The organism is Pelagicoccus sp. SDUM812003 (assembly GCF_031127815.1).
Classification (GTDB): Bacteria; Verrucomicrobiota; Verrucomicrobiia; order Opitutales; family Opitutaceae; genus Pelagicoccus.
Genome location: NZ_JARXHY010000001.1, coordinates 115,344 through 173,014, shown reverse-complemented (window position 1 = coordinate 173,014; position 57,671 = coordinate 115,344). Strand labels below are relative to the sequence as shown.

At 53.9% G+C, this 57,671-nt stretch carries 44 protein-coding genes (2 of these 44 cut by a window edge); 13 read left to right on the top strand and 31 right to left on the bottom strand.

Features of this window, described 5'->3' with window-relative positions; all coding sequences use genetic code 11:
• Positions 1-82: the beginning of a CHC2 zinc finger domain-containing protein gene (locus QEH54_RS00590; protein ID WP_309016664.1), read on the bottom strand. 278 nt of this gene lie to the left of the window's left edge; the window shows 82 of its 360 coding nt (coding positions 1-82); the start codon lies at positions 80-82; the stop codon falls past the left edge of the window.
• Between the two features lie 170 nt (positions 83-252).
• Between QEH54_RS00590 and QEH54_RS00585 the strand changes: the two genes are divergently transcribed.
• Positions 253-834 (top strand): hypothetical protein, encoded by a 582-nt coding sequence (locus QEH54_RS00585; protein WP_309016663.1) that lies wholly within the window; start codon positions 253-255, stop codon positions 832-834.
• Between the two features lie 30 nt (positions 835-864).
• Here the strand turns inward: QEH54_RS00585 and QEH54_RS00580 are convergent, their stop codons facing one another.
• From QEH54_RS00580 to QEH54_RS00570, 3 genes are all read right to left on the bottom strand, one after another.
• Positions 865-1,407, bottom strand: a complete 543-nt coding sequence (locus QEH54_RS00580; protein WP_309016662.1) for a hypothetical protein — start codon at positions 1,405-1,407, stop codon at positions 865-867.
• The gene (locus QEH54_RS00575) at positions 1,404-1,802 is read right to left on the bottom strand and encodes a hypothetical protein (RefSeq protein WP_309016661.1); all 399 of its coding nucleotides are present in this window, start codon (positions 1,800-1,802) and stop codon (positions 1,404-1,406) included. Before QEH54_RS00575 ends, QEH54_RS00580 begins: the two co-directional genes overlap by 4 nt.
• 378 nt (positions 1,803-2,180) lie before the next feature.
• On the bottom strand, positions 2,181-4,295 hold the full coding sequence (locus QEH54_RS00570) for a multiheme c-type cytochrome (protein WP_309016660.1): 2,115 nt from the start codon (positions 4,293-4,295) through the stop codon (positions 2,181-2,183).
• Between the two features lie 914 nt (positions 4,296-5,209).
• Here QEH54_RS00570 and QEH54_RS00565 point away from each other — a divergent pair.
• Both QEH54_RS00565 and QEH54_RS00560 read left to right on the top strand, forming a co-directional pair.
• On the top strand, positions 5,210-5,392 hold the full coding sequence (locus QEH54_RS00565; RefSeq protein ID WP_309016659.1) for a hypothetical protein: 183 nt from the start codon (positions 5,210-5,212) through the stop codon (positions 5,390-5,392).
• Positions 5,393-5,474: 82 nt separating this feature from the next.
• The gene (locus tag QEH54_RS00560; protein WP_309016658.1) at positions 5,475-5,951 is read left to right on the top strand and encodes a hypothetical protein; all 477 of its coding nucleotides are present in this window, start codon (positions 5,475-5,477) and stop codon (positions 5,949-5,951) included.
• A gap of 193 nt (positions 5,952-6,144) precedes the next feature.
• On the opposite strand, the gene galE is transcribed toward QEH54_RS00560, so the two are convergent.
• From galE to galK, 3 genes are read right to left on the bottom strand one after another with little or no spacing between them, the layout of a single operon-like run.
• Positions 6,145-7,140 carry a UDP-glucose 4-epimerase GalE gene (galE, locus tag QEH54_RS00555; RefSeq protein WP_309016657.1) on the bottom strand — a complete coding sequence of 332 codons (996 nt, stop codon included), beginning with the start codon at positions 7,138-7,140 and terminating at the stop codon, positions 6,145-6,147.
• Positions 7,137-8,180 (bottom strand): UDP-glucose--hexose-1-phosphate uridylyltransferase, encoded by a 1,044-nt coding sequence (locus tag QEH54_RS00550; protein WP_309016656.1) that lies wholly within the window; start codon positions 8,178-8,180, stop codon positions 7,137-7,139. Before QEH54_RS00550 ends, galE begins: the two co-directional genes overlap by 4 nt.
• A gap of 13 nt (positions 8,181-8,193) precedes the next feature.
• The gene (gene galK / locus QEH54_RS00545; RefSeq protein ID WP_309016655.1) at positions 8,194-9,378 is read right to left on the bottom strand and encodes a galactokinase; all 1,185 of its coding nucleotides are present in this window, start codon (positions 9,376-9,378) and stop codon (positions 8,194-8,196) included.
• 122 nt (positions 9,379-9,500) lie between these two features.
• Between galK and QEH54_RS00540 the strand changes: the two genes are divergently transcribed.
• A complete protein-coding gene (locus QEH54_RS00540; protein WP_309016654.1) occupies positions 9,501-10,673 on the top strand; it encodes a DNA-binding transcriptional regulator in 1,173 nt (390 codons plus the stop codon).
• A gap of 386 nt (positions 10,674-11,059) precedes the next feature.
• Here QEH54_RS00540 and QEH54_RS00535 read toward each other — a convergent pair whose 3' ends face one another.
• The 7 genes from QEH54_RS00535 to QEH54_RS00505 all read right to left on the bottom strand — a co-directional run bounded on the left by QEH54_RS00535 (position 11,060) and on the right by QEH54_RS00505 (position 18,823).
• Positions 11,060-12,145, bottom strand: a complete 1,086-nt coding sequence (locus QEH54_RS00535) for a sugar kinase (protein ID WP_309016653.1) — start codon at positions 12,143-12,145, stop codon at positions 11,060-11,062.
• Between the two features lie 887 nt (positions 12,146-13,032).
• Positions 13,033-14,175 carry a mandelate racemase/muconate lactonizing enzyme family protein gene (locus QEH54_RS00530; RefSeq protein ID WP_309016652.1) on the bottom strand — a complete coding sequence of 381 codons (1,143 nt, stop codon included), beginning with the start codon at positions 14,173-14,175 and terminating at the stop codon, positions 13,033-13,035.
• Positions 14,176-14,182: 7 nt separating this feature from the next.
• Positions 14,183-15,655 (bottom strand): aldehyde dehydrogenase, encoded by a 1,473-nt coding sequence (aldA, locus tag QEH54_RS00525; RefSeq protein WP_309016651.1) that lies wholly within the window; start codon positions 15,653-15,655, stop codon positions 14,183-14,185.
• Positions 15,656-15,697: 42 nt separating this feature from the next.
• A complete protein-coding gene (locus QEH54_RS00520; RefSeq protein WP_309016650.1) occupies positions 15,698-16,468 on the bottom strand; it encodes an SDR family NAD(P)-dependent oxidoreductase in 771 nt (256 codons plus the stop codon).
• A 29-nt stretch (positions 16,469-16,497) separates the two neighbouring features.
• Entirely contained in the window at positions 16,498-17,514 is a 1,017-nt protein-coding gene (locus QEH54_RS00515) for an alcohol dehydrogenase catalytic domain-containing protein (RefSeq protein ID WP_309016649.1), read from the bottom strand.
• Between the two features lie 271 nt (positions 17,515-17,785).
• Complete coding sequence (locus QEH54_RS00510) at positions 17,786-18,394, bottom strand: GntR family transcriptional regulator (protein WP_309016648.1); 609 nt, start codon at positions 18,392-18,394, stop codon at positions 17,786-17,788.
• Positions 18,395-18,523: 129 nt separating this feature from the next.
• On the bottom strand, positions 18,524-18,823 hold the full coding sequence (locus QEH54_RS00505) for an IclR family transcriptional regulator C-terminal domain-containing protein (RefSeq protein ID WP_309016647.1): 300 nt from the start codon (positions 18,821-18,823) through the stop codon (positions 18,524-18,526).
• A 443-nt stretch (positions 18,824-19,266) separates the two neighbouring features.
• Between QEH54_RS00505 and eda the strand changes: the two genes are divergently transcribed.
• The 4 genes from eda to QEH54_RS00485 are packed head-to-tail and all read left to right on the top strand — an operon-like array spanning position 19,267 to position 24,875.
• Positions 19,267-19,947 (top strand): bifunctional 4-hydroxy-2-oxoglutarate aldolase/2-dehydro-3-deoxy-phosphogluconate aldolase, encoded by a 681-nt coding sequence (gene eda / locus QEH54_RS00500; RefSeq protein WP_309016646.1) that lies wholly within the window; start codon positions 19,267-19,269, stop codon positions 19,945-19,947.
• A 7-nt stretch (positions 19,948-19,954) separates the two neighbouring features.
• Positions 19,955-21,046: a sugar kinase gene (locus QEH54_RS00495; RefSeq protein WP_309016645.1), complete on the top strand. Its 1,092-nt coding sequence runs from the start codon at positions 19,955-19,957 to the stop codon at positions 21,044-21,046.
• A 14-nt stretch (positions 21,047-21,060) separates the two neighbouring features.
• On the top strand, positions 21,061-24,189 hold the full coding sequence (locus QEH54_RS00490; RefSeq protein ID WP_309016644.1) for a glycoside hydrolase family 2 TIM barrel-domain containing protein: 3,129 nt from the start codon (positions 21,061-21,063) through the stop codon (positions 24,187-24,189).
• Entirely contained in the window at positions 24,186-24,875 is a 690-nt protein-coding gene (locus QEH54_RS00485) for an SDR family oxidoreductase (RefSeq protein ID WP_309016643.1), read from the top strand. Before QEH54_RS00490 ends, QEH54_RS00485 begins: the two co-directional genes overlap by 4 nt.
• Before the next feature lie 43 nt (positions 24,876-24,918).
• Here the strand turns inward: QEH54_RS00485 and QEH54_RS00480 are convergent, their stop codons facing one another.
• The 6 genes from QEH54_RS00480 to QEH54_RS00455 form a co-directional block, all read right to left on the bottom strand.
• A complete protein-coding gene (locus tag QEH54_RS00480; RefSeq protein WP_309016642.1) occupies positions 24,919-26,346 on the bottom strand; it encodes a sulfatase-like hydrolase/transferase in 1,428 nt (475 codons plus the stop codon).
• Positions 26,339-27,190 carry an alpha/beta hydrolase-fold protein gene (locus tag QEH54_RS00475; RefSeq protein ID WP_309016641.1) on the bottom strand — a complete coding sequence of 284 codons (852 nt, stop codon included), beginning with the start codon at positions 27,188-27,190 and terminating at the stop codon, positions 26,339-26,341. The genes QEH54_RS00480 and QEH54_RS00475 overlap by 8 nt, the downstream gene beginning before the upstream one ends.
• Before the next feature lie 5 nt (positions 27,191-27,195).
• Positions 27,196-28,683: a sulfatase-like hydrolase/transferase gene (locus QEH54_RS00470; protein ID WP_309016640.1), complete on the bottom strand. Its 1,488-nt coding sequence runs from the start codon at positions 28,681-28,683 to the stop codon at positions 27,196-27,198.
• Between the two features lie 106 nt (positions 28,684-28,789).
• Entirely contained in the window at positions 28,790-29,896 is a 1,107-nt protein-coding gene (locus tag QEH54_RS00465; protein WP_309016639.1) for a Zn-dependent alcohol dehydrogenase, read from the bottom strand.
• A 23-nt stretch (positions 29,897-29,919) separates the two neighbouring features.
• Positions 29,920-31,059, bottom strand: a complete 1,140-nt coding sequence (locus QEH54_RS00460; protein ID WP_309016638.1) for a cytochrome P450 — start codon at positions 31,057-31,059, stop codon at positions 29,920-29,922.
• Positions 31,060-31,091: 32 nt separating this feature from the next.
• Positions 31,092-31,406 (bottom strand): 2Fe-2S iron-sulfur cluster-binding protein, encoded by a 315-nt coding sequence (locus QEH54_RS00455; protein ID WP_309016637.1) that lies wholly within the window; start codon positions 31,404-31,406, stop codon positions 31,092-31,094.
• Between the two features lie 192 nt (positions 31,407-31,598).
• Between QEH54_RS00455 and QEH54_RS00450 the strand changes: the two genes are divergently transcribed.
• Positions 31,599-32,477 carry an AraC family transcriptional regulator gene (locus QEH54_RS00450; protein WP_309016636.1) on the top strand — a complete coding sequence of 293 codons (879 nt, stop codon included), beginning with the start codon at positions 31,599-31,601 and terminating at the stop codon, positions 32,475-32,477.
• On the opposite strand, the gene QEH54_RS00445 is transcribed toward QEH54_RS00450, so the two are convergent.
• Positions 32,474-35,374, bottom strand: a complete 2,901-nt coding sequence (locus QEH54_RS00445) for an Ig-like domain-containing protein (protein WP_309016635.1) — start codon at positions 35,372-35,374, stop codon at positions 32,474-32,476. The two genes, QEH54_RS00450 and QEH54_RS00445, sit on opposite strands and share 4 nt — an antisense overlap.
• A gap of 11 nt (positions 35,375-35,385) precedes the next feature.
• A complete protein-coding gene (locus tag QEH54_RS00440; protein WP_309016634.1) occupies positions 35,386-37,884 on the bottom strand; it encodes a sugar-binding domain-containing protein in 2,499 nt (832 codons plus the stop codon).
• A 365-nt stretch (positions 37,885-38,249) separates the two neighbouring features.
• Between QEH54_RS00440 and QEH54_RS00435 the strand changes: the two genes are divergently transcribed.
• The 4 genes from QEH54_RS00435 (at position 38,250) to QEH54_RS00420 (ending at position 46,440) form a co-directional block, all read left to right on the top strand.
• On the top strand, positions 38,250-40,523 hold the full coding sequence (locus QEH54_RS00435) for a beta-galactosidase (protein ID WP_309016633.1): 2,274 nt from the start codon (positions 38,250-38,252) through the stop codon (positions 40,521-40,523).
• A 24-nt stretch (positions 40,524-40,547) separates the two neighbouring features.
• Positions 40,548-42,440: a CRTAC1 family protein gene (locus QEH54_RS00430; protein WP_309016632.1), complete on the top strand. Its 1,893-nt coding sequence runs from the start codon at positions 40,548-40,550 to the stop codon at positions 42,438-42,440.
• Between the two features lie 203 nt (positions 42,441-42,643).
• Positions 42,644-44,881: a beta-glucosidase BglX gene (gene bglX, locus QEH54_RS00425; RefSeq protein WP_309016631.1), complete on the top strand. Its 2,238-nt coding sequence runs from the start codon at positions 42,644-42,646 to the stop codon at positions 44,879-44,881.
• 122 nt (positions 44,882-45,003) lie between these two features.
• A complete protein-coding gene (locus QEH54_RS00420) occupies positions 45,004-46,440 on the top strand; it encodes an MFS transporter (RefSeq protein WP_309016630.1) in 1,437 nt (478 codons plus the stop codon).
• A 260-nt stretch (positions 46,441-46,700) separates the two neighbouring features.
• On the opposite strand, the gene eno is transcribed toward QEH54_RS00420, so the two are convergent.
• The 9 genes from eno to QEH54_RS00375 all read right to left on the bottom strand — a co-directional run.
• A complete protein-coding gene (gene eno, locus QEH54_RS00415) occupies positions 46,701-48,005 on the bottom strand; it encodes a phosphopyruvate hydratase (RefSeq protein ID WP_309016629.1) in 1,305 nt (434 codons plus the stop codon).
• Positions 48,002-49,009, bottom strand: coding sequence for an aminoglycoside phosphotransferase family protein (locus QEH54_RS00410; RefSeq protein WP_309016628.1), 1,008 nt, complete (start codon positions 49,007-49,009; stop codon positions 48,002-48,004). The genes eno and QEH54_RS00410 overlap by 4 nt, the downstream gene beginning before the upstream one ends.
• Positions 49,006-50,091: a hypothetical protein gene (locus QEH54_RS00405; RefSeq protein WP_309016627.1), complete on the bottom strand. Its 1,086-nt coding sequence runs from the start codon at positions 50,089-50,091 to the stop codon at positions 49,006-49,008. The genes QEH54_RS00410 and QEH54_RS00405 overlap by 4 nt, the downstream gene beginning before the upstream one ends.
• Positions 50,091-51,581 (bottom strand): aldehyde dehydrogenase family protein, encoded by a 1,491-nt coding sequence (locus QEH54_RS00400; RefSeq protein ID WP_309016626.1) that lies wholly within the window; start codon positions 51,579-51,581, stop codon positions 50,091-50,093. Before QEH54_RS00400 ends, QEH54_RS00405 begins: the two co-directional genes overlap by 1 nt.
• Before the next feature lie 34 nt (positions 51,582-51,615).
• Complete coding sequence (locus tag QEH54_RS00395; RefSeq protein ID WP_309016625.1) at positions 51,616-52,638, bottom strand: hypothetical protein; 1,023 nt, start codon at positions 52,636-52,638, stop codon at positions 51,616-51,618.
• Positions 52,622-53,791 (bottom strand): PfkB family carbohydrate kinase, encoded by a 1,170-nt coding sequence (locus QEH54_RS00390; RefSeq protein WP_309016624.1) that lies wholly within the window; start codon positions 53,789-53,791, stop codon positions 52,622-52,624. The genes QEH54_RS00395 and QEH54_RS00390 overlap by 17 nt, the downstream gene beginning before the upstream one ends.
• A gap of 4 nt (positions 53,792-53,795) precedes the next feature.
• Positions 53,796-55,310: a fucose isomerase gene (locus QEH54_RS00385; RefSeq protein ID WP_309016623.1), complete on the bottom strand. Its 1,515-nt coding sequence runs from the start codon at positions 55,308-55,310 to the stop codon at positions 53,796-53,798.
• 167 nt (positions 55,311-55,477) lie between these two features.
• On the bottom strand, positions 55,478-56,710 hold the full coding sequence (locus tag QEH54_RS00380; RefSeq protein ID WP_309016622.1) for a BNR-4 repeat-containing protein: 1,233 nt from the start codon (positions 56,708-56,710) through the stop codon (positions 55,478-55,480).
• Between the two features lie 188 nt (positions 56,711-56,898).
• Positions 56,899-57,671, bottom strand: the final stretch of a protein-coding gene (locus tag QEH54_RS00375) for a glycoside hydrolase family 88 protein (protein ID WP_309016621.1). The gene runs 1,618 nt beyond the window's last position; the window shows 773 of its 2,391 coding nt (coding positions 1,619-2,391); the start codon falls outside the window, past its right edge; it ends in the stop codon at positions 56,899-56,901.

Genomic DNA, 57,671 nt, shown 5'->3' with positions numbered 1-57,671 from the left:
GCACGTCGTCGGAGATCAGGTCCGTCAGGCTCGCGACCTGCTTCAAGGCTTCGATACTGCTCTTTTTGATGATTTTCTTCATTTTGTTTTTTGGGTTAGTGTAGATTTGGCCTCCAATAAAAAGACCCTGCAGCAATGCAGGGTCCAAGGCGGCGGAAGGCAGTCGCCGTCTTTTGTGATTCGGGGACCGGGCTGCTGCAGCTAGCAGCAGTCCGGAATAAAGACTTCAAGTATCCGTTTTTTAATTACTTTATGATTGAAAAGAGACCGAAATCTGGCCACTATCGAGGCATGACGAATCACTTTTCAGAAGACCTTTCCCGCTCGCTCTCCGACACGAAGAATTTTCCGCTAGACGACTGCCTCGCCCAGCTATTCCCAGACTACCTTTGTTCTCGAGAGACCTCGGAGACGATCGATCGCACAGGCGCCGACCTAGAGATCTTTAGCAAAAGCGGACGCGTCTTCGCCGACTTGAAGATTCGGGACGAGGACCCTCGGCTATGGGGAGCGGACGACCTTGCCATCGAACTCTATAGTGTGCTCGAAAAGCGGATACGAGGGTACCAAAACCGGAATGCCGACTACCTCATCTGGCTATACAAGCCAACAGGTCGAGCGGTGATGATCGAATTCGACTCCTTCAAGCGCTGTTACGAAGCTAATTGGGACTACTGGCATTTCTGGCGGGCCGAAGCGCCGCAAAAGACTCGAATGCAGGACGGAACGACCTACCACAGCGTCCACTGCTACGTGCCGCTCGAACTGTTCAAGGCGGGCGTTACGGTGGCTTATGCCGGACGGCGGACCTTTCCAGGCTCCAAGGCGGCATGACGCGAGCGACTAGAGCGTCGTAAGTTCCGCCTATATGAAAAACCCTCGGAAGCATGGTGCGAAGTCTACCACGACATCGACTCGACCCGCTCGAAGGGCCTCCAAAACATTTGCTCCACCGAACAACGGCCACATGTAAAACAGGGCCCTGGTCTCCATGCTCAGTTCCTCGCTAGCCAGAATCGAGTTCACGTCCGTTACTCCCGGCAAAAGGCTCCCTCGCCAAACCTGAAACCTGGGATACATCCTCCCTTGATTCGTTTCCAGCGAGAGCAGTCGACCAAGCTCATCGAGCTTATCGATTCTATACAGGCTGAGATCGGCCTCTACCGACAGCTCGGACTTGTCTAGCATCCCGCCAAGGTCCGGTCGGCCAACCGAGCTGCATTGTACCAGTCGGCTGAATACGTGGGTCCAGAGGTTGATAACGCCGTGGATATCCACATTGAGAGCTGAGGCCCGAGCCACGCCCAGCGAGACGTGAACGGCTTCGGCGGGATTCAAACCGCTTGCGCAAAACAATTCGTGCACCGCCCTCTCGATGCTCTTTAGCTTAGATTCCCCCTGCTTCATTTCGCGCCCTTCTCGCCTTCCTCGAGTATCAGCAGTCTCTCAAACTCAACGAACAAGGGATCACTGGGCCAATGGGCTCGCGCCTCCTTTACCCTCGCGAACGCTTCGTTGGTTTTGCCTCGAGCCTTCAGCCCCGACACCAATGCGGAGTAAAACGTCCGGCAATAGCCGCCATGACGCTCGACAAGAGGTTCCGCATAGGCTACCGTCTGGGCCCATTGCGATTGCTGGACGAGCGTCGCAAGCCAAGTCGCGTGGTAGTCCTCGCAATCCTTGGCCTCAGGCTCCATCGACTCTAGCGTTCGCTGGCAGGCGTCGTACCGCTCCGAACAAAGCAGACTCGAAGCTCGTTCCAGCGCCTCGCGCTTGTCATGTAGAAATTCACTGTAAATCATATCAAACTATTCGATCGGGGTTAGTGGCAGCGCGTTCGATTGGCAGATTCCCAGTATCCTACTGGTGAATACGTCTGCCCTGAAATACGTCTCCGAACTGCATTCGCTCTCGGCGAATACAAGGCAGCGCCGCCTGAACAGAAAACTCTCCTGTCCATTCATAAGAAACGCTTCATCGGGATTCGATCAGCCTGCCGAAGGCAGGCGAGGAGAATCCGTTCAACACTATTAATTCCCCCGTCTCCGCCAACTACGAGCCGAAGCTCGAGGCATTGCAATCGATGCCTGCCGTCGCTTGCCGTCCCACGAAAGAAGGCCTACCTTGCCCAGCCGACCTACTTCGCTTGAGCGAGCTCTGGAACTCTCCCTCTGTAAACCCTAGCGGAGCAGGTTCTGCATAAATGACCTGTAGTCCGCGTTTTCCGGAGCCAGCTCGATGGCGGATGACAAGGAATCCTTCGCCCCTTCCCGATCGCCCAGGCGCGCTCGCACTATAGCGAGATTGTAGTGCCAGCGATCGTTTTCAGGGGCGAGCTCGACAGCCGCCTCCATGCTTTGCGTCGCTTTTTCCAGCCGTCCCAGCTCGGCCTCGAGCAGACCGATTGAAAAACGGTATAGAGCGGTTCGAGGGGCGTAGCCAATCGCCACGCGAAGGTGGCGAATCGCAGCCTCCGGCAGGCCCGCCCGGTCGAGGAGAATCGAAGCATCGTAGCGCAGCGCGGGGTTGCGCCGATCGAAGCTGACCGCCACCTCAACCATTCTACGCGTCAGATCCGCGTCGCCCTCCCTGGCGGCGACCCGGGCGAGACGAAGGGCTCCCGACGGTCGATCTGCGTTGGCCTTTAGATAGTCCATATGCTCGGCGGCAACGCTTCCCTCAAGGTCCACTCCTCTTTCGGACAGGTTTTCAGCCGCCTGAAGCCTCACAAGCCTCGATTCGTCCTCGAGCCCATCTAGCAGTTCGCCAACGGCGTCCTCTCGAATGCCAAGCAGGAAAAGCGCGGCATCCCTCTCCAAAGGATGCTCAGCGTCGAGCGATCGCACGGCGGCGTTCCGCACCGACTGCTCCTGAGCGAACGGCCGAAGCATTCGCAGCCAGCTCGCGCGCCAGAACGGGTTCTCCGCCGCCTCCAGTCGATCGAGAATCTCATCGGGGGATTCGATTTCGCCCTCCCAGGCGTTTTCTAGCAGGTGGCCGCGCGCCCGCAGGTCATTGATTCGTTCGCTCGGCCCATACCAATTGTCGAACCTCTCCAGGAGCCATTCGGTCGACTCCTCGGCGTGGCAGTCCGTGCACGCGGTGGGAACGCCAAATTCCTTCTTCATATACGGGTCCGGGATGGTGAAGCCGTGGTCTCTTCTCGGATCCCGAGCCATGTAGGTCCGTTCCGGCATGTGGCAGTCAACGCACGAGTCGCCTCCGGACCCCGGTCTATGCCTGCTGTGCGTCGCGAGATCGATCAGCGTCGCTCCCATATTCCCCGTACTGTGACACTGAATACACGTGGCGTTGTTTTCGGCGGGCAGGGTCAACTCGGCGGAGTGCGGGTTGTGGCAGTCCATGCAGGATACGCCCGCGTGCCCCATTCCGCTATGCATGAACGAGCCGTACACGAAGTTCTCCTCGTCCGCCTTACCGTCCTCGAAATAGGCGGTGGGGTGATCGTAGAGCATCAATCGAAAGTGGTCCTCGTAGTCGTCGCCCGCGATGAACCGACTGTCAGTAAGCTCCTCCCGGCGCGAATGGCAGCTTGCACAGTTCTCCAGCACGGCTGTCTCGGAGACCGGCTCGACCGTGACCAGACCGCTGCCAGCGACCGCCGATCTCACATGCTCCTCCATGCCGCTGTGGCAGGATATGCAGCTTATACCCATGCGACTCCATTCGCTAGCGTAGCTGTCGGTGTCCGGATCGTAGTTCTTTTCGTATTCAGTCACGTGACACCAGGCGCAGTTCGAGTTCCACGTCATCCCCTGGCCCGTCCAGTGCCCCCACTCCCCGCGCAGCCTCTCCTCGTCGCCGAACACGTTAAACCATTCCTTCCTCTCGGTGTCCCAAGCCATTGCATGCGCCTGGTACCTGCCGTCGGGAAGAGAGAGCAGTGGCTGCTCCAATGGCGTCTTCCCAATGATCGCGTCCACCTTGCCCTCGACGAACTCTCCCCCCTCGTAACGCTCGCTCAGGACGAATTCGCCATCTCGCTCGCCTGCGACGTATCGCCGTCCTGCAGCATCCGTCAGCTCGCCGACTCCAAACTTGTCCGCATCGCGTACCGGATCGACGAGACGGTTAGCCCCAGCATGGTGGCTGGCAGACCATTCATCAAAGACCTCAGAATGGCAGCTTCTGCACGTCTCCGCATCCTTCCAGTCAGGAATTCCGGAATCGTCCCGCTTTCCTGCGGAAATCGATTCCTCCTCGTTTAGGCCGCAGCCAAAGAAAGCCAGCATCATTAGCGCATACAACAACAGAAGCGATTTTACGATCTTCATCTCGAGGGGTTCGTTCGAGTCACTCGCTATCCGCGACCATGAGAAATAACGCAGGTTAGCCTTGGCTTCGATCAATGAAGCTTGGCGAAGATACAGGGTCGTCTTTCGCACTCACTACCTCACACGGACTCGTATTCAAAAATTTGGGAGATCACCCCACGGATCAACAAAAAAGCTAAAACCAAGAGCGATACTGATCGCTCGGAGCTCAGAAACAGATTCTTCAAATAACCCACCTAATACACACCTAATTTTCGGATGTCAGACCCCTTAAAGACAGATATAAAAAGTTGCGAAGGAGATGCAGCACGAAAATCAAAAAATGCATAGTTAAATGCGCCCATCCTCGCTATCTTCGTGGGAAACGAAATTTAGCTTCGCTCGCCCAATTCTTCAATGGCGAGTAGTATCACAAGTCTCGATTGGTAAAGCTCAGCGCCCCCATAACCATAGGACCCACATTGGCTACCCATGTCGCAAACACACTCTCGACGCAGGCAAGTTATCTTCACCATCCTGATTGCCATAGCTCTACCGTGCTTGAATGCCTCGGCGCTCAGCGAAAGAGCCTACTCAAAAATCGACGAACTTGTCGTACCTATGGATGAGGCGAGAAACGCCAATATCGACGTTACGCGAGAAGAAACGCTTCTCTGGTTTTCCCGCGAATTTCTTAAATTGCCGACTGGGACGAGACCAACATAGAAGCCAATGAGTATCTGTTCGGCGTCTACCACGAACCGTTTCGCAACAACAAAAAGCGCCTGGCGAAAGAGCTTCCGAACTTCGAACGTCGCAAATCAATAGAGATTCTCGACAAAGGCATAGCCACGCTCGAACAAGTCCTAAGCGGCGATATAGTCAGACGACCGGTCAACAAAGTCGACTGGCAGAACATCGAGGTGGCGGAGGATATGCTGCTGATCAACGGAAAGCCGATCTTCCTCTACGACTACTTCTCGAAATCCGTAGGTCGTCCACTTACCGATGATCGCGTCTACAACGACCATTTGGGCGCTATCTTCCACGGAGGAGAAAACCTGTATCCCGTCGATCACGACCGAGCGATCAATTCCTTCCTCTTGAACGAGTCCTGACTTTTATTCTATAGAGTACCCGTTTCCGCTACCCCGAGCTCTCCGCGGAACTCCACTCTGGTACGATTTTTGTCGATTCAATATGGATCGCGGTACCGAATGGTTCACCTACATACAAGGCGAGCTTCGAAAAGGCAATCCAGAGGCAGACACCAGCATCAAGCTGCAACCCAACCTCTTCTCCGAAAACTATCGGTCGCACGGGATAGATATGGAAGTTCTCACCGAGTTGACCTCGATGATCGGTGATGACGCGAAAACGAAATGGGCCAGAAACCTCAACGCGAAAGGCCCGGAACCTTGGGAGGAGCACTACGCCTATTTCTGGGAAGAAATGAGCATGACCTATGACTTTCTAAGCTCTGTATCGCCAAACAAAATACATTTTAACTCGGAGAACCACTTTCTATCCGCTTCTTGGGTACGGGAGCTCGACCAACTCGAAGAGTACGTTCGCAACGTCTCAAAGCGGAACCATTTTCTTGGACCATGGCGAAGGAATGTTTTCGTCAAAGCGCGAAGATCTTCTCCAGTGAAACCATCTCAAGGACGTGCTTGAGAAGCTGACTATCATGATGGTCAGCGACGAGGAACGGCTTAAATCTTCTAAGCTGGACAGATTACGACGTAAACGAACACTAGATGGGATACTTACCAAAAGTTTCCCCACTTTTTTCATCATGCGTCAGGAAAAATGGGTGCCGCTAGCTAAACCGCAAGTTCTTCCCCCAGAGCTAAGGCCACGAAACTGCCTAGCGAACCTGTCGCTTTTCACCTTCGTACCCGTTCGGATTGTCCTTATGCCACTTCCATGCCGACTCTACGATGGAATCGATATCCGCGTAGCGAGGCGACCAACCCAGCTCGTTTCTAATCTTGTCACTCCCGGCAACGAGCACTGCCGGATCTCCAGGCCTTCTCTTCGCAATCTCGCATGGTATTCGATGACCGGTTACTCGCCTAGCCGACTCGACAACTTCTTTGACCGAAAAGCCCTTTCCGTTGCCGAGATTGTAGACTCGGTTTCCGCTCTCAAGTGCGCCTAGAGCAAGTATGTGCGCGTCTATCAGATCTTCAACGTGTATGTAATCCCTGATACACGTGCCGTCGGGCGTATCGTAATCGTTTCCGAATATCTTCACTTCCTTTCGTTGCCCCAAAGCGACCTGCAATATAATCGGAATCAGGTGAAGCTCCGGATTGTGATCCTCTCCCAGCCTTTCCGTGGCGCCAGCCGCGTTGAAGTATCGCAAACAAGCGTACCTGAATCCGCTTGTGACAGACAACCAGTGAAGGAAGCGCTCGATTATCGCCTTAGATTCTCCATATGGGCTTCCCGGCACAATGCGTTCGGTTTCGTCAATTGGCATTTCGGACGGATCAGAAAAAAGATTGGCGGTGGATGAGAAAATTATCCTCTTCACTCCGTGATTCTCCATGCTCTTCAGGAGATTAAGGGCGTTCACCACATTGTCGTTCAGATACAAGAAGGGCTTTTCCATCGACTCTCCCACAAGTGAGTTCGCCGAGAAATGCATTACCGCGTCGGGGGTTTCGCAGCGAACAACCTGATCGATTGCCTTGAAGCAATTCAAGTCGCCTTGCACAAACCTCGCCTCCAGGGGAACCGCTTCCCTGTGCCCTTGCTGCAGATTGTCGAAAACGACTACGTCGTGTCCTCTCTGCAAAAGAGCGTCCGTGGCCACGCTTCCAATATACCCCGCGCCACCAGTCACTAGCACCTTCATATGCAATCCTTTCCTGAAGCAGCTTCGAGTTCGACTCCGCGTAGTCTTTCAGCAGCTAGTTCCGGCGTGATGTCACGTTGAGACTCACCCAGCATTTCGAAGCCGACCATGAATTTGCGGACGCTAGCGGAGCGAAGAAGAGGAGGATAGAAGTGAGCGTGGACCTGCCAATGCTCGCCCGCCGTCCCGTCGAAAGGTGCTCCGTGCCACCCCATCGAGTAGGGAAAGTCCACGTTGAACAATCCATCGTATCTTCGTAGGAGATTCCTCAAAATGTTCGAAAGAGAATCCACCCTCGCAAAGCTCAAGTCGGTCAGTCGAGAGGCTTTGAACCGAGGCAGCAAAATCGTCTCGAAGGGCCAAACCGCCCAGTATGGCACAAGCACCGCCCAATCATCATTGAGACAGACCAGTCTCTCCTCCACCTTCAGCTCTGTCTCCAAATAGTCGCTCAGCAGCACCGACCCGTTGCGGCGATAGTAATCGAACTGGTTTTCATCCTCTAGATTCGGCACGGTGGGAACGTCGTCCATCGCCCATATTTGTCCATGTGGATGGGGGTTTGAGCACCCCATCGCCGCCCCTTTGTTTTCGAAGACCTGAACCCAGCAATACTTCTGGCCCAGCTCACTCGTTTGGTCGATCCAAGTTTGTACAACCTTGGAAATCTCAGCTTCAGACATCTGCGCTAGCGTGAGATCGTGCCTGGGAGAAAAGCAGACGACCCGACACGTCCCTCGAATCAGCTTCGAGCAAAGCAATGGGTGCTTCTCGTCGCCTTCGTCATGGCCCTCATCGTCTAGCAACGCTCGAAAGTCGTTTTCGAACACAAACGTATCCTGGTAATCAGGGTTCCGTTTCCCTCCAGAACGAGCATTTCCGGCACAGAGGTAACACGCCGGATCATGTTGAGGACGCTTCGATCGAGCAGTATCCTCAAGCTGCCCCTGCCACGGTCTAGCGGCTCGGTGCGGCGAGCAAATAACCCATTCTCCAGTCAGCAAATTCCTTCGCCTGTGCGGTTGCTGTTCGTAATTCATCTTCTTCAAATCCCTAGTTGAAAACCACTTTTGAGCCCCCTACGGGCCGGGAGCTGAAAACATCCAACTCTCCACCATACTCTTTTCGATAAGCCCGGATCGCATACTCAGAGACGGACCTGATCTCTTCGCTCCTAACGATCGCGACGCACGATCCCCCGAAACCGCCTCCTGTCATTCGACAACCTGTGACAGCATCCATGTCCTGTAGCGTTTTCGCTACGAAATCGAGCTCCCTGCAGCTTACCCGATAGTCGCTTCTTAGCGACTCATGACTCTCGTTCAGCAGGCGACCCACAGTCGCCATGTCTCCAGAGCGTAGAGACTTCACGCAACGCAGCACCCTTTCGTTCTCTGTAACCACATGGCGAATACATCGTCGCAATTCGCCATTCAAGTCCTCTCTAGAAAGCGTTTCCTGCAGTTGGGACGGCTCCAGCGAACGAAGACTTGGCAGGCCCAGCAAGTTCGCCGCTTCCTCGCAACAACGTCGCCGAACCGCATATTCCCCATCCGCCAGATTGTGCTTAACTCCCGTATTCAGAATCATGATAGCCCAATCTTCGCAGTCAAATGGTACATGTCGGACCGTCTCCTCTCCGCAGTCCATCAGAAGAAGGCTTCCTTCCCGACTAGCGAAAACGGCAGCTTGATCCATGAGTCCACACGGAACACCTCCGAATCTATGCTCTGCTTCCTGGCATAATTTCGCCATTTCCATTTCTCCCATCGATTCTCCAGCCACAGTCAAAGCAGCTTGGCAAACAGCAGCTTCGAGAGCAGCGCTACTGCTAAGTCCGCCCCCCGAAGGAATCGTGGACTCGAGATACCCATCAAATCCTTTCAGGTCCACACCTCTTTCAGCCAGGACTGTGAGCACTCCGACTACGTAACGCCCCCACCCGGACTCTCGGCGAGAATGAAGCTCCCCCAAGTCGACCGAAACCAGCTCGCTAAATCCGGAACTGCGAACTCTGATCCGTGAACCTCCATTAGGATTCGCCGCCAGCACCACATGCTTCTCGATTGCAGCAGGGAGAACCCAACCCATGTTGTAATCCACATGCTCGCCGATCAGGTTTACCCTGCCCGGCGCAATAGCGAAAAACGAAGGCAAAGCTCCCCATTCCACACAAAATCGTCTCTCCACCTCCGCTAATGTTTCCACCCGTTGCATGTTGCTTTTCATCACTGTCATTTTATGAATCAAGTCGCTTGAATTCGAACGCCTCAATGGCGAATATGAAAGGAGTCTAGCACTTTTTCGCTCTCCCAATCCAGATAGATACCGCTCATTTTTTTAAGCATTTCGGTCATCGTATGAAAAATATCGCTATCCTTATCGAGACCTCGCTCGCTTCAGGGAGAGCTATTCTTGGCGGCATATCTCGCTACCTGCACGAAACCAACGACTGGTCTATTTTTCATTACACAGGCCCACTTGGTTCCTTGGAGCCAAGCAGCATCGACCAATGGAAGGGCGACGGCATTATCGCGAGAATCTCACGGTCGGAATCACTAGAGCTAGTTGCTCGCAAAGGTGTACCGATAGTCGATGTTCTCGGAAATGTCATTGGATCACCTTACCCGGTTGTGAGCAGCCATGACGCACAGATCGGCGAACTGGGGGCTTCTCATCTCATGGAAATGGGACATCGGAATTTCGCTTTCCTCGGAGTAGAAAATGAAACCTGGTCCAACCAAAGACTGATCGGGTTCAGGGAACACGCCTCAGCACAGTCGGCGTCTTCGATTCAAAAGCTTCAACTCAGCACTCGCGACCGCGAGCCGGCTAACTGGCCCAGCACACTAACCAAAATCGAAAACTGGTTGGCCAGCTGTCCTGTTCCTCTTGGATTAATGATCGCGAGCGACCAGTTCGCACCTATTGCTTTCGAAGCTTGCAGGCGACGATCGATCGCTATCCCAGAGCAAGTAAGCATCATATCTGTAGACAACGATTCGTCTTTCTGCGATCTCTGCCAACCACGATTGACCAGCATAGAGCCAAACCACAACGAGGTGGGGTATCAGGCAGCCAAGCTCCTCGATCAGATATTACACGGTTCAAAACCAAACAGCGATCCTACACGAATTCCGCCTCTGACTATCCATCGAAGACTCTCGAGCGATTTCGAAGCCGTCGACGACCCTTCGCTAGCGAAAGCGCTCCAACTGATCAGGGAGAAGGCATGCGAAGGGATCTCCGTTGAGGAAATCGCTAGCGCCGCTGGGCTTTCACGCAGCGTCCTTCAGCGTCGATTCAAAGAAACTCTCGGAAGAACCGTTGGACGGTCGATTCAGGACGTCAAACTCCGACGAGCCTGCGACATGCTTAGCTTTACTACCCTGCCCATAATAGATGTCGCGATCCGGAGCGGATTCAACTATCAGGAGTATCTCAATCAGGTGTTCAAGCGGTGCCTCAACACAACACCAGCGAAGTATCGAAGGAAAACAAATCCTTCGAAACTTGACCTGCCTGGAATGTAGCATCAGTGGTTCGGTCCGCACTCGAAGCTAAATGTAGCACGTCACCCGAGTCGCACACGCACAACAAGGCACTTCAGGTGCGTGACCAATTCCTTGGCACTAAACTTCGCATGCGTTTAGCACTCCAGGAACGGGTAAACCGCATATGCAAAGATAAAAATCACGATATCTTCAACGCGACGGGCAATAACCCGAGCACAAGCAGATCCGCCGCCCAATCTAGAGTTTACACCGCCATAGACCAAGAGGTCCCTTCGAGTGACTTAAACCTTCAGAAGTTTCTAACCTAGCACTAGACCGAAAGCCATAATTGACTCACCGATAAAGAAAAAAATATTGAATGATCAGAAACTCAGAATCCTAGAAAGCAATTTTCATAGCGCGACCTAACGAAGCACTAGTCTCGATACAGTATCGCCCATCAATGCTTCCACCTCTTCACGTGTAGAGAAGTTGAATTCGCCTTTTATAGAATGCTTCAAGCAAGCCGCAGCCACAGCATACTGGATAGCTAGCTCGGGGTCGCACAGCTTTGGCGTGTTCAATGCAAATATCAGACCACCAGCAAAAGATTCTCCACACCCGACACTGTCTACAACACTCTTTATCTGATATGGCTCGTATGTTCTTTTCTGGCTCAACGGAGCAAAGAAAGCTTGGCCCTTCTTAGCATCGTAGAGCATTGCTCCCCAATTGTTATTCGATAACGATAAGCTTTCAGAAAGCGTAATTGCGACATTGCTTAGATTTGGAAAGCAATCAATCACTGTTCTAGCAACTTCAGAATAACAATCAATTTTGCGAGATCCACTGCTAAAGCCTGTTTTATCCGCCTGAATACCCAAGACATCGTGGTAATCGTCTTCGTTTCCGATGACAACATCTACAAAAGGCAGCAAAGTACCGATTGTTTGACGAGCAAGATCCCTCGAAGAGTTCGACTCATTCCACTTCCAAAGAGCGCTGTGAAAATTCAAATCGAGAGAGACTTTACAACCGGAATCCTTTGCTACCATGGCGGCGACCAACGTTGTCTCAGCAGCGACTGCGGAAAGAGCTGGGGTGATCCCACTCAAATGGAGCCAATCAGCATCGCAAAAAATATTCTCCCAATCATATTCTACCGAATCTGTAATGGCGATCGCCGAATAAGCTCGATCATAAATCACATTGCTCGGGCGTTGGTTCAATCCCATCTCCATATAGCACATGCCCAAACGCCCCCAGTCTGTTCTCAGAACAAAACTGGTATCCACGCCAACGGCACGCACGGCGTCCACGGCCGCCTCGGCTAAAGCATGCTTAGGCAGCGCTGTCACGTAGCGAGCGTCCCCGCCGAAATTGCATATCGAAGCCGCTACGCTAGCTTCTGCACCAGTATAGGTCACCTCAAGGTCACGCGCCTGGCGCAATCTTAGATGTCCAGGAGTCTCCAGACGACCTATGATTTCTCCAAAGGTAACAACCAACATAATTTATTATCGTTTAAAATTTCACCTCTCGCAGGAGTAGCTCTATTTTGCTACAGAACCCTGCCTTTTGTCTTTTCCGAATCTCACATAACAATCCAAGATCTACCAACTGGCAGTTCATTCAACTCTAACAAGTAGCTATTCATTTGTTTCGAGCTTCAAGTTATCGATCAGAAAGAATATCGCCATTGGATTTAATTAAAGAAAACTCAATTTATTGAAACCAAGTCTCCACGGGAATGAAATTGCCCATTCTCGCTCATTGAAGAATATGAATTCCGACCAATCAATGATAACATAGCTTAATAAATCACGGTAACCTAACTCGAATTATTCAAATCAATGAAGTGAGTTTCACTGCCGAAGTAAGTAAAAACTTTTCATTATCCAATAAAATTTGCATATCCCTTCAGTATTAAATACATAAAGCTTCAGGATTTAGTCTTGGACCTCTTATTTCAAGCTAGCGTTATCCACTTGCTGTCACCTGCTCGTTGCTACCAAATTTAATTCATTCGAATCTAGATGCTGACCTGTTCAAATGGCTCTTGTCTACCTTTAGGAACCCTCAGCTGACAAAAAAGTGCTTAAAGACAGCCGAATGTGTGGATCTCCGATGTAACGAGATTCGCTTTCATTACATTGGCATTTCAAAGCTCAAGCAACGAGTAGCTTCCTCTTCGCCGTTCGCTAAGCCAACCAACTGCTCCTGAAACAGAAACCCTCCCACATCAACTGAAGTAAAGTCGAGAGCCCACACAGTAAAAAATGCATCGCCCGTCGCGGGTGGCTCCCTTGGGAAACGTGTCTTCGGCGCGTCTGTCGGCTCAAGTTTCCGGAGAAACCTACTGATCCATTTCTAGGGGCTGGCATCACACGAGGAGAAATCAAAGCTGAGCGAACATGGATTTCCGTTGATTATTGATGTCAACAAGAGCCCTTGAGACTTCGAATCGCTTTAGTTTTTCCCAATCAAATTCAACGCCAATGCCGGGGATTTCAGGCGCTACTGCCTGGCCATTTTCGAGCCTCAGCGGATGCATCGTGTATTCGTCGATTGGAAAACTATGCACCTCTAGCCAACCAGCATTCGGCTGAGCAGACACTAAACTCACGTGCAACTCGTGCATACCATGCGAGCATACTGGGACTCCATGTCTTCGAGACATTTCGGCCACCTTTAACCAATTAGTTATACCTCCACAATTCGAAGCGTCCGGCTGAATGAACGAAAGATTCGACTGCTCGAACGCGTATCCAAATTCATACAATGTATGCAAATTCTCGCCCATAGCGAGGGGTACCCCTGACTCCTTGCCAATACGAGCATAGCCCTTGTAGTCATCAGGGACTATCGGTTCTTCAAACCAAACCAAATCAAATTCACGAGCTCGCCTAGCTACCTCGATCGCCTTATCAACGCTAAGTGAATAATTTGCGTCGATCATAAAAGCTACATCCTGACCCACAAGCTGACGGACCGCTGCAATGCGCTCTAGGTCCTCAGCAATACTCGGTCGTCCAATCTTGATTTTTACCCCGTTGAAACCAGCTTCAAGATAGCTTCCGATGCTTTTCAATAGCTTGGATAAAGGAAACATAAGGTCAATGCCACCTCTATATGCTTTGCATTTGTTCGAAACACCTCCTGCGACTTTCCAAAGAGGCAATCCCTTGGTTTTGCATCGAATATCCCATAGGGCAATGTCTATCGCTGAGATTGCGAAAGAAGCCACCCCACCTCTTCCAACATAGTGAATATGCCACTCGCAAAAGTCGTTCACTCTCTCGACCTCGTCTCCTTCCTGCCCAACCAACGCTGGAGCAAGATCATTATCGATCATGGCTTTAATCGAATGCCCTCCCTTACCCCCCGTGTAGGTGTAACCTACTCCTGATCGGCCATCTTCCAATGTAACGATCACAGTGAGTAGCTCGAAATGGGTATGATTTCCGTGCTTCGCATCCACAAGAACCTCAGCAAGAGGCACGTTGAAAATCCGCGTTTCTATGCTTTTTATACTACTCACAGTCGTCTCAGCTAAAATTAACGTAAAAGGTTTTCTTCTCTAAATAGTTTTCAAGGCCATACTTGCCGTCTTCCCCTCCAGTTCCGCTTAGCTTATATCCGTTGTGGAAACCTTGTCGTTGCTCACCCATCTGTCGGTTCACGTAGATTTCTCCGAAGTCCAACTCTAAAACTGCACGCTGGATCTTACGAACATCATTTGTAAACAAGAAAGCTGACAGGCCGTAGTCACTATCGTTAGCAAGCCTTAGGGCATGTTCAAAGCTCTGTATGCGCATAATCGGACTGACTACCCCGAAGACCTCGTCTCTCATAATCGACATTTCGTTTGTGGCTTCAGTGAGAATTGTCGGTTCATACCAATGGCCTCTTTTGAAGTCTTCGCCATCTGGTCGCTTCCCCCCCAAGACAAGCTTGCATCCCTGATTCAAAGCCCTCTCCACCATTTTCTCCATTTGCTCGAGCTCGTAACCACTTACCTTAGGCCCCAAGTCGGTTTCTGGGTGTAGCGGGTCTCCCATCTTTAACTTCTTTGTCGCTGCGACGTACTTCTCCACAAATTCATCGTACACAGCATCGTGAATATAGAAACGTTCAGGGCAGGTGCAAACTTGGCCAGAATTCAAGTGTCGCGAAACTACAGCCGCCTCGACAGCCTTATCCACATCACCGTCTTCCAGTAGGATAAAAGGAGCTTTGCCTCCCAGCTCCAAGCGGACCGCCGTAAGATTGTCAGCGCACATGCTAAAAATCTGCTGACCAGTGCTAGTGCTTCCTGTCATACTAACTAACCTTGTCAGCTTATTTCGAACTAACTCGCTCCCCATAGTCCTACCGCCACCTGTCACAATGTTTAGAACTCCCTTAGGTACACCCGCCTCGACAGCAAGTTTACCAAGTTCCAATACTGTTATCGGCGTGACAGATGGCGGCTTAACAACCATGACATTACCCGCAGTCAAAGATGGTCCGATCTTCCTGCAAGAAAGGGCAAAAGGAAAATTCCACGCGGCAATTCCTACAGTCACACCATAAGGAACCTTATGAATCATTATGTGCTCGTTAGGAAAATCGGAAGGGAAGATGTCACCCTCCAGGCGGCGGGCAGCTTGAGCGGGAAAATTAATGAAATCGGCTGCCACATCCACTTCCCCGAGAGCCAGCTTGTATGTCTTACCCATCTCGATGCTGAGCATTCGGGCCAACCGCTCGCGATTCTCTTTTATCTTTTCCGCTAACGCGATAAGTATGTTACCGCGCTCTACGGCAGGCATAGCGGCCCATTTCGCTTGGGCGGCACTTGAGGACTTGAGCGCAATACGCGCGTCTTCCTCATTCCCATCCGGCACGGTACCTACGATCTCCTCGTTGGCAGGATTCTCGACTTCGACAGTATTACCTGAGACTGAATCTACAAATTCGCCGTCTATAAACATCTTTTGATGTCCCAATCCCAACTTTGTTTGAACTTTCGTATCCATAATCATGTAATAGTTAGACGTTCTGATATATCAATCTGTCCATTATCGCCCCATCCAACCTCCATCAACGAGCATCACCGTGCCGTGCACGTATTCAGACGCTCGAGATGCCAAAAACACGGCTGGCCCCTTGAAGTCATCCCCCTTACCCCATCTTCCCGCAGGAATTCTAGACAATATCGATTGACTACGTTCAGGGTCATTTCGCAACGCTTCGGTGTTGTCAGTCGAGATGTAACCAGGAGCTATTGCGTTTACATTGATGCCTTTCGAGGCCCACTCATTTGCCAAAGCCATTGTCAATTGCCCAATCCCACCCTTGCTTGCCGCGTAGCCAGGCACAGTAATTCCACCTTGAAATGTCAGGAGCGATGCCGTGAAGATGATTTTACCTGATCCACGCTCCACCATTTCTTTACCGATCTCCCTGCTTAGTATAAATTGAGCATTGAGGTTAACCTCAATCACCTTATCCCAATACTCGTCAGGGTGTTCGACTGCAGGCTTACGCAGAATAGTACCGGCATTGTTAATCAATATATCGATAGTCGAGTGACGCTTTTTAACAATTTCGATAAAAGAATACAGACTACTCCGATCACTAAAGTCACATTGATAACCAGTAAAGGACCTGCCTAAGGTACAGACTTCTTTCTCAACTTCGCTGCCAGAAGATTCCAAGGAAGCCGAGACTCCTATTATATCAGCACCGGCTTCAGCCAATCCGATCGCTATCGACTTACCGATACCCCGCTTACAGCCAGTAACCAAGGCAGTTTTACCTGACAAACTAAACATTTCCAACGTATCCATTGTATTCAATTTTTGGATTTTCGCTTTGCTTACCTTTTGCAATCGACAAGGTACTTTATTCCGTCGGGATTCGAATCGATTTTTAAAAAAGTCTGTTGTACCGAATCGATAGAAGATACCTCTGTAATAAGTCGATCGATAGCCAACTTACCATCAGCGATGAGCTTGATCGCCTCCTCAAAATCCTGCTCTTCATATAGGCGAGCCCCAATCATTTCGATTTCAGCCCAGAAAAACTTGAACAGGTTAATCTGCTTAGACTGAGGATGGATAGCCACCATAACAATCCGGCCTCGAACATTCGGTAAATCAGTCATGACTTCAGCACCTGGTGCCGATCCCGAAACCTCGAACACACAATCTGCCATAGCCCCTTCACTTGCGCGCCGAACAAATTCAACAACATCGGATTTAACCGGATTGACAACTTCTATTCCCAGAGTCGATGCCAACTCTAATCTTCTTTCATTAACCTCTGAAAGCACCACCTTCGCACCCTTTTCTTTTGCAACCAACGCAATGAGCAGTCCGATAGGCCCACCTCCAATCACCACACACCACTCACCCGCCTTCACTCGCCCGAGGCGAACATCGTGAACAGCAACAGCTGCTGGCTCGACCATAGCACCATGCTCGAGAGAAAGCTCTTTGGGTAGCTTATGTAAGGTATAGGCCGGCACGGTCCAGGAAGATTGCATGCCTCCAGGGAGATCGATGCCTATGAACTTCAAGTTTTTCCCAACATGCTGAAACCCCTTGTCGAAAGCGGTCGGTTCACCAAACAATAGCGGCCTAACCGCGACCCGATCTCCGACACTGAATCCATCTACCCCTTCTCCCAAATCAGCGACTACAGCCGACACTTCATGCCCAATAGGTTGAGGAATTTTGACACGACTATCCATGTTACCGTGGAAAATATGAAGATCCGTCCCGCAGATTCCACAGTATGCAACGTCTAACCGAACTTCACCAGCTTTCGGCGAGACTACCTCGCTCTTGCCGACCCTTATTCTCTTATTTCCTTCGTAAATTGCTGCTTTCATCAGTACATCAATATGGACCCAATCGGCAGACAACTGAAGCCAGCTTCGGGAACTGACCAAAGCCTCCATCGTCATTTCCGGCGTTAGATTGCCGTCGGGGTTAAATCATGGATTGCATACAATATCCCACATGTAAAGCATCTTCTTCATTCTTGCTTCCGCTTTCCTGCAACGAACAACAGAGCGAGCGACACAAAAAAACCGCGTCGAAACGCGGTCGGTTCCAAATTAAGCCCGAGCTAGCGGACTTATCGGAAACTGCGAACACCCTCTACTTAATGTTCGCGTTGAGAGCCCTTTTAGCCGCTCTCCTGTCTTTAGCCAGAAGCGCCTTGGCAATTTCTTCGTGCTCGCGATAGCTCTCCATCCAAGCGCGATGCCTCTCATAATGCAGCATCATACTAGCTATAACCGGTTGCCACAAAGACATGAGCTCAGGAACCCCCGAAAGCTCTACAATGATCTGATGGAAAGCCATGTCACTCTTTACGATCGTTGGAAGATCCTCGCTCGAGCAAGCTATTCTATTTTTCTCGAGGGCGTCTTTGATCAAACGCGCACCCTCCTCGTCTAATCTCTTGATTGCACGATCAATCGCATATCCTTCAATCCTTCTTCGGACATCCACCACCAAGGGCTGTAGATCTTCATCAAGACGATGCGAAACCCTGACCCCACAGTTCGGAGTAGCTACAAGCAGTCCTTCCTGCGCCAACTGCAGCAATGCGTCGCGAATAGGAGATCGACTAACCCCATAAGCCTTCGAAAGCGAATGCTCGCGGAGACTCTCTCCAGGGGCATACACCTGGCCAAGAATATCGTCGCGTAGCCGGTGTACAACCTGCTCGCGAATCGTTCTGAAAATAGGTTGGGCTGACATGAGAATTCGATTCGGGTATTTTACTAGGAGAAAACGATATTGCCGATTGCGTGCAATCATCAACGAAAGATCAGCGTAGCTTGCACACAAAACTATATATGTAAAGTCCACAATGCGGACAATTTTTTCCTACTTTGCATCGCAGTCCACCGAAAACGGCCCAAACCGCCTTGACTCTTTTCGAAGTCGCTCAAGAGCCGTTTCCTTGGCAACCTCACTGTAGCGAAATTCGGGCCATGTGACCGCCAGCATCGGCGTCAACGGACTTGGAGTTCCAAGCCAAATACCGATTGCTACTATGCCTTTTTCGGACTCGCCGAAATTCATCGCGTAGCCCTCTCGACGAATCGTCTCGATTTCATCGAGGAACTCTTGAGAGACTCCATCCGGCATCAAATCCGGTCTCTCGCACAGTAGCAACTTCCCCATAGCCATGGACTCAATAGGAAACCTTTTTCCGACAGGAGGCGCTACCCGAACCCTGCAATTCGGCTCTACGCAATGCAAATGCTTGACACCTCGTCCACTTGCTCTCCCGAGAGTAGTCATCTCGCCAAGACAATTAGTCAGTCGCGACATCATCGGTGCGTATCGACTGATAAGCCTTTGCTCGGCATCATCTCGTCGCCACTGCCTAAAAGCTTCGGTCACATGGTACCTCCTTGCCTCGTCTCGCGAAATCAATCCGTAATGAGATAGACTGTCGAGCAGCCTCAGAATGCTCGTACGAGGCAGTGACATTGCCTCGACCAATTCTTGCAGAGCGACCCCATCCGTCCGAGACGAAACAAGAGTGAGCACATCCAATGCCTTAAAAAGTGAAGTAGCTAACTGACGCGAATCCTTTGACACACGATAAGGAATGCGCATGTATGTCAGTTATTCAAACTTTTTTGTCAAATATGCTGACACTAGAAATTAGCGAAAAAATACGAGACTGCGGAGTTATTGCCGTAATTGCTATCGATGATGCGAAAGACGCACTACCGATGGCCTCAGCCCTTCAAAAAGGGGGGATATCGGTGATTGAACTAACCTTAAGAACTCCCGCGGCCATAGACTCCATTCAGATAATCAGCGAGGAACTACCGGCTATTACCATTGGAGCCGGAACGGTCTTAACGTGTGATCAAGCAAATCAAGCTCTTTCGGCAGGGGCACAGTTTGCCGTTGCCCCAGGCTTGAATCCAAAAGTTGTGAGACACTGCCAGAGCATCGGATTGCCATTTGCCCCAGGCGTCATGACACCAAGTGACATCGAACTATCGATCGAACTTGGATGCAAAACAATGAAGCTTTTCCCTGCAGAGTCCATTGGTGGTATTAATACTTTGAATACAATGTCCGCACCTTACCGACACCTTGGTATAAAATTCATTCCTTTGGGCGGTCTAAACCAGAACAATATGGGAACCTACCTGCAGTCACCTCTCGTTGAGGCTATCGGTGGATCCTGGATCGCAAAGCAAGAGACCATCTCCGCAAAAGATTGGAACGCGATCGAGGCGTCAGCCTTAGCTGCCTCATCCGTAGTTAAGAAACTTAGAAAATAACAAAGATATGAATACAATTGTGACATTCGGAGAAGTTATGGGTCGTTTTTGCACCCCGGGATTCAAGCGCTTTCGCCAAGCAACGCCTGGTGAACTTGATCTGACTTTCGCAGGAGCTGAGGCGAATGTGGCCGCATCCATCTCGATGCTTGGTGGTTCCTCTAGGTTCGTAACGGCTCTGCCTAAGCACGATATCGCGAAAGCTTGCAAAGCCGCCCTTGCCGCTGCCGGGATAGATACGAGTGCCATCGTAGATACCGATGAAGGTCGACTTGGATTGTACTTCCTAGAAAGCGGAGCCAATCAACGCCCGAGTCGCGTGATCTACGACCGAGATCACAGCTCTATAAGCAAGACAGCAGCCAGTGCCTACGACTGGGAAAGCGCATTCGAGGGAGCGGTGTGGCTACACACAACGGGTATCACTCCCTCGCTCTCGAAACAATCAGCAGAAACGACCATAGCTGCTGTCAAGAAAGCAAAGGGGAAGGGACTTAAAGTTTCATGCGATTTAAACTTTAGAAAGAAGCTTTGGAACTGGCAGCCTGGCACATCCCCGAATGCACTCGCGGGTGAGACGATTAGGCGAATTCTACCATATGTCGACGTCATCATTGGAAACGAAGAGGACGCCTCCGACGTACTCGGCATAGAAGCTGAAAATACAGATGTGCACAGTGGCAAAATCGACGCTAGCAAGTACACCGAGGTCGCAGAGAAAATTGTCGATGAATTCCCTAACGTATCCATGGTCGCGATTACTCTGCGCGAAAGCATTTCCGCCTCCCACAACAACTGGGGTGCGATGCTTTACGCCGCAGAATCTAAGTCTTCACATTTCGCTCCGCTGGATGGAGGAGACTACCGACCTTATGAAATACGAAGCATAGTAGATCGCGTTGGAGGAGGCGACTCGTTCGGTGCTGGACTTATTTTCGCTTTGACAACCCCTGATTTGAGTTCGCCTAGCATCGCGATCTCATTCGCCGTGGCCAGTTCTTGTTTGGCTCATTCGATCTACGGTGACTTCAACTACTCCACTCGTGAAGAGGTTGAAGCCCTTATAAAATCCGGTGGTTCCGGACGCGTAGTCAGGTAGCCAACGCTCCTAAGATGACTTCCTTGAGTTTCGCCGAGAGGTATTGGTCGCAACCTGAACTGACCAGCTGGAATCGACTACCCTGCCGTTCGCCTCTGATTCCGTATGCAAACGACAAGGACGCCCTCGCCCAGCAGCATGCCCGCAAGCGCTCTCTGGACGGGAATTGGGAGTTCCTGTACTACGAGACCCCCGAGGCCGCCTTGGAAGGCAAGCAGGCCGACTGGAGGCCAATCCAGGTACCGGGCAATTGGACCATGCAGGGCTATGGCCGTCCGCACTACACCAACGTAATCATGCCTTTCCAGCACTTGCCGCCACAGGTCCCCGAGCAAAACCCTACCGGAGTATACCGCAAGTCCTTCACCGTCCCCAAGTCCTGGCTCAAAAAACGCGTCATCGTCCAATTCGGCGGCGCGGAAAGCGTGCTATCGGTCAGCCTCAACGGACAATTCGTGGGCATGAGCAAGGATACGCGCCTGCCCTCCGAGTTCGACATATCAGCCCTGCTGGAAGAGGGAGAGAACACCTTGATCGCCACTGTAATCAAATGGTCCGATGCCTCCTTCATCGAAGATCAGGACCAGTGGTGGATGGGCGGGCTTCATCGATCGGTCTTCCTTTACGCCCATGAGAAGAGTTTTCTGCAGGACATATTCGCAAAAGGACAATTAGACGAGAACTACCAAGACGGTCTTTTGGACGTGTTCGTCAACGTCGGCTTGGAGACTCCCGGAGCCGCAGGATACCGATGCTCTCTAACCCTTTTCGACGGCTCTGGCAAAGCGGTCCTCAAGAAGCCCTACCTCGCGGTCGTTAACAGCAAAAGGGGAGAACTCAACCGCTCTCGACCGTTCGCCCAAGCTAAGATCCCAGTGTCCCGGCCGAAACAATGGTCCGCCGAATCCCCCGAGCTCTACACCTTGTTGGTCGGCCTGCAGGACGCTAAAGGTCGTACCATCGAGGCCACTACGCAACGTATCGGATTCCGCAGCGTGGAGGTACGTGATCGACAACTGCTCATCAACGGCAAAGCCGTTCTCATTAAAGGCGTCAACCGTCACGACTGGCACGACACACAGGGCAAAGCCGTTCCACGCGAAACAATGTTGCAGGACATCATCGCAATGAAGCAGCACAACTTCAACGCGGTCCGCTGTTCTCACTACCCGAACGACAGCGCCTGGCTGGAGTTGTGCGACGAATACGGCCTCTACGTCATCGACGAAGCCGACATCGAGTCCCATCACTACTACGACTGCCTCTGCCGCGATCCACGCTACGCGACGGCCTTCCTCGATCGCGGCATGAACATGGTTCTACGGGACAAGAACCACCCATCCATCATCGCTTGGTCCTTGGGCAACGAATCCGGCTACGGCGAAAACCACGACGCCATGGCTGGCTGGATAAGACGGTTCGACCCCACCCGTCCGCTCCATTACGAAGGCGCCGTTCGCGAGGAGTGGGGACAGGGACCCAACGACTGGTCACGAGGCCACCACGCCACCGACCTCGTTTGCCCGATGTACACCACACACGACGAGATCAAACGCTGGGCCAAGGAAACCACGGACTACCGCCCTTTCATTCCTTGCGAATACTCGCACGCCATGGGCAACAGCAACGGCGGTCTGGCCGACTATTGGAAGCTGTTCGAGAAACACCACGGCCTGCAGGGCGGCTTCATCTGGGAATGGATCGACCACGGCATCAAGCAAACCGCCCCCAACGGCGAAAGCTACTGGGCCTACGGAGGCGACTTCGGCGACACGCCGCACGACGCCAACTTCTGCGCCGACGGTATGGTCTGGCCAGATCGCACTCCCCATCCTGCCTTGCAGGAATTCAAGAAGCTAGCCCAACCGATTTCGCTAAAGGTTGTAGACGCCAAAAAAGGACGCTTCCGCATCCGCAACAAACACGACTTCATCGATCTTTCGTATTTGAAGGGCTCATACGTCATCGAGGTCGATGGCGTACCCACAGCCAACGGCGAGCTCCCCGTCCTCGATTGTGAGCCGGACGGCAACCTAGAGTTCACCATCGATCCCCAGACCTTTAGAAAACTGCGAGGCAGAGAAGCCTTCGTGCGTTTCGGTTTCACCCTGCGAGACTCGACCCGATGGGCCGAGCAGGGATTCGAGTTAGCATGGGAACAACTGCCTCTTCCTATCAAAAGTCCGAAGACACAGGCCTCCAAAACGGACACAAACACCGACACGCAGGATCCCCTCCGAATCGAAACAGGAAACGGAACCCTCAAGGTTCGCAACGACCTGCTTTGCCTCGTCTTCGAAAGCGGCGCACCCACCTTTTCCTCGCTGGAGGCATTCGGTGACGTCATCTTGCAACAGGGACCGTCGCTGAACCTCTTTCGCGGCCTGACCGACAACGACGGGATCAAGCTCTGGGCGGGAGACCAACCAAATCGCATGATCAGCGAATGGCTGCGCCGTGGCCTCGACCAATACGAGATCAAGGCCTCGCGACTCGATTGTCGACCGTCTGCCGATGGCAGCGTACTGCTGAAGTGGCAACAAGGAGCTTACGTAGATGGCAAGCCGATCGGCGTAACCATGAATCAGGAAATCGCCCTAAGCCCGATAGGAACCCTGGGATTCGCATGTCGCTTCAAGCTCGCCAAGTCCGCGCCTGACCTCCCCCGTCTAGGCATCCAGATGTTCACGGCGCCCGGCTTCGAGCAACTGAGCTGGTTCGGCAGAGGGCCACACGAGAGCTACTGGGACCGGAAGGCCGGCACGTGGGTTTCTCGCTTCGAGGGCACCGTCAGCGACCAGTATGTCCCCTACATTTTGCCTCAAGAGCACGGCAACAAAACAGACCTCCGCTGGCTCGCCCTCGCCAATGAGACAGGCCGTCGTATTCGTTTCGACTTTGCCCAAGCAGTCGAAGGAGGTGTCAGCCATTTCACCGCTCATGACCTGTTCAAGGCCAAGCACACCATCGATTTGAACCCCAGGACGGAGAGCATCATCACCATCGATTGGCATCAACGCGGCCTAGGCACCGCCAGCTGCGGACCAGATACGCTACAAAAATACCGAATTCAACCAGGCCAACACAGCATTGCCTTCGATCTGACGGTCCTCGAATCGCACCCCCAAAACCCCGCAGAGTGAATACAATCGTAATCACCGGAGCGAGCCGAGGCGTCGGGCTCGAATTCGTCCGCCAGTATTCTCACGTGAATTCCCGTATCGTCGCCGCCTGCCGACAACCCGCCCATTCCGCACCAATTCTTGCGTTGTCGAACGAGCGATCGAATATCGTTTTGGAGGAACTCGACCTCACCGATCAGGAATCGATCACACGTTTTGCAAAACGCCTGGAATCGATGGACACCCAGCTGGATTTGCTCATCAACAACGCCGGCACCGCCGAGCACGAGCCATTTGGCCAATGGACAAAACCCGCCCTCGACAAAACCTTCGCGACCAATGTTTCGGGCCCCTCTCTGCTCATGCAGGAACTCGCCCCGCTGTTGAGCAAAGGCAGCAAGGTGGTCAACCTTTCTTCGGGCTTGGCTTCGTTGACCCGAAAGGGAGGCATCGGCACTGAGGTGGCCTCCTACGCTGCCAGCAAGGCCGCCCTCAACATGATGACCGTGCATGCCGCCGCTGCGCTACGGGCCAATGACATCACGGTCGTCGCCATCAGTCCTGGTTGGGTCAAGACCGACATGGGCGGCCCGGACGCAAGCTCGGACCCAGCCGATGCTGTCGCCCTCCTAAGGAAAACGATCAGTGCCCTGTCATTCCAGGACAGCGGCGCATTTCTCCAAGAGGACGGCTCTGCCCTGCCCTAGTAGCCCGGGCGACTGATCGGACTTGGCCTCTCTCTTTCAGTGATCAGAGAGGCTTCTTGCGATAAGCGTCCATCCGCTCCATGGCATCGCCTTCGTATTTGCGCAACAACTGCCACAGCGGACGCTCAAGGCCAAGCTCCCACTGGAAGAGCTTCTTGTAGAGGTCCTTCACCTTGTCGGGATAGCGAGCGGCCAGGTCCCGTACTTCGGACGGATCCTCCTCTATGTTGTACAGCTCCGCTGGCCGATCTGGATAGCGCAGCAACTTCCAATCGCCCTCGCGTATCGCCCCGCGGTTCTCTTTTTTCCAATACAAGACTTCGTGTGGCCGGCCCTGCTTCTGGCCCGTGACGTACGGCCCGAGATCAACCCCATCCAACCCAGGCAATGTATCCACTTTCCCGCCACCGGCGGCGTAGAAGGTGGGCAGCAAGTCCAGCGTGCTGATCGGATATGGATACCGGCTGCCCGCCTCCACCACGCCCGGCCAGCGCATCAGGAACGGCACCCGAATGCCACCTTCCAGATGGTTCGCCTTCGTACCGCTCAATGGATCATTCACCGAGTCATTGGCGTCCGAAGGCCCTCCATTGTCGTTGGTGTAAACGACGATCGTGCTGTCGCTCAGCTCCAGCCGTTCGAGAGTATCCAACACCACACCACACGCCCGGTCCATCGCCAGATTCATGGCGGCTAGAACCTTACGCTTACCGCTGAGCTCGGGGAACCGAGCCAGGTCTTCCGGCAAGGCTTCCATGGGTGTGTGCACCGCCGTGAACGAAAGCACGAGCAGGAACGGGCCCTCGCGGTGTCGTTCGATAAAAGCCGATGCCTCTGCCGCAAACACATCGGTCACGTAGCCCTCCGGCTCTCGATAGTCCTCGAACCCTCGCTCCATCCTGTCCTGAGGACGTACCTGCAGTTCCTCTTCGCTGTGAGCGAAAAAGCTGCGAGCGCCTCCCCGAAAGCCATAAAACTCGTCGAATCCACGCTTCAGGGGATGATATCGATCCGCGTCCCCTTGATGCCATTTGCCGATCAAGCCCGAGACGTATCCGAGTTCCTTCAAGTACTGCGGCATAATCTTCAGATCCAGAGGCAAGCCCATGTCCTCGCCGGTCAGCCCCGAAGCGCTCATGTAGCCCGGTACATTGTTTTCCTCGAACCCAAATCGCTGCTGGTACTTGCCCGTATAGATTCCAGCCCGTGATGGTCCGCACACAGCCGCGCTAACATAGGCTTGAGAAAACAACATGCCCTCCGAGGCCAGCCGGTCCAGACGTGGCGTACGCATCGCAGAACTTCCATGAAAGCCGAAATCCGCATAGCCGGCATCATCCGACAAAATGAAGACGATATTCGGTTTCTGCTTCGCTTCCGCTCCCGAAGAGGATCTGGGAGCGCAGATAAAAACCAAGAGGCCGACCACGAGGCTCAACCCAAACCGGCAATTCTGAAACGTTCTACACATGATTTTTCCTTTCCGCAGACTGCAAAACCTCGGCGAAGAAGCGAAAACTCTTCGCAACATGCTTTTCCCAATACGACCACTCGTGACCACCGGAGAACTCCTCGTAGACATGAGGAATGCCTTCCTGCCGCAACTGGTCGCTCAAGAGTCGATTACCCTCGATCAACTCGTCTTCCACTCCGCAATCGAAACGGAAGGGGCTCAGCTTCAGCTCGTTGCACCGCATCACGTCGATCACATCCTTGGAAGGATTGTTCACCGGCTCGTAACGCTGCAACGACTCCTCCACAAACAAGCTTAACTCCTCGAAGCGAGTGATCGACGAATGTCCCGAAAAAGCCTGAAATCTGTCACCGCGCTCCGCTCCGATACGCAAGGCGCCGTAGCCACCCATCGATAGACCGGCCAGGAAATAAGGCGAGGCCTCCGTCTCAGAGTTGGCCTGCGCTACCGCCTTCGGCACGTCGTCGACGATCCACTTGTCGAAACAGCAACCCGAGTGTCGCAGATACCCGCTGCCGTCACCCCAAAGTCCGTCCGAAGGCATGGCCAAAAGCATGGGCGGCACATCGCCTTTTCGTATCAGCTCGCTCAATACGCGATGCGCCCTGCCGGACAAAGCACAAGCCCAATGACTGCAGTAGACTCCATGCAAGAGGACAACGACAGGTACATTCGTCACGCCCTCTGCGTCCTTGGGACAAAAGACCAACACGTCGCCTCTCCCCATCAGGTTCGGACTCTTGACCGTGACAAAGGTGAAAGTACCTCCTTCGACCGGCAGCGCGCCACACTCCACGGTTCTGAACGGGAGCTCCGTTTCGTTTTGTTTTTCGACTGACATAGGAGCTATTCGATCGTGTAGGCTTTTCTCGTCCGAGCCTGCTCGAGCTGCTGTTGGTAAAGACGCTCGTAGAAATCGTATCTCGATTTCTGATACTGGGCTGCTTGTTGCAGGATGTTCTGCATGTTGTCCTGGTTCCATTCGTTCCAGAGGCGAGCAAGTTCCCTTTGAGATTCCGGCAACTGGCCCACCAAGTTGTGGCCTTCGTACGGATCCTCCTGCAGGTCGAAAAAGCTCAACCCGACTCCGGGCAAGTCTTGTCGCAAGTACTTGTATCGCTCCGTCCTGACGGCCCAAACGTGGTCGGCTTCCTCGAGACGCCAAAACAACGCGGGGTGCGGCGAACCACTCGCCTCCCCATTCAGATAGGGAATCAGATCGACCCCTTCCAAAGCGGCGTCACTCGTTTCCGCTCCAGCCAGTGCCACCGCGGTGGCCGCGATATCAAGCGTCGAAACGAGTCCTTCAAACACGCCATGTTTCCTCAAGCCAGCCGGCCAATGAACTAAAAACGGCACGTGGATGCCACCTTCGGTCAAGGCAACCTTGCCCCGCCGAAACGGAGCGTTGCTAGCCCAGTCGGCGTTAGGCATCCAAGACTCCGGATACACGCCGCCATTATCGGAAAGGAAGAAGATAAGCGTGTTGTCCAACTTCCCCGCGCTCGCCAAAGCATCGACCACCATCCCGATACCGCGGTCCATTTCGTCGATCATCGCCGCGTAGATTTGTCGGCGGGGATTCTCGATGTGGCTGTATTTGGCGATCGTTTCCGCCGGCGCTTCAAGCGGGGCGTGCGGCGCGTTGTAGGAAAGAAACAGGAAAAACGGTTCGTCTCCTTCGTTTACGAAACGGGCCGCATCGCGACTCATCGCCGTGGTCAGATACTCGTCGAACGTCGCCGCCTGCTCGTTGCGCGACAACGGTAGGTAGCCGCCTTCGTTTACCATGTAGTCGGGCTGACCGCTGGCGGTAAACAGTGACTTGCTGGTGGATACGTCTTCTGGAAAATAACAATGTCCCCCCGCCAGGAAGCCATAAAAGTAGTCGAACCCGCGGTTGTTAGGATGAAATGGTGGGGCCGCGCCCAAATGCCATTTTCCAATTATCCCAGTGCGATAGCCCACCGCCTTCAAACGGTCCGCAATGGTCTGCTCGTTTACCGGTAAGCCCATATGGTGATCGTAGGGCGAGTAGGAGCAATTGTTCTCCATGCCGAAACGGGCCTGATAGCGTCCGGTAAGCAATCCGGCCCTCGAGGGTCCACAATAGGGATGGGTCACGTAACCGTTCCGCAGCACCATCCCCTCCTCCGCCAATCGGTCAATCCGCGGCGTCTGGATCTCGGTAGATCCGGTAAAACCAAGATCTCCGTAGCCGAGATCGTCTGCGAGGACAACCAGGATGTTCGGACGCTCGTCCTCGGCAACTGATTGCGTGGTGACCAAGGAGGAAAACAACGCTCCCAAGAACAAAAGGGGTATTCGCTTCATCTCAGGTCTTTTTTGCATGCAATATACATTTTGCAACTCTTTAGAGTAGCACATTTTCGATGTTCCCGAGTTGGGAGCTTTCAGCGGTGACCTAAAACAATGGCTGTCACTCGAAGACCACCACACCCTTGGCGTTCCGCCCGGCAAGCATGTCATCGATCGCGTCCTGCAAGCGTTCTAGCGGATATTTGCGAGTGATCAGTTCGTCGAGCAGCAGCTTGCCGCAGGCGTAGAGATCGAGCAGCCTAGGAAAGTCGTACTCCGGCATGGCTCCACCATAAAGCGGGTTGAGGTAGGTCTTGTCCCACTCGAACAGGTTCATATCGATCTCGATCACCTGCTCGATTCCGGAAACCTGTACCGCCGTGCCGGCGTTTCGCACCATGGCAAGAGGCGCCGCTCCGAGAGCGGGCACCCCCGTGCACTCGAAGGCGTAATCTGCCCCACGACCGCCACAGAGCTCCTTCACCTGGGCCGCCACCGACGCCAGCCCCTTGTCGTCTCGACTCGCCTTGATCAGATGGGTCGCCCCAAAAGTCTTCGAGATTTCCAGTCGGTGTTCGTTTACGTCCACTGCGATGATCTTGGCCGCCCCAGAGATACGGGCGCCTTGTATCACGCTGAGTCCTACGCCGCCCAAGCCCAGGACCACTGCGCTGCTGCCAGCTTTCAGCTGGGCCGCGTTGACGACTGAGCCGTAGCCAGTCATGACGCCACAACCGATGATACAGGCGGACTCGAAGGGAATATCGACCGTGGCACGTACGACCGCCTCTTGCTTGACGATCGTGTGAGAGCTCAGCGTGCCGATATTGAAGGATCGCTTCAAAGGAGCGCCCTTCCAACAGGTCGCCTCCGGGTGGGCCATGCCGTTGTCCGGATTCGCTCCCGTCACCGGAGAATTTTGTTCGCAAATGTTCTGGTGCCCAGTCTGGCACTGGTAGCAGCTTCGACACGGGATAGCCCAGTTGAGTAGCACCGCGTCGCCCACCTTCACGGTTTGCACGCCGTCTCCAACCGCTTCGACAATGCCCGCGCCCTCGTGTCCGAGCACGTGGTGGTACCCCCAACGCAGAGAATCCCAGTCCGTGTGACACACTCCAGAAGCCTTTAGCTTCACCAAAACCTCGCCCGCCTGCGGCTCTCCCACCTCGATCTCCTCGATGGTGAAAGAACCCTTTGCGTCCGCGACCGCCGCCTTCGCATTGATCATAATAACTATATTCCGTCCTGAGTTTAGCGGGCAGTGAACTTGGCCTCGAGCAGCTCGTATCCGACCTTCCGCGAATACTCCTTCTCGTGCTCGACCAATTCTATTGTCCTAAGAACCTCGATACGCTCCACGCGTTCCGCTAGCTTGAGGATGAGGCTGCGCATGATCGCCCGGGCGTGATGCGCTCCGAGGCAGTTGTGCGGACCAAAACCAAAGGCCACGTGCGGGTTGGGCTTGCGGTCGAGCTTGACCTCGTTGGGCTCCTTGAAAACCTCGGGATCGCGGTTCGCAGACGACCAGCAAAGCGATACGCGTCCGCCAGCCTTCACCTCATGCCCATGCACATTCGTGTCGTGCGGACAGACGCGGCCGATGTGGGTCAGCGGAATGAATACACGAAAAAACTCTTCCGCGGCAGTCTTCACCATCTGCGGGTGCTCGCGCACGCACTCCAGCCCCTTGGGACTTCCAGCAAAGTAGTCCACGATGTTCACCGCAGTGTGAATGATCGTGTCGCGCCCACCTGCAAACGCGATGTTCGCGTAGCCAAGCTTTTCCTCCATGGTCAGCTTTCGCCCATCGAACTTGGCTTGATTCAGGGCGCTGAAAAAGTCCTCCCCAGGATTCTTCTCCGCCGCGAGAAACATCTGCTCGCTGTACTTTTCCATGAACGGCCCCTTCGACTTTCCATCGCCGTCCTTGAAGACGTGGATACCCCAGCCAATCCAAAGCTCGGCCTCCTTTTCGTCCACGTTGAGCAGATAAGTCAGGGCGTGCGACTGCAGCGGAATGGCAAAGTCATGCACCACATCCAAAGTTTCGCGCTCGAGGGCTTCATCGATCAAGCGATCGATCAGCGCATTCAGTTTCTTCTCGTACTCGGGCAACTTCGGCCGGAGAAAAAACGGCTCCACGATCTTGCGGTGCTCCGCATGAACCGGGGGATCGACTTCCAGAGGATACTGGCGCACCGTACGCACGTCCTCTTCTGACGGAATGGGCACGCGACGCGGGGCGTCTGAGCTGTAGGTTTCAGTGTCCTTGGTAGCCTCTCGAATATCCTTCAACTTGAGGATCATGGGGATCTTTTCCCCCTGAAACTCGGCCACGAGGATCGGTCCCTTTTCTTTGGCTTCCTTGAATGGGTCGTGCAGTTCTGACATAGTTCGCCCAGGACTGGGGTTCTTCTTGAGCGTTAGAGGGTCGAGGGCACTTCCACGACCAAGCCATCCAGGTTTTTCGTAAGCTCGATCTGGCAACAGAGACGGCTGCGCGGAGTCACGTCTGGATTGAACTCCAAGGTATCTTTCTCGATGTCCTCCGGCTGGCCCACTTTGTCCATCCACTCGCGAGCCACTAGCACATGGCAGGTCGAGCAGGAACACACGCCGCCGCAATCCCCTTCGATGCCCTCGATACCATGGTCGACCGCGATTTCCATCAGCGATCCTTCCACGTTGTCGACGACGACTGCTTCCTTGTCTTGGGTGATAAACGTTACTTTGGGCATAAGAACTTCCTTGGTTTGGCGATGGTTAGCTCGAGGCGGCAGGACTTGGCCGACCTCGTTTCACAGCGCCTAATATAGCCTATCAGATTCCCTTGGCGCTGTGCATTTGCCGTCCAATTCCGATACTTTATTGTCCCTTCTGCGACTTGCATCTGGAATTTCTGTCAACATCCGATAGATTTTTCTTCTTTCATGAAGGCGCAAATCGAGCAAATCATCCCCTCCGCCCGGCATTCGTTCATCTGCCGATGCTTCAGCGAACCGCGCTTCGACCACCCGTTTCACTACCATCCCGAGATCGAACTGACCTACATCACCCGCAGCAGCGGCACCCGCATCGTTGGCGATCACGTCGGCACCTTCGATCCCGGCGATCTCTGCCTGATCGGCGAGAACCTTCCCCACATCTACCGCAACACCTTTCCCACGAGTAACGGCGCCGAATCCGAGGTGCTGCACCTCTCTCGCGACTGCGTGCACGGCTTCATCGACACCGCGCCCGAGCTCGCCGCCTTCTCTGACATGCTCGATCAAGCTAAGCTCGGGCTCTCCTTTGATGACAATACTGCTCATACTGCCCGCTTTCTACTCGCCAAAATTCGCGAATCTGACGGCGTGCAACGCTGGATTGCTTTCCTCCAATTGGTGGAGCACCTCTTGGCTGCTCCTAAGCCCCGAATTCTCGCAAGCCCCGGCTTCATCGGTTCCATCAATCAAAACGTGTCCCAACGTATGCATCGGATTTGCCAGTACATTCTGGAACACTTCGACGAAGAGCTCACCCATAAAGACTTGGCAAAACAAGCTCACATGTCACCAGCTTATTTCAGCCGTCAATTCAAGAAGAGCACTAGAAAAACGTATCAGGATTTTCTCACAAATGTTCGACTGGGTCATGTCTGCCACTTGCTTATCGAAACAGACATGCCGATAGTCGAAATAGCCTTCAGCAGCGGGTTTAGAAACCTGTCGAACTTCAATCGAAGCTTTCACAGAACCTACCATTGCAGTCCTCGGGACTACCGCGAAAGGCACTCCAATGCCCAGGAAGTTAGGGTACAAGCTCGCTAGCGCTCCACAAGGATCGGAGAGACACCTGCATCGAAGGACTCGCCTCCACTCGTTTCGAAATTAACAAACAGGAAGTAGAAATTTCCTTCCGGCAATTCGGAACTCGGCGCGAGACCTTCTAGCGACAGACTTGCGCTCGCTACTCCCCGCTCTACGCCAACAGCGGATGTATCCACCGCTACCACGTCGGAAACAACCGCCCATTCTGATGTCACTTCCCGCAACAGGAAACGGACACCACCTAGCGACGCATCAACCGAATCTCCTTTTCCTGCAAAGAACTGGCACGAGACGTCTAAATCATACCCTACCTTGTAAACCCCTTCTTGATACGCAACCACGTCATCGAAGGCTAACCCCGGTTGCGCAACCGGCTCGGCAACCACGACCGAAGTCGTGTCGAACGCTCCGCCCAGAACAGCCGTTGCCGTAATCTGCGCAGTGCCCGAGCTTACGCCACTGACGACTCCCGCAGCGGAGACCCTCGCGATCTCTGGAGATTTCGAATGCCATTCGATCTCTCGATCTAGGGCGTTAGTCGGTTCTACCGTGGCCGACAGCGGCTCTTCCATGCCGACAAGCGTCATAGGGCGATTCTTCGTGATCTGCACGCTTTCCGGCGGGCCAGCCGGCGGCAAACATTCGGGGCATTCGAAGAACGAAAGGAAGAGGCGCTCTTGCTCTATCGAACGCTCCAAAAAGCCCGATCCGCTCTCGTCCATCAAAACCCGCTGCGGATCGACTGACCATTCCCTGCGCGGCAACACGATATCCGGAGCGCTCACCACGCCATACACGCCGCCAGGCGTCGCGGCGCTCACATCAATCCTAAGATCCCGCCCAATTAGCTGCACCGAAGAAACTTCCGGCGCTTCCGCCTGATTCCCTACGAGCCCGTCCGCCTTCCCCACAAGCAACGTCGCCGAACTCACGTGGCCACCTTGATCCGGAAAGGCGATTTCGACTTCGTTCGATTGCCGGATCAGGGGATACGGGACGGACACCTCGATGAGACCAAAGAAACCGAAGCGGGACGATTGGTCGTCGCCCTGCAAGTTTAGAGGCGCGCGCAGATCCACGCCATTGAACCGAACGGAGGGTCTCAATGACTTTCCGTGTTCCCGACCGATCCCAATTCGAATCGTCGCATAGCCGTGGTCCGAAAGCTCGACTCCGTGATATTGAAAACGGATCGGCGCATTTGCCTCAATCTCACGCAAGTAGTCATTAGCATAATACAGCCTCTCCTGCACTGTCACCCGTGGCTCGACCGGTTCAGAAAGCGTGTACTCAATGATCGCAGAGGCCTCGCTACCAAGTTCGAACGCGCTGAATGCGACGTCATGCTCCTCGTCAACGAGCGTCGCGATTCCTTCAACCGCGTGCAAATGCTTCAGTCGAACCTTCACCAGGTTCGAGGAGCCCAAACCCTTCAACTGAAGATCTACCGTCTTGGGCTCTGGAGCGAGATTGGAAAGAATCAAGAACGCCTTGTAGCCGTCAATGTACAGATCGGACTTCACATCCGGATCGCTGTCTTTGACCAGTGCCCGCTGCCCTTTGACCTCCGACCATAGCTCAAAGAACTTCACGAGATCCGTAAAGACATAGTGCTCTCCAGATTGCCCCTCCAACTCATTGGCTTTTCGCATCAGCCTCCAATCGTAAACCGTTTCCGACCACTCCGCCTTCATCAGCATGAATGGGATCGCCTTCAGCACCCGATCGCTGCGGTCCATGAAGGCCATCATCAGCGGCGTGAACGATTTCAGGAATATCCAGTCTCGCTCTCGCGACCATTCCTGCTGCTCAAGCTCGTGATCACGGCTGCCATACTCGGAAATGACCATGGGCTTTACCTCGCCAAGCGCTAGCCAAGAATATTGCTCGAGCATGTCCAAGGTGGCTTCAACCCGTCCGCCTTTGAAGTTCCATGGCCCTACATACCCCTGCCCTTGGACCCAATGTTGGTCGAAATCGTAGAAATGTAGCGAAAAAAAATCCATATTCGCTCCCGCTACGTCTACGAAGAGCTTGTCACGGTCGCGCCAACGCTGAAAGCCTTCGATATCGTAGTACGGAAACGCCACGGTGTATCCGCCGATCAGCGCCTCAGGAGCGAATTTACGAATCTCTGCCGCGACCGTGTTATGAAACTCGAAGACTTCAAGCGGCGTTTCTTCACCTTCGTCGACGAAGTGGTAGAGTGGCTCGTTCATCACTTCGACCAGCCGGGGAGGAGGCTGGCCCTCGCTAGTCGGTTCCCCCGGCTCTCGATAGAATTCCGAAATGAACCGCCCCATGTATTCACCCGTGCTCTCCGCGGTTGTCGGACCCCAGCCCTCGCCCGTGGCGGGTTGCGTAAAGCTGCCGGGCCAGAATGGCGTGTACTGGGCACCGATCATGACATCGGCGCGGCTTTCAAACTGATGCCAGTATTCCAGTTCCTTCCCGTAGACTTCTCGCCGAACGCGCTCGCCCTCCTCCATCATGAACCCGGGATCGACGAATCCCGCTCGATCGGGATCTTGTCGCGACTGGTTGTAGTACCAGACGATCGAGCCATTGTCGCGGCCAAGATAGAGGTCCAGCTCGTTGAGAAGGTATTCGACCTTCTCCTTTTCCCCCCTGAGCCCCTGCTCCGCTATGTTGGCGTGCAGCACCATGAATTTCGACCGGTCGAATTCGGACGAGGTCCCGACGTCCCGCCGAACCCCAAAGTCCAAGGTCACGTCAACCGCCATCCCGAAAGGCATGGCGACCCATGCCACCGCGAACGCCGCGAACGCCGCGCCAAGCCTGCACGTGAGATCAAGACCCAGACGGGCAGAACAACGCGCGAGCGAATCGCCGGACTTGCGACGTAGGCTCAAGAGCTTGAGTGAAACGATTTGCATGTATCCGGATTTCACTGGATCTCGACGCTAATGTGATCCCCCTGAAGTCTCTCCCCAGAAGCCGAAATGGAGACCTCTGATGGGCTGAAGTTTGATTGAAGCAGGAGCAGACATCTGCCATTCGCGGTGGTGATGCGGTTCGACTGGAAATCCTGGACGTTCGTGATCGCTCCGTTGTCAACCCCGAGGATGCGGGCGTCTCCGTCCACGGAGAACACAATCTCGCGATTCTCGTGTCGCACTGCCCGTCCCATCTCATCCCGCAACTGGGCCACTACATGCGTAACATCGCGGCCATTAGCCTTCATCGAACCCCTGTCCGCGTGCAGCTCTATGACAACGGGAGACGCTGCCGTTTCCAGCGTCATCGCGGCGGTGTCAATGCCACTAGAGCCCCTAGCCTCTAGACGACCCGCTTCGAACGGCACCGCCCACTTGAACACTCGGTCTACCTGATCGGACAGCCGCTGAATCCCCAAGGAACTGCCGTTGAGAAGCAGTTCGACCTCTTCGCAATTGGAGTAAACTTCTACGACAACCCATTCGCCGTCGTCGTAGTTCCAGTGCTCGTTCACCTCGTTCCAAAACCACAGCCGCTTCTGCCACGCCCCCTTTTCCTTTTCGACCACAACACCGGACTTGGAGCTACGCCTGTAGTCCGACTTGTCTTCAAGCTGCGTTGCCAAAAAAAGATGCGGCTGATCTGTCCACAGACTCTTCATCATGTGATAAGACGGCTTCTGGAACCCTGCGAGATCCAGCAGGCCGGAGTGGGTCCCCTTGCGCGGCCACTGACCATTGGCCTCGCCCATATAATCGATTCCGGTCCAGATGAACATGCCGGCGATGAAGGGCCGCTCGATGACCGCCTTCCACTCATGCCATTGGCCCAGGTTCTCCGTACCCATGATGGGCTTGTCTGGGTAATTTCGGTGACCGTAGTCGTACACCACCCGTCGATAGGAGTAGCCCACCATATCAAGCGCGTCGGTGTATCCGGATATGTAACTAGCTGAAGGTAGGATACAATTCGCGATCACAGGGCGAGTCGTATCCATTTCCCGGGTCCAGTCGGCCAAGCGTTTGGCCGTATCTGCAATTGCAAACTTCTCCGGCTCTGCCGCCTCATAGCGTCGCTTGATTTCCTCCGGGGAGTGCGGCGGCAGAGACCAGAAATAGTTTCCATCCCACTTCATATCAAAGAAGCCAGTTGAATAAGCATGCCTCGGGTACGTCCACTCAATCTCGTTTCCGATGCTCCATTGGATTATCGACGGATTATTGCGGTCGCGAAGCATAGTAGACTTCAAATCGCGCTCCGCCCAATCTTGAAAATGCTCAGTGTACCCACGAGTGATGGCATCGACGCTCTTTTCGTTCTGGTTGAGACGCTTGTCCTTCGGATAGTCCCATTCGTCAAAAAACTCTTGCTGAACCAGAATTCCCATTTCGTCACAAAGTTCTATCAGCTCTTCCGAGGCAGGATTGTGCGCCATGCGAACTGCGTTGCACCCCCCCGCTTGCAAGGTCTTCAAACGACGACGCCACACGTCTTTCGGCACCGCGGCGCCCACCGCTCCTCCATCGTGATGGAGGCAAACGCCTTTGATCTTCATGTTCTTGCCATTCAGGAAGAATCCTTGGTCGGGATCGAATCGAATACTGCGAATCCCAATCCTATCCTCGATTCGATCCGCTAGTCGTTCGCCCTCGTAGACTTCCGTGACAGCCCGATAAAGCGAAGCTCTCTCCACTCCCCACAACATCGGTTCCGCAACTGTCAGTCGCTGGGCAAACTCCTGTTCTTCGCCTGGCTTCAGTTCTCCAGTTTCCTCTGCTTGCGCGACCTTGCTACCATCCGGTGAAAAAAGCGTAACCCTCAACGCAAATCGGGCAGAATGGCTACGGGAATTGCGGACCGTGACCTTCGAATCGACGAGAGCCTGGTGGGGAGTAACGCTGGGAGTCGTGAAATAGGTTCCCCAAACAGGTACGTGCAGAGCGTCAGCCACTATGACTTTTACGTCCCGGTAAATGCCCGATCCCGTATACCAACGACTGTCAGCGTAGCGCGTTCGATCGACCTTGACCCGCAAAAGGTTTTCCTCTCCTTCGCCAGATAGCAAACTCGAGATTTCATAATGGAAGGGAGAGTATCCGTACGGATGTTGGCCTAAAAAATGGCCATTAAGCCACACTTCCGCATTGTTGTAGATACCATCGAAGACGAGATAAACACAGGTCTCGTCTGTAGTCGGCGGCAAGGAAAAGCGTTTCTGATACCAGCCAATGCCACCCGGCAGATAACCAGTCGCACCTTCCAGGTTATTCTGGAAAGACGCTTCAACACTCCAATCATGCGGCACCCGCACAGATTTCCAAAGAGTGGCGTCAAGTTCCGATTCCGTCACATCACTGCCGGGTGACAGACTAAACTGCCAGTCTCGATCCAAAACCGTCTCAGTGCGTTTCAAAGAACCCTCCAATTGTTGAACAGATAGATTTGCCATAGCGAGTGTCGAAAGGCTCGAAAACAGTAAACGAGCCATCTTTCCCAAAGGGTGAGTTAGTAGGTAGGAGCGCAAAACGACAGAGGGGAATTTGGTTGAATTGTTTCCAGCGAGAGCCCTTTTCAAGCTCTCCTTGGGACGGGGCAGTTCTTGCTACTGCAATCAATCTGAAATACTCAGGTCTGCGGTTTTTGCATGCAATATACTGCATCTTGTCAATCATTTACGCCTCTCTCTTGAAACCCGGCCGATCGTCAAGATGACTTTTGCATTGCAAAGTATTTTTTTGCATACAATATACACTTTAGACAAGTACTTGCAACAGGCTTCGCCCGAGTGCGTCAACCCCGCTTCCTACTTACCCGATGACGAAATTTTTAAACCGATTCCTTGCTGCGACGACCGCCTTTGGCGGCCTTCAACTATCCGCCGCCGCGGTCCAGCCAAATCAGCGTGTGGTTCTCGACCTTTCGACAGGCAACCTTCCCGCCGCTGTTTCCGCGACTCAATCGCAACTGATACCCAGCGAGGATGGACTCCGTGTCTTACTTGATGCTTCGCAACCATACAGTGGCCTGAACCTAACTCCAGCTGAGCCATGGGACCTATCCGGCTCGAGCGAATCGGCCCTCGTCTTCGACGTGGCTAACCATGGCGAGCGATCCGTTCAGATTTTCGTCACTGTACGCGATTCGAACGGTGCCAGTGCCGTGAGGAGCGTCAACATACCGAGGGGATTCGATGGATCGCTCTACTACGAGCTGTCCAGCCAGTCGCAACAATTCGATGCTGGCATGCGTGATACGCCCGACCCTTGGGAAATCGATGCAACTCGCCTCATTTGGATGTGGGGATCACAACCGACGGATTTCAATTTGAGCCAGATAGCCAACGTCTCCGTCGTCGCCCACCACAATCTTTTCGACAAGGCGTTCACCCTAAAACGACTCCGACTTCTGACGGACATCCCGTACGACGAATCCCAGTTCAAGGGTATCGTTGATAAGTTCGGACAACCTGCCAAGAGCGACTTCACCCTAAAAGTGAAAACCGAGAAGGAACTGCGTCGCTTGGCTCAAATGGAGCTAACCCAATTGAAAGAGGAATCGGGACCGGACGATCGTTCGAAGTTCCAAGGCTGGAAAACAGGTCCGAAGCTGGAAGCCACCGGATACTTTCGAACCGAAAAGATTGGTAGTAAATGGGCGCTTATCGATCCGGAGGGCTATTTATTCTTTTCCAACGGAATAGCCAATATCCGCATGGCGAATACATCCACCTATACAGGCATCGACTATCGCGATGACTCGCTACGAATAATCGATCCGCAAGACACAACCCCAGAGGACTCAAAAGGCATGGTCAAGGCTAGCAAGTCGGTGACCGACACTGCATTCGTCGCGAATCGGCTTCGCTACGGCATGTTCAAAGGACTCCCCGAATACGACGATCCTTTGGCGAAACACTACAGCTACCGGCGCGAATCGCACACCGGCCCCATAGAACACGGTCAAACCTACAGCTTCTACCAAGCCAATCTAGAGAGACGATATGGTGATGACTTTATGGAGCAATGGCAAGATGTAACCATAGAGAGGATGTTAGACTGGGGTTTCACCTCTTTCGGCAATTGGGTGGATCCCGCCTTCTACGACAACCAGCGAATCCCCTACTTCGCCAATGGCTGGATCATTGGAGACTTCAAGACCGTGACCTCCGGCTTCGACATTTGGGCTCCCCTCCCCGATCCCTTCGATCCAAAATTCCGCGAGCGGGCAAGGGTCACGATCGACCGAATCGCAAAGGAGGTGAACGGCAGCCCTTGGTGCGTAGGTGTGTTCGTAGACAACGAAAAGAGCTGGGGTCGAATGAATTCGAATACGTCTCGCTACGGAATAGTGCTCAACACCTTGATGCGCTCAAGCTTCGAAAGCCCCTGCAAGACAGCTTTCGACCTGTACCTGAAAGGGAGGTACAAAACCATCGCAGCCTTAAACAACGCATGGGACACCAAAATAGACAATTGGGAATCATTCGCAGGCGGCTTCGACCTAGGCCATGAGAACTATAGCGAAGCGATGCTGGCCGATCTTGCCGATCTTTTGCAGCTCTACGCCGAGGAGTATTTCCGCATCGTAAACGGCGAACTCAAGCGGGCCATGCCCAATCACCTCTACATGGGCGTTCGCTTCGCCCATTGGGGCATGACTCCCGAAGTCGTGGAGGCTGCAAAGAAGCACATGGATGTAATCAGCTACAACTACTACCAAGAAGGGCTCGACGACAGCTTCTGGAACTTCCTTCCGGAGATCGACATGCCCAGTATCATCGGCGAATTCCACAACGGTTCGACCGACAGCGGACTCTTCCATCCCGGTTTGATCCACGCCGCCGACCAGGCTGACCGTGGGCGATGGTACAAGGACTATATGAATTCCGTGATCGAGAACGACTACTTCGTAGGCGCTCATTGGTTCCAGTACATCGACTCGCCCGCAACGGGCCGCGCCCACGATGGTGAGAACTACAATGTAGGTTTCGTCAGCATCACCGACGTCCCCTACCAAGACCTCGTCAATGCGGCCAAAGAAGTGAATGAAACGCTCTACCAAAAGAAATTCGGCGACCTCGAAAAATAGGCCTAAACTAAAACCTACCTTCCAATGCCCATGAACATCGCTCGCTTCGCTGTTGCCGTCTTCCCTGCCTTCGCCCTCATCGAAACAACCGCCTCCCCCGTCACCTTCAAAGAGGTCACGGATCAAGTCGGGCTAAACAGCGAGCCAAGCTGGAAATACAGCGGTCCTACTGTAGCGGACCTAAACAACGACGGGCGCTACGATCTGGTCCTTTGTAACCACGATCGCACTCCCATTCAGATTTTCTGGGGACAGGAAGACAATACATTCAAGGAAGCGCCCTCGCCACTGCCCAAGTGCGACGCCCATGGAATCGCTCCCGGCGATTACGACAACGATGGTGACATGGATCTTGTCGTAGCAGTCGGCGGCGGCAATGGGCAGAATCCGAAAGCCCCTCATCTGCTACGAAACGACGATGGAAACTTTGTTGACGTCACCGACGCCGCGGGCATCTCTGGCATGGGTGCTCGCGGCCGCTCTCCGCGTTGGGTCGATCTTGATTCCGACGGCGACTTGGACCTGCTGCAGATCAATGCAGCGCAAATCGTAAACGAAACCGGACCGCGAAACCTGCTCTTCGAAAACCAAGGCGATGGGACATTCGTCTACCGCAGCAGTCCAGCTTTCGAGCAGCTAGACGCGGAACGGGTTTTGCTAACCGATTTCAATGGCGACCACATCCCCGACCTAATCGTTTTTTCCCCCATTGCATTCTGGCAAGGCGACAACGCCTTCGGATTCGAAGACGTAACAAAGAAATGGTTGCCCCCTGCGTTCTTCAGGGGCGATTTGATCAACGCGGTCGCGGAAGCCGACATAGACAACGATGGGGATCCGGACTACTACTTGGCCCGCGGCAAGACTCACTACCGCACGGGCAACGATGCGATTTCCTTCGATCCCCAAACAGGTCGCCTCGACCTGCGAGACGAAGGCAACAAGAGTCACGACGGTCTCGAATTCACAGCAGGCGAACAAATCGAACTGTGCGATTTCTACCACTGGCCTCGCGGTCGCGACGTCGTTTTGCCGGTCTTCCTCGGCTCGAACAAAACCCTCACGAAAACGCCCACTGAAACGATATCCATTGACTCCAAGGATGCACTCGGCTTCCCCGATTCAACTAGTGAAGATGGATGGTTTCTAGGCTACCTTGGCGACGGGATTTGGCGTTTGGAGTGGAACCTGAACGATAATTTAGCCTGGGACATACGAGCGTCCATATTGGGCGTATCCAAAATCGATCCCTATTTCGTGCCGCAGGATCTAGGCGAGGACGACGTGTTGCTCCGCAACGATGGCAACCGTTTCACTGAAATCTCGGGGCGTTTGCCAATCGAGTCCCGCGAAAACAACTGGGGCGTCACTCACGGTGACTTCAACAACGACGGATTGGAAGACTTCTTCGTTTACCGATTCGGCGAACTGGTCTACCGAGTTCCCGACCTTCTTATCCTCAACAAAGGAGATTGCCGATTCGAAGCCTTCACCGACCATGGGGCGAACAAGCTGCCCGAAAAGAGCCACGGTGACATGGGCAGCACTCTTGATTTCGATCTAGATGGGCGAGTAGATATTCTTAGCGGCGATGATGATAACGGCCGCTGGCGTCTCTACCGTAACACCACTGAAGATACAGGCAATTACCTGACACTCCACATCCAGTATTCGAATACCGGAATCGATCCGATTGGAGCAGAGGTCACTTTTTCATCCCAAAATGGAAAGCATTTTCAACGCGTAGGCTCACGAGGTACAGCATTCTACCAAAGTGTCCACAACTTCATACATTTTGGTCTCGGGGAAACGACTTCGGTTGAAGAAATCACCATCCGCTGGCGCGATGGTTCAACTCAAACGCTGCAAAACATAACAGCCAATCAGATCGTTGCCGTAGGCCATTTGGGTCGTTAGATACCGAGTTAACACTAGCTCCAAATAGTCTCTGACCTACGTACATGCGTATTAGTATCAATTCATTTTGTCCGGTAACCCAAATATGGCTACACAGTGGCGAGCCCACGCTGATAGCTAGGCCTAAAACGAATCGGGCAAATCAAACCAATAGGGGCGGCCTAAGCTGCCCCTATTGCCATTTTTCTGAACCGGCCCGCTGAATGAAAAGCAACATCGCTGGACGACCTCTCATGTGCCTCATACTGCTGGCCAACAGCCTACTACCGCTATGCTGGTCTCGCGAGTCATACAAATTAGAAGATATAATTGAATCGCTCAGTCTCGAAGAGAAAGCCGGGCAACTGAATCTGGTACCGTTGGAAGGCGAGCCTACCGACGAGCTTCTGCAGGCAATTCGCGAAGGCAAAATCGGCAGCCTACTCAAGTCGAATGGAGCGGAACAAAACCTCCGAATCCAAAAAGTCGCAGTTGAAGAATCAGCAAGCGGAATACCGATATTGTTCCAGGAAGATGTGATTCATGGATACAAAACCATAACCCCGACGCCCCTTGCGGAGGCGGCAAGCTGGGATTTGGAACTGATTCGAGCATCTGCCGCACTTGCCGCAAGAGAGGCCGCCTCTTCTGGTATCCACCTCACCTATGCTCCAATGGTCGACATTTCACGCGACCCACGCTGGGGGCGCATTCTCGAAGGATCAGGCGAAGACCCCTATCTTGGGGCTATGATCGCAGTGGCTCGCGTGCGGGGATTTCAAGAGTCCGGACTAGATTTCCATCAAAACCTTCTAGCTTGCGCCAAGCATTTCGCCGGTTACGGGGCCACCCTAGCAGGGCGAGACTACAACATATCTGACTTATCGGAACGCGAGCTTCGGGAAATACATCTCCCACCCTTCCAATCTGCGATAGACGCCAACGTATCAAGCGTCATGAGTGCCTACACATCCTATGATGCTCTCCCTGCTTCGGCGAATCCGTTTCTTCTACGCACGATTCTGCGGCAAGAAATGGGATTCAGGGGCTTGCTTATGACAGACTGGGATACTATCGGAAATCTGTGCAGAATCGGCATCGCTAAAGACAATCGTGCTGCGGCCAAGATGGCCTTCAAGGCGGGCATAGAAATGGATATGTTTTCCCAAGCCTATCTTGAACATATCCCAGAACTCGTGCGTCTGGGAGACATCGATGAGGATCAGCTAAATCAAGCTGTGAGCAAAGTTTTGGAGCTGAAGCAAAAAGCGAGACTGTTCGACGACCCCTATGCGTACTTCGACAAAGAACGGGAGGAAAAGGAATTGTTGTCCGACGACAATCGCAATCTTGCTAAGGATATCGCAAGAAAATCGATTGTTCTTCTCAAGAATGATAACTCCCTTCTTCCCTTTTCCCCCGATATCAAGTCCATAGCTGTTGTTGGTCCCTTCGCGAAAGCGAAACGCGATCTCCTGGGCTGGTGGAGCGCCATGGGCTCTCCCGAAGAAACCGTATCCATTTGGGAAGGACTAGCCGAACAGCTCGGCCAAAACGTCGAGCTTTCCTACGCGCCAGGTTGCTCCATAGTTCGCTTTGAGAAATCTGGGGCCAGTCTTCTTCCGGAAGCGGTCAATATCAGTCGCAGAGCGGACGTAGCGATCATCGTAGTGGGCGAAGAATACTGGATGAGTGGCGAGGGAGGAGGAACCGCATCCTTGCATCTCCCTGGTTTGCAGGAGCAGCTCATCGCTGAGGTCGCTGCAACCGGCACACCTGTCGTCACTGTAGTCGTAACCGGCAAGCCCTACATTCTCACCGAGGTTGCGCGGCATTCCGATGCGATTATCCAGGCGTGGATGCCAGGAACAATGGGAGGGGCTGCAGTCGCCGAAATCCTGACAGGAGCCTTCAATCCTTCAGGGAAGTTACCCGTAACGTTTCCCATACACCAAGGCCAGATTCCCATTTACTACAGCTATCGCAGAACAAGCCATCCATTCGATCCAGGCCCTAAAGACAATCGCTACACCGCGTCGCACAGAGACATTGGCATCAGGCCTCTTTACCCATTCGGATACGGCCTGAGTTATACGACCTTCCTGTATTCTGAAATTCGACTGAGTTCAGACACCATGAGAACAGGCGGATCCATCGAAGCGAGCGTAACCGTCACTAATACCGGCGAAAACAACGGTCGCGAAATCGTCCAGCTCTACATCAGCGACGAAATAGCCTCGGTGACCCGCCCCGTAAAAGAACTCAAAGGGTTCCAGCTGATCGATCTGAATGTAGGCGAATCACAAACCGTGACCTTCGAGATAACGCCAGATTCCCTGTCATTCATCGGTGCCGACTACAAAGCTATCCGCGAACCAGGTAGGTTCGTCCTTCAAATCGGCACTTCCTCCGAAGAAACGAAACAGGCCGCATTTACGTTGGTCGGTGGCTGGTCCGAATAAAGGGCCATCCCTCACCACGGTGCAATTGCCCTTTACAAAACAGTTTTTGTATACAATATTCACTTTAGGTTTTCCATCGGCAGCCCCACATCAATCTGACGAGAAGCCCCCTATTACCCCCGATGAGTGAATTGAAAGAAGCGCCGATGCAGGAACAAAGCGACTCGGTAGAAATACCGGAGAAGGACCGCGTACCGATCCCGCAAAAGATCTCCTTCGGATTCGGCATCGTGTCTGACCATCTGGCGACTTTCAGCCTCAACTCGTTCACGATGCCCATCTTCAATATCATCCTGCAACTTTCGCCCAGCCTTATTGGGTACGCATTGATGATTGCTCGCTTATGGGACGCATTCACCGACCCCCTAATTGGATCGTTATCTGACAATTCTAAAAGTCCCAAAGGTCGTCGCAAACCATTTGTATTTTGGGGTGCACTTTTAACTGGAGCCTTTTTCCCTTTCCTTTGGCTCGCTCCCGTAGCGTGGAGTCAGACTCTGACTTTTATTTACCTAGTCGGAGCACTTCTGATCTACTTCACGTTCTACTCAATATTCTCGGTTCCTTATCAGTCTTTGGGGATGGAGCTTACGCCTAACTATCGCGAGCGTACCAATGTGTATTCGTGGATGTCATACATCCAGCAAATCTCCAGTTTCACGGTCCCATGGCTACTCGCACTTACAACCTTGTCGGTCTTTCGAGACGAACTACAAGGCACGCGGATAGTTAGTATTGGAGTTGGCATAGCCATCGCTGCTGCTGGAGTTCTTCCGGCCCTCTTTTGTGTCGAGAAGTTTAGCACTATTGCTCAGACTCAAAAGAAAGAGAATCCACTCAAGTCGCTCAGGTCCCTGAGTAAAAACCGACCACTCATTTTCGTGTTCGCGGCAATTGGAACGTACCTTCTAGCGATATCCGCAACCCAAGCTCTCGACGTCCACGTTAAAACCTACTATATCTATGGGGGAGATTTAAAAGAAGGAGCATTTCTTTTTGGATACGACGGAACGCTTCGGGTCGTATTTTCGTTTGTAGCAGCTTTCCTAATTCAAGCACTCTCTAAAAAGTTCGATAAGAAACATCTCATCCTCGCTTGTATCGCTACCATCTTTATCTGCAAGATCGGCATTCTCGTCACCTACATCCCAGGCAAGCCTTTATTAACTTTCATAACAAAACCCTTTCTATCAATGGGAGAAACGGGGTTCTGGATACTCATTCTCTCCATGCGTGCCGATGTTGCAGATTGGGATGAATACAAATTTGGTCGTCGTCGCGAGGGATTGATCGCAGCGGTAGGAAACTGGATTGCCAAACTCTCCATGACTGCCGCAATGGCCTTAGGCGGTATCGTATTGCAGTACATCGCCGGTTTCGACGTCAGTTTAGGAGGCAATCAAAGCCCCGAAACGCTATCTAGGTTGATTTGGTCCTACGCCCTCATACCAGCTAGCGCCGCAGCAGCGATGTTCATACTGATGATAAAGTACCCGCTTACTCACAACATGATGGCAGATGTACGTGCGACCCTGGAAGAAAGGCGCGACGCAGTTTAGCATCAAGTGATTTCGCTCGTTGCACTAGCAGATACACGACTTTCGTTCGAAGCGTAAGACTGCATTGGTACGGTTGCCATCAAATGCAATACTACAGTGCAACAAAACCAATCAGACGAACAAAACTAATAGGAGCAGTTTTTAACTGCCTCTATCACCAAACATGATTTGCAATTCCGATAGACTCCAATTGCTAATCCCCTCTATTTGCGAACAGCAACGGATATTGAAGCCAATAGTGCTTCTCCTATTGGATACTCTCAAGTGGTCAAGCGCTGAGCGAATATTAAATCGTAGATTCGTGATCCAACAAATCGTGCCCGCTCGCCGAGCCGACGCTCGATCCTCAGGCACTCGTTCCACTTCACCATCCGCTCGCTGCGGGCAAACGAACCGACCTTGAGCTGCCCAGCGTTCGTGGCCACTGCGAGGTGGCAGATAAACGCGTCCTCGGTCTCACCACTGCGGGCCGAAACCACCGGCAGCCAGCCCGCCGCTTGGGTCGCTCGAATCGCTTCCATCGTCTCCGTGACCGAACCGATTTGGTTGAGCTTGATCAGCACGCTATTGGCCACGCCGCGCGAAATGCCTTCTTGGATACGCTTCAGATTGGTCGTAAAAAGATCGTCGCCAATGATCTGAACTTTGTGGCCAACGGCCTCGTAGATGCGCTTCCAGCTTTCCCAATCCGTATCCGCCGCCGGATCCTCGATCGAAAGGATGGGATACTTCTCGCACCACTCGATCATGAGCTCGGCAAAGGCTTCCCGAGAATAGCTGCGATTCTCCAAACGAAAACGGTAGGTCTGGCTCTCCTCGTCAAACAAGTCGCTGGCCGCGATATCCAAAGATATGGAGGCGTGCCGGCCCGGCACATACCCCGCGCGTTCTATCGCTTCCAGAAAGACCTCGAAAACCGCTTCGTTGCTGTCGAACTCGGGCCAATACCCGCCCTCGTCCGCAATTCCAAAGTACTTGCCCCGCTCGCGGAAAATGTCACCAGCCGCATGATACACATTGTAGGTTATCTCTAGCGTCTCTGCGTAATCCCGCGCCCCGTTGGCGATAACCAGAAAGTCCTGCACGTCGGTACGCCAGTTCGCATGAGCGCCGCCCCCGATGATCTGAATTTCAGGCAAGGGCAATAGGTTCCCGTCTCCATTCCCCAAATACTCGAAGAGCTGCTGGCCTCGACTATTCGCCGCCGCATAGGCAGCTGCCATGGAAACGCCCAATATCCCGTTCGCTCCCAGTCGGCTCTTGTTGCCCGTGCCGTCGAGGTCGATCAATGCCTGGTCCAAACCACGCTGATCGTAGACGTCACGCCCAACCAGGGCCTGAGCGATCTCCCCCTTTACGCTCTCGATCGCCTTGTAAACCGACTTCCCGCGGAACTTCCGGCGATCCCCATCCCGTAGTTCCAAGGCCTCGAATTGCCCGGTCGAAGCGCCGCTGGGTACCAGCCCTCGGCCGACTGTGTCATCGGACAAGGTGAGTTCGACCTCCACGGTAGGCATGCCTCTCGAGTCGAATATTTGATAAGCGTCTAGTTTCTTTATCTTCATTGCTTTAAGGCTCCTAGCTGTTGCAGCCACTGATTCTTGATCGTATCCAAATTCTGATTTCCTGCCACCCGTTCGCTGTTCACGAATCGCCGGATGAAATCCCGTTGGTCATCATCGAGGTATTCGACCGGACTCTTCCCATCCACCCGAGCGAGCATCAGCATTGGCAGCAGTCGTGCTGTACCGGCTTCCACTTCATCAGCATGGGCAGGGTTTGCCTCGCGATAGCCACGGCGAGCCGGGTCGTCAAGCTTCGCAAAGCGCTTCCCCTCCCGGCCATGGTAGAGGCTTTTCAGGAAAAAGTGGTTAAGGAAGAAACTCAGGTCGAAGGCCGCGTCGGCATAGCAAGCGACTTCGCAGTCCAGCGGCACCAGTCGCTCGCTTCGGAAGAGAATGTTTTTCGGGCTGAAGTCGCCATGGACGAGACAGTTCCGGCTCCGCATCAGGCGATCAGCCTCCTCCAGAATCGCAGCTCTCAAGTGCGGGTGCTTCTCCGCCGTAGCCCTCAGGTAGGGATCCACCCGAAGCTGGTCGAAGTTCGGCAGCGTGTCGAAGGCCTCCTGAGCTTCTTCGTCTCCCCAGGATTGGGCATGGATCTCCCCCAGCAACTTCCCCGCCCGATACGCCAGGTCCATATCCGCTACGCCTGACAGAAGCGACGCTTTCCAGTTCTCGAAGCCGTCGAGAAACTCCATCGCGAACAGCCCAGCTGCCTTGTCGCTAGCTATAATCTCCGGCATCGCATCGGGACGGAAGCGACTCACATAGCGCATGTAGGCCTGCTCGGAATCGTTTCGCGATGTATCCGCGTACCAGTCCGCCGCGACCTTGAGCTTCTTCAAGGCACGCTTCACCACGAACTGCCGTTCGCCATCGCGTACCAGATAGATCTCGCTCGAAACGCCCCCGGTCAGCGGGGTCAGCTGCGCTTCGGCCGCTCCAATCCAGCCCAAGTCCAACAACAGTTTCTTTAACTCTATCTCAGAACCCACTTCCGTATTCATTGTTTGGAACCTTTCTTTAGCGCCCACCTCCAGTCGACCGGAACGAAATCCGAACTCCCGTCTTCGAAACAAAGCCGCACGAAATTTGATTCTTCGACCGGCGTCACCGTTTCGACTGCCTTTCGCCCCTGGGTCGGATGAACGAGCTGGATCGCCCTCAGGAAAGTGGGTGTCCCAGGGGAAAACGCCGCCGTTGTCGCCACCCCCAAATCGCCGAGCAAATCACGCCTGCTCTCTTCGAGCCCCTTGCTGAAATAGGAACACGCATCTTCTACCCCAAGTCGACGACCATTGACACCATTCCATGGAGTCCCCTGACACCCGCCATTTGAAAGCCAGAACAAGGTCGACGGAAAATCGCGACGACTGACGAGCGACAGCCAAACGTATCCATCGAAGGATACAGCAGTCCACCCCAGCTCAATATCATCTCGAGCGGCAAACATCACCATGTCCTCTAGACGCTCGTCCGTCGGATACTGGGCAATCGATAGCGATTCCCCATTCCTTAGTGGAACCCGCCCCAAGTCATCGAAGCGAGCCCCTTCTGACAGGAGATTGATATCGCCCCGTTCCGGATCGCCAAAGCGTTCCGGAAAGGTAGAAGCGTACCGGAAGGGATTGACCCGCACTTCTGCCGCCTCCCCTTCCGGAAAGAAGATAACGGGATGATGAGCGTAGTTGTATCGCCCTTCCACTCCCCGCACTTCATGCTCCAGATACAGCGCCCGCTCGCCATCGCGAAGCGACACCCGTTTAATGATGCTGCCCTTGCCTTCCGGCAAATCGATGGCCAACGCAAGTCGCCCCGAATCTCGCTCCTGCACGCTCCAAGGTCCGTTAGCCGCAGGTCCGTGGATGTGTTCGAAGCTTTCGTTCATGCCAAAAGGAAAACAGAAGAACTCGCCTCGTAGCCATTGCACCGCGGGGGCCTGCTCGGGACAATCCTCTGGGCCCCATCCGGCCAGGGAATACGGCTCCGCGAAGGAGCCGTTTCCCAAATCGAACCGCACTGGCGCGATATGCCCCACCTGCGACGCCACCTGGGCAGAAACGAGGTTGCTCTGTATTTGCTCAATCATCACAGTGGACGGGCAACCGTTTGCGGCCTCAAGTAGTCGTAATAGGTTTCCGGGCTATTTACGCCGCCGCCGAGGCCACTGAGATTCACCCCACCGTAGGGCAGGCCATAGGCAAACACATTGTGGGCATTGATCCAATTGTTTCCGCAAATCATTCGGTCCGCGACCCGTCGCGCCTTGTCCAAATCCTCGGAAAATACGCTATTCGCCAAACCGTAATCGATCGAGTGCACCTGAGCCAGCGCCTCTTCCTCGTCCTTGAAAGTGGTCAGGTAGGCGCTGGGGCCAAAGATCTCTTCCTTGAAACAGATGTTCGAGCTGTCCCCACTCAGCAATGACGGGCTCATGAAATACCCCTTTTCGCAGCCGCTTGGCTGGAGACGTTCTCCATCGAGAATCGCTTTCGCTCCCTGCGCTTTTCCTGTTTCCAGATAGTCGATCACCGTATTGAGCTGTTTCTCGCTCGCCATCGGACCCATCCCAGTATCGGCCGCCAAACCATGGCCGATCTTGACCGCCTTCAGCTTGGCCACGACCTTTTCCGTAAAAGTATCCGCCACCGACTCCTGCACGATCCAGCGCGTCGCCGTGCAGCACACCTGCCCCGTATTGAAGGTAATCGCCGCAGACAACTGCTCCGCCGCCAAATCCAAATCCGCGTCCTCGAAAACGATCGCCGCGCCCTTTCCACCTAGCTCGAGCTTACAAGGGATCAAGGCCCGTCCACAGGCTTCGCCAATCTGCTTGCCGACTTCGCTCGAGCCGGTGAACGACATGCGCTTCACCTTCGGATGACTGCACAAGGCGCTGCCAATCACGCTGCCACTGCCGGTCACCACGTTGATGACACCCTTGGGGAATCCGGCTTCCTGGGCGAGCTTGGCCACGAAAAGCGTACTAAGCGGCGTGAGTTCCGCCGGCTTGATCACCACCGTGTTGCCGGCTGCCAGGGCAGGAATGATTCCCCAGAGCAAAAGGTTGTAGGGGAAATTCCAGGGAAAGACAAAACCGCATACCCCATAGGGCACTCGATGAATCTTAGCCTCCATGTTCTTGATCGCCAATGGCGTATCGGCTGGCAAAGCCGTTGCCAAATCGGCGAAATAGCGAATACAATCCACGCCAAAGGGGATATCGAACCCCTTTGTATTCACGATCGCCTTACCGACATCAAGCGACTCGATCTCGGCGATCGTATCGAAGTTTCTTTCCAGGGCATCGGCCAGCCGATGCAGGTAAACCGCTCGCTCCACCGCAGGCAGGCGGCTCCAGTCGTTGAATGCCAAGTGGGCGGCCTCGACCGCTTCGTTCAGCGTACTCTGATTTCCTTTCGCCACGCGAGCGATGACTTCGGTCGTGCAGGGATCTTGGATCACACTTACACTCTCGGCATCAGGTCGGACCCATTCATTGTTCACAAAGGATCCGAGTTCGCTATCTAGAAACGCTTGCGACGCTTCCGATAGATGCATTGCTTCTAATGTATTCATATTTTGGGGTCTTCGGGTTAAAATGTCTCTTGACCTAGGAAGCGTAGCTCAGCTCGACTGCCGTAAGCTCGCTGTCCTTGGCCAGATCGCGCTTGGGCGGGATGCCAAGCTTCTGCAGCTCGCCGTGATACGCCTTCACCGCCTCCTCAGGGCCGATTTTCTCTTCCGCGATCGCCCGCAAAAAGCGGACAAAAGCAATCGGATGCTCGGCCTCCTTGATCTTGCGTCCGTAAAGCGCCACCCGAGCGCCATATTTCTTGGCCTCGGCCAATTGCTTGAACGCATCGTAAGTCGTGCCCGGGCCACCCCCTAGAATGCCGACCACCAGCTCATCGTCGTAGGCCGCCAGCTCCTCCATCGCTTGGGGACCGAAATAGGGAATTTTGAGAAACTTCGGCCAGTGCGCTCGAGAGACCCCCGCCAAAGCCCGCACCAAACTGTCGTTCACGAAGCTGGGAATCAATTCCGGAGCAATCCCGCAATCCGCCACATTGGGAGCGAAGACTTCGAGGAAATAGTCAAAACCTGCCTCCGCCGCCTCGAGCCGGAACTCTCGAAACGCGAGCATACTGTTGTAGTCGGCTTCCAAGTCGTTGTTGAAGGTGATCGAGTACAAGCCGAGATTGACCTTGGGCTCGCCCGCCCGCTCCGCCGTCAGACTGCCGTACTGGGCTTCCCGCAGGTAGGCCGAGCGAAACGGACGCGACGGCTCGCTCCGATAGTTCGCCACTCGGCTAATCCAAACATCGGTCGTATCGTTGGCCCGGATCGCGGGGGTCACCTCGCTGTCAGCAAACAGGTTTTCTTCGTGGGCGAGACGGCTCATGGCCGAATTGGAGGCCAACAGAATGTCAACCAGGCCAGAGGCGGTCATCTCCCGCATTTGCTCCAAGAAATCCGTCATGCTGCGGAATCCGCTTGATCCGTTCGATGGATACACCGTGCCGGGACAGGCGACTCCCCAAGCCATGTCGGCGTCTTTGGCGTCGGCGATGATGAATTCGTTCGCCTTCGGATTCTGCCTGAGAATTTCAAGTTTTCTATCGAGAGATTTCATGGTTCAATTCGGTGCTTGGATTTTGTTTGTCGAGGGCGCCTTCGCCCCACTTTCTGATAAATGCAGTTAACTCCCCCCAGCTCGCGCTACGGGCATGGCGCACGAAAAAGCCGGAGGACGCTGCCCCGAGGGCCAAGCGCTCCGCAGGGCTCAGATCGAGAATGAGGCCCGCAAGGTATCCCGCATTGAAGCGATCGCCCGCACCCACGCTCTTCTTCGGTTTGCGACAGACCGGGCCCTCAACGGTCGCGACCGTATCCGTCGTCGCCAAAGACGCGCCCTTCACCAGATGAATACTGGCCTCGCTGATGCTCGCACGCTCCCGCAAGGCAACGCACAGACGCTCCTGCTCTGACGCGCTTTCATCAGCGGTTGGAATGCCCAATGCGCTCGCCAGTCGGTTCGCTTCGTTGCCATTTAGGCTCAAGCTCACGCGCCCGATCTCCTCGAAACGGCCTAGCATCTCAATCATCGCCACAATATCCTGCGGCGAACGACTGGCCGGGTCAGCCAGATCGAAAAACAAGTGCGGACGCTGCGATATGCCGGCGAGCTCCTCTTCGATTAAATACTTCCAGCAGTCCGTCATGTAAGGATACACGGACCAACTGGTGAGTGCGATTCCCTGAGCTTGTTTGCAAATCGACCGGAAACAACCATTCGCCATCTGGACCCGCAGGTAATCCGGCTTGAACTTCGCAAAGTGACTGAAGGAACAGAACATTAGCTTTCCATCGTCGAACTCTGTCACCAAGGCTCGCCCTGGCTCCATGCCGAGCGACTCCACCGCAGCGCACTTCTTTGCAAAGCCTTCGAACGCCGCATGTGCCGGCGAGCCAACGCCCGCGAATGATCGCAGCTGGAATCCCATACTCGCGATCCCGTCGCCACAATTGACGGAACACCCTCCCGCGACCACATCTTCGCAAACAAACTCCCGCGAGCCGCTGCGGCCGGCCGCAGCCGAGGCCCAAGCGCCAAAGTCCCCAATCGTCGGTATGGGCTGGTACGACTCAGGCGAAGTCCGTCCCCCCACGATCCGCAGGGATTCGTCCACAAAGGCGTCAAAGCCCATCACGACCGTCGCAGTCGATACCTTCGTACCCAATGCTTCGGTACGCTCCGCCAATGAACTGAGCATATTCTGGGTCATCGCTCTAACGGCTCAGGCCGTGGTTGGCCACGCCTTGACGCAGCGAGATTTCCGACAAGCCGCAAAAGTGATTGAGCATGCGCAGCTCGTCCAGCCAGTGCCCGTAGCCAACGCTCCAGTGGTGGTCCAATCCGGCATCGAAGATCGTCCCCATGATCTGTCCCAAGCTGGCTTCGCCGGTCGCTTTCATCAGCCCATAGCTGCCGCGATAGTCGAGTTCCGTATCGACAAACTCTCCTTCGAAGGCAAACCACTTGGCCGCGTCGGGCGCCAGATAGCGCATTACCGTGATCGGGCCATTGCGCAGAAGGAACTCCAGCATCAGTCCGACCGCCGTATCAGGGTCGCCATTCTCCAGTATGGAATGCCTTGTCGCAGCAAACTGGGTACCGGGCTTCATCAACCGAGTCGGCGAAGCCCCGCAGTGCCAAATTCCCAAACGGTCCTCCTTTTGCTTCCATAGGGAGAGATCCATCATCGTGGGAATCGCGGACCCGTTGGACAGCAGCCAAAGCGACAGGGAAGAGAGCAGGCCATTCATCTCGCCCTCTTCCGCCACGCAGAAACCGTAGTCATTCATCATGGATACGGCCCCGTCAATCGCGCAACCGTAACAGTCAAATAGGTCCGGCCAACTCTTCACCGTGGCCCCGACATAGCCATGCTTTCGAGCCAGATCCAGAATCCCCAATCCCAGGCGATAGGTCTTCAGGATCTGCTCCTCCGGCAGGTCTACCTTGGAGCAGGCAGGGTGCGACTCCAATGCCTTCTTCAATCGCAATACCTCTGCGTCCTTGAATCGAGCCTTGGCATGTTGGTATACGGTTTCGAGATCAACCCGATCGAAACGGCACCCGAGGTTCTTCATCACCTCCAGCTCGTCGACTTCCCCATCGTAAAAACCAGTCACTCGCGAGCCGCCAGCATGCAAAAGCTTGGCCGACCGAAATCCTTGCCGAGCATACGCCGCCCGAGAAAACTGAGCCAACACTTCGTTAGCGGCCTCGTCGATTTCCTCATGTATCCACGCGTAAGGCACGCCCATCTGCTTCCACATCTGCAAGAGAAAGTTTTGGCAGGTCAGGCTATTGGCTTCGTTGCTCCCGCCCGTGCCCTGCTCCGGCCAGGCCCAGGATAGCAAGGGAACATGCCGGTCGATCAACCAGCGCCCGAGGCAAGATCCGATTTCCCCCGCTGTGTAGGCCGCATGAAAAAACACGATGCCCGCCAATCCGCTCTTCAACTCCGAGTCGAGGTAGTCGCAGAGCGCCTCCGGATCCTCGTAAGGTTCAGGTGCTCGTATCACCTCGATCGGCAAAGCGCCCACCGCCTTGCTGAAGACTCGATGCGCCTGATCATAGCGAGCGCAGGCCTTGTCCCAAGGAAAGTGAATACGTGTCCCGCAGGCTACGATCGCAATCCGGGCTGGTTTTGGCTTCGACAAAGGCCCCACCAACTCCGCCACCACTTTATCCAAAATTCCTTTTTCCGGCAACGCCGCCAAACCAATGTTTTTCATAGCCATAGCTTACTCGATCGCCCCCTAGCGCTCTACGCGCCTGCGAGCTTAAAGTAGTACTTTATTGCTCTAATTAACCCAAAATCTCTGAATTTTTGACATCAATAATTCAGAAACAACGAACAATCGTGCGATACGTTCCAAGCTACTACAAATGCTCCCCCAACTCAGGGCCGCTCCAGCACCAGTCCGACCGCATCCGTGTCGTAGTTCACGAACCCGGTCCACGGACCGTTCTGCCACACCAAGGCCTTGTATCCATCGCCTGCGACCACCATCGGCCGAATGTTGCGATGCTCGGAACCTCGCGTTATCGGCGACCATTCGATCGTGGATACGTCGTCAACAGCCTCGATCCATGCCGTGTAAATCTCGTGCACGCCTCCAGAACTCTCGCCAGTCGCCGGATCCACATCCGTTGAAATATAGACGCGGCGGGGATCCCCAGGATCGAAGGCCAGCAAGCCTGTGTAGCTTGTTTCCACATCCCACAAGCAGTTGCCGGCAAAGGCGATTTCCCGGTCAACCCATTTTGCCCCGTCCCAGCTAGCCAACCGATAGCGATGATCCTCATTCGTGAGATAGAGCGAGTATCCGATATGTGGATTCCCGTCTCTATCAACCGCCATGGCGCCGGTCCAGGCGCTGTTGGGAGCGCTCTCGCCATGACCGCCTTCGCGCCGCTGACCACTGCCCTCATACACACGCTCCGCCTCTCCGGTGCGCAGGGGCCCCTGGGAGAGACGCTTGATTTCCGACCCGTCAGCCCGGAAAAACGCTCCATCGCGATAAGCGGCATAGTAGATGTGATTTCCGTATTGTCGCGGATGTGCGTCGGTAAACGAAATAGCGACGGTACTCGCGTCCTTTTGCACGTAGCGGGCATAAGGGCGCTGGCGACTCCCCAAATCATGCGTGATGAAATGGGTCAACTCACCCCAAGTCTCGCCATGATCGGTCGATCGTATGTAGCAAGGATTGAAGTGCTCGCCGTCTCGAAAAATATTATACAAAGCGCCTTGGTCTTCCAAGTAGTAGAGATTGGTGTACGTGACGCCCCGCTTGTCTGCATAGTCGTGGTTGTACTCCCGCAAGGCTCCCCAGCGAAGAAAGTCGTCTGCCTCGGAAACCCGATAATAGTGCTTCTTCTCGTTGCCGTGCATCGACCACATAGCCAAAAGTCGCCCGTCAGGGCGGCCATACAAGGCTGGCGCGTTGTGGTCGTCCCGCTGCAGCGCAGGGTGCAGCAGCGCGGAGCCAAGCGCTGTCTCTGTCGCCAAATCGAAGACTCCGAGCGTCACGTCGCCAGTCTGTCCATCTACGCCCCCGATCACAAGCTTGCCTTGGAGAATGATCGCTCGGGGATCCTGAAACCAGCACCACCCTGTGTCTTTGGCCATAAGCGCAAAGGATTCCCCCGGCTTCGCATTCTCCGGAATGCCTCCCCACACAGACGAAGTCGACAGCAAGAGCGCCACCGACCGCCAGAAACCAAACCTAAACCATATCTTTTTCTTCATAACGAAATCCTCCGACTAGCGTATCCTCAATTACTTACAACGCACCGAGAAGCTACTGTTCACTCCTGTCAGTATCCAATCGTCGCTTGTATCGAGCAGTCGAAGTCGCGATAGGATCGATAGTCTCCAGCTAACCAAAAAAGGGCTTCCGGATAACCGCGAACGATCACCGGTCTCAATTGGTCGCAACGCGGATCATGGGTCAACTGCTCCCACTTCCATCCCTCGGAGTCACGCGTCCCCTTAAACAACTGATAGATTCCCTGGGGCAGCGCCTTGCCGGAGTCCGGCGAAACGTTCGTCGAAATCACCACCTGGTTCTCGTTCTGAGGATCGAGGGTTATGCCTCCTGTGCAATGTTCTTCCGCCGGATACAGATTGCTTCCCGCATAGGCGATCTCCTCGACCTGCCATCCCTTTTCCAACGCAAAACGCGCGTCGCAATAGCGCAACCCTGTTCCGACCTGCCCGCTCGGCACGCTGATGAACGCGCCCCAGGGTTGCCCAGCGGAATCGTATTCGAGATCCCATACCCATCCACGCCCATGGGGAGTGCCGCAATCGAAAACCAGCGTTCCTTCCTCTAAATCAATCGGCTTGTCGCGAATCGTCTCCAACGTTCGTAGAACAACGCCTGTCGACGTGCAAAAGCGCCCTTCTTCGTAGTAGAGGTGATAGATACTGTTCCTCGGACTGCGTCGCAGATGACCGTCCGTATAAAAGAAGTCGATACGACCGGCGCCATTCGAAGCATACCTGACGTAAGGACGTTGACCGCTGTCCTCGTCGGCTTTGAGCAGCATCACCGGCTCAGACCAGGTTTGCCCATTGTCATCGGAAC

Coding starts and splice junctions, on each gene's coding strand:
- QEH54_RS00495 (WP_309016645.1), top strand. CDS start 19,955: ATGAATACAATTGTGACATTCGGAGAAGTTATGGGTCGTTTTTGCACC.
- QEH54_RS00440 (WP_309016634.1), bottom strand. CDS start 37,884: ATGGCAAATCTATCTGTTCAACAATTGGAGGGTTCTTTGAAACGCACT.
- QEH54_RS00560 (WP_309016658.1), top strand. CDS start 5,475: ATGGATCGCGGTACCGAATGGTTCACCTACATACAAGGCGAGCTTCGA.
- galK (WP_309016655.1), bottom strand. CDS start 9,378: ATGACAGTGATGAAAAGCAACATGCAACGGGTGGAAACATTAGCGGAG.
- QEH54_RS00510 (WP_309016648.1), bottom strand. CDS start 18,394: ATGTCAGCCCAACCTATTTTCAGAACGATTCGCGAGCAGGTTGTACAC.
- QEH54_RS00505 (WP_309016647.1), bottom strand. CDS start 18,823: ATGGGGAAGTTGCTACTGTGCGAGAGACCGGATTTGATGCCGGATGGA.
- aldA (WP_309016651.1), bottom strand. CDS start 15,655: ATGGATACGAAAGTTCAAACAAAGTTGGGATTGGGACATCAAAAGATG.
- QEH54_RS00480 (WP_309016642.1), bottom strand. CDS start 26,346: ATGTGTAGAACGTTTCAGAATTGCCGGTTTGGGTTGAGCCTCGTGGTC.
- QEH54_RS00580 (WP_309016662.1), bottom strand. CDS start 1,407: ATGAAGCAGGGGGAATCTAAGCTAAAGAGCATCGAGAGGGCGGTGCAC.
- QEH54_RS00515 (WP_309016649.1), bottom strand. CDS start 17,514: ATGAAAGCAGCAATTTACGAAGGAAATAAGAGAATAAGGGTCGGCAAG.
- QEH54_RS00575 (WP_309016661.1), bottom strand. CDS start 1,802: ATGATTTACAGTGAATTTCTACATGACAAGCGCGAGGCGCTGGAACGA.
- QEH54_RS00490 (WP_309016644.1), top strand. CDS start 21,061: ATGACTTCCTTGAGTTTCGCCGAGAGGTATTGGTCGCAACCTGAACTG.
- QEH54_RS00470 (WP_309016640.1), bottom strand. CDS start 28,683: ATGAAGCGAATACCCCTTTTGTTCTTGGGAGCGTTGTTTTCCTCCTTG.
- QEH54_RS00565 (WP_309016659.1), top strand. CDS start 5,210: ATGCTGCTGATCAACGGAAAGCCGATCTTCCTCTACGACTACTTCTCG.
- galE (WP_309016657.1), bottom strand. CDS start 7,140: ATGAAGGTGCTAGTGACTGGTGGCGCGGGGTATATTGGAAGCGTGGCC.
- QEH54_RS00430 (WP_309016632.1), top strand. CDS start 40,548: ATGCCCATGAACATCGCTCGCTTCGCTGTTGCCGTCTTCCCTGCCTTC.
- QEH54_RS00420 (WP_309016630.1), top strand. CDS start 45,004: ATGAGTGAATTGAAAGAAGCGCCGATGCAGGAACAAAGCGACTCGGTA.
- QEH54_RS00570 (WP_309016660.1), bottom strand. CDS start 4,295: ATGAAGATCGTAAAATCGCTTCTGTTGTTGTATGCGCTAATGATGCTG.
- QEH54_RS00380 (WP_309016622.1), bottom strand. CDS start 56,710: ATGGCCAAAGACACAGGGTGGTGCTGGTTTCAGGATCCCCGAGCGATC.
- QEH54_RS00585 (WP_309016663.1), top strand. CDS start 253: ATGATTGAAAAGAGACCGAAATCTGGCCACTATCGAGGCATGACGAAT.
- QEH54_RS00455 (WP_309016637.1), bottom strand. CDS start 31,406: ATGCCCAAAGTAACGTTTATCACCCAAGACAAGGAAGCAGTCGTCGTC.
- QEH54_RS00445 (WP_309016635.1), bottom strand. CDS start 35,374: ATGCAAATCGTTTCACTCAAGCTCTTGAGCCTACGTCGCAAGTCCGGC.
- eda (WP_309016646.1), top strand. CDS start 19,267: ATGTCAGTTATTCAAACTTTTTTGTCAAATATGCTGACACTAGAAATT.
- QEH54_RS00395 (WP_309016625.1), bottom strand. CDS start 52,638: ATGAAATCTCTCGATAGAAAACTTGAAATTCTCAGGCAGAATCCGAAG.
- QEH54_RS00405 (WP_309016627.1), bottom strand. CDS start 50,091: ATGATTGAGCAAATACAGAGCAACCTCGTTTCTGCCCAGGTGGCGTCG.
- QEH54_RS00475 (WP_309016641.1), bottom strand. CDS start 27,190: ATGTCAGTCGAAAAACAAAACGAAACGGAGCTCCCGTTCAGAACCGTG.
- QEH54_RS00465 (WP_309016639.1), bottom strand. CDS start 29,896: ATGATCAATGCGAAGGCGGCGGTCGCGGACGCAAAGGGTTCTTTCACC.
- QEH54_RS00520 (WP_309016650.1), bottom strand. CDS start 16,468: ATGGATACGTTGGAAATGTTTAGTTTGTCAGGTAAAACTGCCTTGGTT.
- QEH54_RS00385 (WP_309016623.1), bottom strand. CDS start 55,310: ATGAAAAACATTGGTTTGGCGGCGTTGCCGGAAAAAGGAATTTTGGAT.
- QEH54_RS00435 (WP_309016633.1), top strand. CDS start 38,250: ATGACGAAATTTTTAAACCGATTCCTTGCTGCGACGACCGCCTTTGGC.
- QEH54_RS00410 (WP_309016628.1), bottom strand. CDS start 49,009: ATGAATACGGAAGTGGGTTCTGAGATAGAGTTAAAGAAACTGTTGTTG.
- QEH54_RS00450 (WP_309016636.1), top strand. CDS start 31,599: ATGAAGGCGCAAATCGAGCAAATCATCCCCTCCGCCCGGCATTCGTTC.
- QEH54_RS00400 (WP_309016626.1), bottom strand. CDS start 51,581: ATGAATACATTAGAAGCAATGCATCTATCGGAAGCGTCGCAAGCGTTT.
- QEH54_RS00550 (WP_309016656.1), bottom strand. CDS start 8,180: ATGAATTACGAACAGCAACCGCACAGGCGAAGGAATTTGCTGACTGGA.
- QEH54_RS00540 (WP_309016654.1), top strand. CDS start 9,501: ATGAAAAATATCGCTATCCTTATCGAGACCTCGCTCGCTTCAGGGAGA.
- eno (WP_309016629.1), bottom strand. CDS start 48,005: ATGAAGATAAAGAAACTAGACGCTTATCAAATATTCGACTCGAGAGGC.
- QEH54_RS00460 (WP_309016638.1), bottom strand. CDS start 31,059: ATGTCAGAACTGCACGACCCATTCAAGGAAGCCAAAGAAAAGGGACCG.
- bglX (WP_309016631.1), top strand. CDS start 42,644: ATGAAAAGCAACATCGCTGGACGACCTCTCATGTGCCTCATACTGCTG.
- QEH54_RS00390 (WP_309016624.1), bottom strand. CDS start 53,791: ATGACCCAGAATATGCTCAGTTCATTGGCGGAGCGTACCGAAGCATTG.
- QEH54_RS00535 (WP_309016653.1), bottom strand. CDS start 12,145: ATGTTGGTTGTTACCTTTGGAGAAATCATAGGTCGTCTGGAGACTCCT.